55 protein-coding genes (1 of these 55 running past the window's edge) are annotated in these 55,213 nt (G+C 73.7%); 26 read left to right on the top strand and 29 right to left on the bottom strand.

Going from position 1 to position 55,213, the window contains the following annotated elements:
* The first annotated feature begins 108 nt into the window (after positions 1–108).
* Positions 109–594 carry an SRPBCC family protein gene (locus CRP51_RS13605; RefSeq protein WP_097231426.1) on the top strand — a complete coding sequence of 162 codons (486 nt, stop codon included), beginning with the start codon at positions 109–111 and terminating at the stop codon, positions 592–594.
* Between the two features lie 21 nt (positions 595–615).
* Here the strand turns inward: CRP51_RS13605 and CRP51_RS13600 are convergent, their stop codons facing one another.
* Positions 616–2,427, bottom strand: coding sequence for a thiamine pyrophosphate-requiring protein (locus CRP51_RS13600; RefSeq protein WP_097231425.1), 1,812 nt, complete (start codon positions 2,425–2,427; stop codon positions 616–618).
* Between the two features lie 67 nt (positions 2,428–2,494).
* Positions 2,495–3,076 carry a hemerythrin domain-containing protein gene (locus CRP51_RS13595; RefSeq protein WP_212615903.1) on the bottom strand — a complete coding sequence of 194 codons (582 nt, stop codon included), beginning with the start codon at positions 3,074–3,076 and terminating at the stop codon, positions 2,495–2,497.
* Between the two features lie 170 nt (positions 3,077–3,246).
* On the opposite strand from CRP51_RS13595, the gene CRP51_RS13590 reads away from it, so the two are divergent.
* Both CRP51_RS13590 and CRP51_RS13585 read left to right on the top strand, forming a co-directional pair.
* Entirely contained in the window at positions 3,247–4,473 is a 1,227-nt protein-coding gene (locus CRP51_RS13590) for a PP2C family protein-serine/threonine phosphatase (protein ID WP_141514599.1), read from the top strand.
* 62 nt (positions 4,474–4,535) lie between these two features.
* Positions 4,536–5,096: a cysteine hydrolase family protein gene (locus tag CRP51_RS13585; RefSeq protein ID WP_097231422.1), complete on the top strand. Its 561-nt coding sequence runs from the start codon at positions 4,536–4,538 to the stop codon at positions 5,094–5,096.
* Positions 5,097–5,115: 19 nt separating this feature from the next.
* On the opposite strand, the gene CRP51_RS13580 is transcribed toward CRP51_RS13585, so the two are convergent.
* The 6 genes from CRP51_RS13580 to CRP51_RS13555 form a co-directional block, all read right to left on the bottom strand.
* Positions 5,116–8,151, bottom strand: coding sequence for an AAA family ATPase (locus tag CRP51_RS13580; RefSeq protein WP_097231421.1), 3,036 nt, complete (start codon positions 8,149–8,151; stop codon positions 5,116–5,118).
* Positions 8,148–9,302: an exonuclease SbcCD subunit D gene (locus CRP51_RS13575; protein ID WP_097231420.1), complete on the bottom strand. Its 1,155-nt coding sequence runs from the start codon at positions 9,300–9,302 to the stop codon at positions 8,148–8,150. The genes CRP51_RS13580 and CRP51_RS13575 overlap by 4 nt, the downstream gene beginning before the upstream one ends.
* A 124-nt stretch (positions 9,303–9,426) precedes the next feature.
* Entirely contained in the window at positions 9,427–11,493 is a 2,067-nt protein-coding gene (locus CRP51_RS13570; RefSeq protein ID WP_097231419.1) for a pectinesterase family protein, read from the bottom strand.
* Positions 11,494–11,562: 69 nt separating this feature from the next.
* Positions 11,563–12,246, bottom strand: a complete 684-nt coding sequence (locus tag CRP51_RS13565) for an FMN reductase (protein WP_097231418.1) — start codon at positions 12,244–12,246, stop codon at positions 11,563–11,565.
* 29 nt (positions 12,247–12,275) lie between these two features.
* The gene (locus CRP51_RS13560) at positions 12,276–13,370 is read right to left on the bottom strand and encodes an LLM class flavin-dependent oxidoreductase (protein WP_097231417.1); all 1,095 of its coding nucleotides are present in this window, start codon (positions 13,368–13,370) and stop codon (positions 12,276–12,278) included.
* A gap of 169 nt (positions 13,371–13,539) precedes the next feature.
* Positions 13,540–14,166: an IMPACT family protein gene (locus CRP51_RS13555; RefSeq protein ID WP_097231416.1), complete on the bottom strand. Its 627-nt coding sequence runs from the start codon at positions 14,164–14,166 to the stop codon at positions 13,540–13,542.
* Positions 14,167–14,230: 64 nt separating this feature from the next.
* On the opposite strand from CRP51_RS13555, the gene CRP51_RS13550 reads away from it, so the two are divergent.
* The 3 genes from CRP51_RS13550 to CRP51_RS13540 all read left to right on the top strand — a co-directional run bounded on the left by CRP51_RS13550 (position 14,231) and on the right by CRP51_RS13540 (position 17,197).
* Complete coding sequence (locus tag CRP51_RS13550) at positions 14,231–14,638, top strand: CoA-binding protein (RefSeq protein ID WP_097231415.1); 408 nt, start codon at positions 14,231–14,233, stop codon at positions 14,636–14,638.
* Between the two features lie 260 nt (positions 14,639–14,898).
* Positions 14,899–16,710, top strand: coding sequence for an L-lactate permease (locus CRP51_RS13545; protein WP_097231414.1), 1,812 nt, complete (start codon positions 14,899–14,901; stop codon positions 16,708–16,710).
* Between the two features lie 103 nt (positions 16,711–16,813).
* On the top strand, positions 16,814–17,197 hold the full coding sequence (locus tag CRP51_RS13540) for a hypothetical protein (RefSeq protein ID WP_141514598.1): 384 nt from the start codon (positions 16,814–16,816) through the stop codon (positions 17,195–17,197).
* Here the strand turns inward: CRP51_RS13540 and CRP51_RS13535 are convergent.
* Together CRP51_RS13535 and CRP51_RS13530 are read right to left on the bottom strand one after the other, a co-directional pair.
* Positions 17,175–18,383 carry an ATP-grasp domain-containing protein gene (locus CRP51_RS13535; protein WP_097231412.1) on the bottom strand — a complete coding sequence of 403 codons (1,209 nt, stop codon included), beginning with the start codon at positions 18,381–18,383 and terminating at the stop codon, positions 17,175–17,177. The two genes, CRP51_RS13540 and CRP51_RS13535, sit on opposite strands and share 23 nt — an antisense overlap.
* Positions 18,380–19,162 (bottom strand): class I SAM-dependent methyltransferase, encoded by a 783-nt coding sequence (locus CRP51_RS13530; protein ID WP_097231411.1) that lies wholly within the window; start codon positions 19,160–19,162, stop codon positions 18,380–18,382. The genes CRP51_RS13535 and CRP51_RS13530 overlap by 4 nt, the downstream gene beginning before the upstream one ends.
* 448 nt (positions 19,163–19,610) lie before the next feature.
* Here CRP51_RS13530 and CRP51_RS28115 point away from each other — a divergent pair, with 448 nt between their 5' ends.
* The 3 genes from CRP51_RS28115 to CRP51_RS13520 all read left to right on the top strand — a co-directional run bounded on the left by CRP51_RS28115 (position 19,611) and on the right by CRP51_RS13520 (position 22,366).
* Complete coding sequence (locus CRP51_RS28115) at positions 19,611–20,267, top strand: hypothetical protein (RefSeq protein ID WP_141514597.1); 657 nt, start codon at positions 19,611–19,613, stop codon at positions 20,265–20,267.
* A gap of 349 nt (positions 20,268–20,616) precedes the next feature.
* Positions 20,617–21,162 (top strand): sigma-70 family RNA polymerase sigma factor, encoded by a 546-nt coding sequence (locus tag CRP51_RS28110; protein ID WP_245880567.1) that lies wholly within the window; start codon positions 20,617–20,619, stop codon positions 21,160–21,162.
* A gap of 100 nt (positions 21,163–21,262) precedes the next feature.
* Entirely contained in the window at positions 21,263–22,366 is a 1,104-nt protein-coding gene (locus tag CRP51_RS13520; protein ID WP_097231410.1) for a pyridoxal-phosphate dependent enzyme, read from the top strand.
* Between the two features lie 11 nt (positions 22,367–22,377).
* On the opposite strand, the gene CRP51_RS13515 is transcribed toward CRP51_RS13520, so the two are convergent.
* The 3 genes from CRP51_RS13515 to CRP51_RS13505 form a co-directional block, all read right to left on the bottom strand.
* Positions 22,378–23,229, bottom strand: a complete 852-nt coding sequence (locus CRP51_RS13515; RefSeq protein ID WP_097231409.1) for a siderophore-interacting protein — start codon at positions 23,227–23,229, stop codon at positions 22,378–22,380.
* A gap of 149 nt (positions 23,230–23,378) precedes the next feature.
* A complete protein-coding gene (locus CRP51_RS13510; protein WP_097231408.1) occupies positions 23,379–23,942 on the bottom strand; it encodes a YbaK/EbsC family protein in 564 nt (187 codons plus the stop codon).
* Between the two features lie 34 nt (positions 23,943–23,976).
* Complete coding sequence (locus tag CRP51_RS13505) at positions 23,977–24,549, bottom strand: helix-turn-helix domain-containing protein (protein ID WP_097231407.1); 573 nt, start codon at positions 24,547–24,549, stop codon at positions 23,977–23,979.
* 234 nt (positions 24,550–24,783) lie between these two features.
* Here CRP51_RS13505 and CRP51_RS13500 point away from each other — a divergent pair, with 234 nt between their 5' ends.
* A complete protein-coding gene (locus CRP51_RS13500; RefSeq protein WP_097231406.1) occupies positions 24,784–25,647 on the top strand; it encodes an EamA family transporter in 864 nt (287 codons plus the stop codon).
* 201 nt (positions 25,648–25,848) lie between these two features.
* Here CRP51_RS13500 and CRP51_RS13495 read toward each other — a convergent pair whose 3' ends face one another.
* A complete protein-coding gene (locus CRP51_RS13495; protein WP_097231545.1) occupies positions 25,849–26,289 on the bottom strand; it encodes a DUF4442 domain-containing protein in 441 nt (146 codons plus the stop codon).
* A 183-nt stretch (positions 26,290–26,472) separates the two neighbouring features.
* On the opposite strand from CRP51_RS13495, the gene CRP51_RS28845 reads away from it, so the two are divergent.
* Positions 26,473–27,606, top strand: a complete 1,134-nt coding sequence (locus CRP51_RS28845; RefSeq protein WP_097231405.1) for a DUF8017 domain-containing protein — start codon at positions 26,473–26,475, stop codon at positions 27,604–27,606.
* Between the two features lie 177 nt (positions 27,607–27,783).
* Here CRP51_RS28845 and CRP51_RS13485 read toward each other — a convergent pair whose 3' ends face one another.
* Positions 27,784–28,671, bottom strand: a complete 888-nt coding sequence (locus tag CRP51_RS13485) for a spermidine synthase (protein ID WP_097231404.1) — start codon at positions 28,669–28,671, stop codon at positions 27,784–27,786.
* A 327-nt stretch (positions 28,672–28,998) separates the two neighbouring features.
* Here CRP51_RS13485 and CRP51_RS13480 point away from each other — a divergent pair, with 327 nt between their 5' ends.
* The gene (locus CRP51_RS13480; protein ID WP_097231403.1) at positions 28,999–29,931 is read left to right on the top strand and encodes an undecaprenyl-diphosphate phosphatase; all 933 of its coding nucleotides are present in this window, start codon (positions 28,999–29,001) and stop codon (positions 29,929–29,931) included.
* A 51-nt stretch (positions 29,932–29,982) separates the two neighbouring features.
* On the opposite strand, the gene CRP51_RS13475 is transcribed toward CRP51_RS13480, so the two are convergent.
* The 7 genes from CRP51_RS13475 to CRP51_RS28840 form a co-directional block, all read right to left on the bottom strand.
* On the bottom strand, positions 29,983–30,885 hold the full coding sequence (locus CRP51_RS13475; RefSeq protein WP_097231402.1) for a Gfo/Idh/MocA family protein: 903 nt from the start codon (positions 30,883–30,885) through the stop codon (positions 29,983–29,985).
* Positions 30,886–31,067: 182 nt separating this feature from the next.
* Positions 31,068–31,769, bottom strand: coding sequence for a uracil-DNA glycosylase (ung, locus tag CRP51_RS13470; RefSeq protein ID WP_097231401.1), 702 nt, complete (start codon positions 31,767–31,769; stop codon positions 31,068–31,070).
* 106 nt (positions 31,770–31,875) lie between these two features.
* The gene (locus CRP51_RS13465; RefSeq protein WP_245880575.1) at positions 31,876–32,598 is read right to left on the bottom strand and encodes an SDR family oxidoreductase; all 723 of its coding nucleotides are present in this window, start codon (positions 32,596–32,598) and stop codon (positions 31,876–31,878) included.
* A gap of 61 nt (positions 32,599–32,659) precedes the next feature.
* A complete protein-coding gene (gene fabG / locus CRP51_RS13460) occupies positions 32,660–33,421 on the bottom strand; it encodes a 3-oxoacyl-ACP reductase FabG (protein WP_097231399.1) in 762 nt (253 codons plus the stop codon).
* 111 nt (positions 33,422–33,532) lie between these two features.
* Positions 33,533–33,934: a DUF3037 domain-containing protein gene (locus CRP51_RS13455; RefSeq protein WP_097231398.1), complete on the bottom strand. Its 402-nt coding sequence runs from the start codon at positions 33,932–33,934 to the stop codon at positions 33,533–33,535.
* Positions 33,931–34,761 (bottom strand): HipA family kinase, encoded by an 831-nt coding sequence (locus CRP51_RS13450; protein WP_097231397.1) that lies wholly within the window; start codon positions 34,759–34,761, stop codon positions 33,931–33,933. The genes CRP51_RS13455 and CRP51_RS13450 overlap by 4 nt, the downstream gene beginning before the upstream one ends.
* 1 nt (position 34,762) lies before the next feature.
* Positions 34,763–35,188 (bottom strand): hypothetical protein, encoded by a 426-nt coding sequence (locus tag CRP51_RS28840; RefSeq protein ID WP_170970545.1) that lies wholly within the window; start codon positions 35,186–35,188, stop codon positions 34,763–34,765.
* 128 nt (positions 35,189–35,316) lie between these two features.
* On the opposite strand from CRP51_RS28840, the gene CRP51_RS13440 reads away from it, so the two are divergent.
* The 3 genes from CRP51_RS13440 (at position 35,317) to CRP51_RS13435 (ending at position 36,357) form a co-directional block, all read left to right on the top strand.
* Positions 35,317–35,631, top strand: coding sequence for a DUF6980 family protein (locus CRP51_RS13440; RefSeq protein WP_097231396.1), 315 nt, complete (start codon positions 35,317–35,319; stop codon positions 35,629–35,631).
* A 426-nt stretch (positions 35,632–36,057) separates the two neighbouring features.
* The gene (locus CRP51_RS30235; protein ID WP_439333163.1) at positions 36,058–36,183 is read left to right on the top strand and encodes a hypothetical protein; all 126 of its coding nucleotides are present in this window, start codon (positions 36,058–36,060) and stop codon (positions 36,181–36,183) included.
* 9 nt (positions 36,184–36,192) lie between these two features.
* Positions 36,193–36,357 (top strand): hypothetical protein, encoded by a 165-nt coding sequence (locus CRP51_RS13435; protein WP_212615901.1) that lies wholly within the window; start codon positions 36,193–36,195, stop codon positions 36,355–36,357.
* 51 nt (positions 36,358–36,408) lie between these two features.
* On the opposite strand, the gene CRP51_RS13430 is transcribed toward CRP51_RS13435, so the two are convergent.
* Positions 36,409–37,518 (bottom strand): ABC transporter substrate-binding protein, encoded by a 1,110-nt coding sequence (locus CRP51_RS13430; RefSeq protein ID WP_097231395.1) that lies wholly within the window; start codon positions 37,516–37,518, stop codon positions 36,409–36,411.
* A gap of 884 nt (positions 37,519–38,402) precedes the next feature.
* Here CRP51_RS13430 and CRP51_RS13415 point away from each other — a divergent pair.
* Positions 38,403–38,912 carry an NUDIX hydrolase gene (locus CRP51_RS13415; RefSeq protein ID WP_097231393.1) on the top strand — a complete coding sequence of 170 codons (510 nt, stop codon included), beginning with the start codon at positions 38,403–38,405 and terminating at the stop codon, positions 38,910–38,912.
* A gap of 36 nt (positions 38,913–38,948) precedes the next feature.
* Here the strand turns inward: CRP51_RS13415 and CRP51_RS13410 are convergent, their stop codons facing one another.
* Positions 38,949–39,155 (bottom strand): hypothetical protein, encoded by a 207-nt coding sequence (locus CRP51_RS13410; protein WP_141514596.1) that lies wholly within the window; start codon positions 39,153–39,155, stop codon positions 38,949–38,951.
* Positions 39,156–39,512: 357 nt separating this feature from the next.
* Entirely contained in the window at positions 39,513–39,905 is a 393-nt protein-coding gene (locus tag CRP51_RS13405) for a winged helix-turn-helix transcriptional regulator (RefSeq protein WP_097231391.1), read from the bottom strand.
* A gap of 92 nt (positions 39,906–39,997) precedes the next feature.
* Here CRP51_RS13405 and CRP51_RS13400 point away from each other — a divergent pair, with 92 nt between their 5' ends.
* Positions 39,998–40,837 (top strand): SDR family oxidoreductase, encoded by an 840-nt coding sequence (locus CRP51_RS13400; RefSeq protein WP_097231390.1) that lies wholly within the window; start codon positions 39,998–40,000, stop codon positions 40,835–40,837.
* 209 nt (positions 40,838–41,046) lie between these two features.
* On the opposite strand, the gene CRP51_RS28835 is transcribed toward CRP51_RS13400, so the two are convergent.
* Together CRP51_RS28835 and CRP51_RS13385 are read right to left on the bottom strand one after the other, a co-directional pair.
* The gene (locus tag CRP51_RS28835) at positions 41,047–41,772 is read right to left on the bottom strand and encodes a substrate-binding domain-containing protein (protein WP_170970544.1); all 726 of its coding nucleotides are present in this window, start codon (positions 41,770–41,772) and stop codon (positions 41,047–41,049) included.
* A gap of 314 nt (positions 41,773–42,086) precedes the next feature.
* The gene (locus CRP51_RS13385; protein ID WP_141514595.1) at positions 42,087–42,392 is read right to left on the bottom strand and encodes a hypothetical protein; all 306 of its coding nucleotides are present in this window, start codon (positions 42,390–42,392) and stop codon (positions 42,087–42,089) included.
* A 191-nt stretch (positions 42,393–42,583) separates the two neighbouring features.
* Here CRP51_RS13385 and CRP51_RS13380 point away from each other — a divergent pair, with 191 nt between their 5' ends.
* From CRP51_RS13380 to CRP51_RS13340, 9 genes are all read left to right on the top strand, one after another.
* Entirely contained in the window at positions 42,584–42,892 is a 309-nt protein-coding gene (locus CRP51_RS13380) for a RidA family protein (RefSeq protein ID WP_097231387.1), read from the top strand.
* A gap of 113 nt (positions 42,893–43,005) precedes the next feature.
* Positions 43,006–43,824: a peptidase dimerization domain-containing protein gene (locus tag CRP51_RS13375; protein WP_097231386.1), complete on the top strand. Its 819-nt coding sequence runs from the start codon at positions 43,006–43,008 to the stop codon at positions 43,822–43,824.
* 21 nt (positions 43,825–43,845) lie between these two features.
* A complete protein-coding gene (locus CRP51_RS13370; protein WP_439333162.1) occupies positions 43,846–44,217 on the top strand; it encodes a hypothetical protein in 372 nt (123 codons plus the stop codon).
* 462 nt (positions 44,218–44,679) lie between these two features.
* Positions 44,680–46,671, top strand: coding sequence for a choice-of-anchor M domain-containing protein (locus tag CRP51_RS13365; RefSeq protein ID WP_097231385.1), 1,992 nt, complete (start codon positions 44,680–44,682; stop codon positions 46,669–46,671).
* Positions 46,672–46,781: 110 nt separating this feature from the next.
* Positions 46,782–48,347, top strand: coding sequence for an anchored repeat ABC transporter, substrate-binding protein (locus CRP51_RS13360; protein ID WP_097231384.1), 1,566 nt, complete (start codon positions 46,782–46,784; stop codon positions 48,345–48,347).
* Positions 48,348–48,381: 34 nt separating this feature from the next.
* A complete protein-coding gene (locus CRP51_RS13355) occupies positions 48,382–49,392 on the top strand; it encodes a choice-of-anchor M domain-containing protein (protein WP_097231383.1) in 1,011 nt (336 codons plus the stop codon).
* Positions 49,389–50,132 (top strand): anchored repeat-type ABC transporter ATP-binding subunit, encoded by a 744-nt coding sequence (locus CRP51_RS13350; protein WP_097231382.1) that lies wholly within the window; start codon positions 49,389–49,391, stop codon positions 50,130–50,132. Before CRP51_RS13355 ends, CRP51_RS13350 begins: the two co-directional genes overlap by 4 nt.
* A complete protein-coding gene (locus tag CRP51_RS13345) occupies positions 50,132–51,022 on the top strand; it encodes an anchored repeat-type ABC transporter permease subunit (RefSeq protein WP_097231381.1) in 891 nt (296 codons plus the stop codon). Before CRP51_RS13350 ends, CRP51_RS13345 begins: the two co-directional genes overlap by 1 nt.
* Positions 51,023–51,077: 55 nt before the next feature.
* On the top strand, positions 51,078–51,731 hold the full coding sequence (locus CRP51_RS13340; protein WP_097231380.1) for an SAM-dependent methyltransferase: 654 nt from the start codon (positions 51,078–51,080) through the stop codon (positions 51,729–51,731).
* A 257-nt stretch (positions 51,732–51,988) separates the two neighbouring features.
* Here the strand turns inward: CRP51_RS13340 and CRP51_RS28830 are convergent, their stop codons facing one another.
* Complete coding sequence (locus tag CRP51_RS28830) at positions 51,989–54,328, bottom strand: choice-of-anchor M domain-containing protein (protein ID WP_170970543.1); 2,340 nt, start codon at positions 54,326–54,328, stop codon at positions 51,989–51,991.
* Positions 54,329–54,750: 422 nt separating this feature from the next.
* Positions 54,751–55,213, bottom strand: partial view of an SRPBCC family protein gene (locus tag CRP51_RS13330; protein WP_097231378.1) — the 3' portion only. It continues 14 nt past the right edge of the window; the window shows 463 of its 477 coding nt (coding positions 15–477); its start codon lies off the right edge, out of view — the gene reads right to left on this strand; the stop codon is at positions 54,751–54,753.

Here is a 55,213-nt window from a genome sequence, read left to right as displayed (position 1 = left end):
CCTGCCAAGAAGTAGCGCGTTCTCCGGCGGCACCGGAGGACCGGCCCGCGCGTGCGGCGCGTCGCCGGGGTGCCCGCCCGGATCCGGACGAGGCGCTCGGGAGTGAGCATGGCCGTACGGCACCACCTGGTCTTCCGTCCGCCCCCCGCCGTGTGGCGGGTGCTGGAGGACCCGCGCCGGTACGCGGAGTGGGTGGTCGGCACCCGCGAGTCGGCGCCGGCCGTCGACACCTGGCCCGAGGTCGGCTCGGCGCTGGCGTACACGGTGCGGCTGGGCCGCCACGACCTGCACGGGCGGACCTGGGTCCGGCGCTACGAACCGCCGCACGTCCTGGAGTTGGAGGCGGACAGCGGCCCGCTCGGCACCGCGCGCATCGCGCTGGAGATCCGCCGCTGGGGGCGGAACACCCTGGTCATCATGGAGGAGCATCCGCTGCGCGGCCTGGGCGGGCGGATGCACAACGTGGTGCTGGACGCCGCGCAGCAGCTCCGGCACCGGGGGATGCTGGCCCGGCTGGCGCGGCTGGTCGAGGAGCTGACGCCCGAGGAGCCCCCCGAGGCGGAACGGCGGCCCCCGCCGCGCCCCCGGGCGTGAGGCCGCCGCGTCCGCCGCCCCTCAGCCGTCGCCGCCGTCCCGGTGCCGCCGGCCCGGCAGATAGTCCTGGAGCTTGGCCTTGACGCCCTGCCGCAGCACGGCGCCGCGGTCGCCGTCGCCCCTGGCCAGCGACTTCGCGGTCGCGGACGCCTGCTCCCAGCTGGCGTGCGGCGGGATGGGCGGCACCGACGGGTCGGTGAGGAACTCCACCACGGCCGGCCCGTCGGCGGCCAGCGCGCGCCGCCAGCCGTCCTCGACATCCGCCGGCTTCTCCACCCGGATGCCCTCCAGCCCCAGCGAGCGGGCGAAGTCCGCGTAGCGGACGTCCGGCAGCGACTGGGACGCCTCGAACCGCGGCGCGCCGCCCATCGCGCGCAGCTCCCAACTGACCTGGTTGAGGTCCCGGTTGTTCCAGACGGCGACCACCAGGCGCGGGTCGCTCCACTCGTGGCGGTACCGGGCCGCCGTGACCAGCTCGGCCAGCCCGTTCATCTGCATCGCCCCGTCGCCGACGAGCGCGATCGCCGGCCGGTCCGGCATCGCGAACTTCGCCGCGATCGCGTAGGGCACCGCGCAGCCCATGGAGGCGAGGGTGCCCGAGAGGGAACCGCGCATCCTGCCGCGCATCCGGACGTGCCGGGCGTACCAGTTGGCCACCGAGCCGGAGTCCGCCGTCAGGACGGCGTTCTCCGGCACCAGCCGGTCCAGGCAGTGGGCGACGTACTCGGGGTTGACCGGGTCGGCCTCGACCTCGGCGCGCCGCGCGAGCACGTCGTACCAGCGCTCGACCGCCTTCTCCATCGACGTGCGCCAGCGCTCGCCGTTCTCGCTGGGCCGCAGCCTGGGCAGCAGCCTCCGCAGGGTGTCGCGGGCGTCGCCGACGAGGTTGACCTCGTACGGGTAGCGCATCCCGATCTGGTGCGGGTCCAGGTCGATCTGCACGGCCCTGGCCTGGTCGTACTCGGGCAGGAACTGGCTGTAGGGCAGGCTGGAGCCGACCGTCAGCAGGGTGTCGCAGTCCCGCATCAGCTCGTAGCTCGGGCGGGTGCCCAGCAGTCCGATCCCGCCGGTCACCCCGGGCAGCGTGTCGGGCAGCACGTCCTTGCCCAGCAGCGCCTTGGCAATGCCGGCCTGGAGCACGCGCGCCGTCTCCACGACCTCGTCGGCGGCGCCCGCCGCGCCCTGGCCGACGAGCATCGCGACCTTCTCCCCCGCGTTCAGCACCTCGGCGGCGCGGTCCAGCGCGGCCTCGTCGGGCGTGGCGGTCCAGCCGGAGGCGCCGATGCTGGAGGGCACCATCTTGAACGCGTGCCCCGGCGGCGTGTAGTCGAGGTCCTGCACGTCGGCGGGGATGATCACGGCCGTGGGCGCCCGCAGGGCACGGGCGGTGCGCAGGGCACGGTCGAGGACGTTCGGCAGCTGCTCGGGGACGTTGACGACCTCCAGATACGCGGAGGCCACGTCCTTGAAGAGCGTGTGCAGGTCGATCTCCTGCTGGTACGAGCCGCCCATCGCCGAGCGCGCGGTCTGCCCCACCAGGGCGACCACCGGGACGTGGTCGAGCTTGGCGTCGTAGAGGCCGTTGAGCAGGTGGACGGCACCGGGGCCCGAGGTGGCGGCGCACACCCCGACACCGCCGGAGAACTTCGCGTACCCCACCGCCTGGAACGCCGCCATCTCCTCGTGCCGCGCCTGGAGGAACCGCGGCCGGTCCCCGGCCCGTTCCCAGGCGGCGAGCAGGCCGTTGATGCCGTCGCCCGGGTAGCCGAAGACATGGCTGACGCCCCACTCCCGCAGCCGGTCCAGTACGTGGTCGGCGACCTTCTCCGTCATGCCGGTGCTCCTCCTGTGCGGGCCGGCGGGCCCGTGCGGCACGGGCCCGCCGGGGGTGGGTGCGGTTTCAGGCGCCGTCGCGGCGCAGCGAGTCCCTGACCCGGTCCGTCATGGCGGCGAAGGGGCCGACGGCCCACTGGGCCGCGGGCGAGCCGGCCGTGCTCGGGTGGGGGTGGGTGGGCGCCATCCGCTCGGCGGCCAGCAGCCGCCGCCCCATCCGGAGGCGTTCCTCCTGTGAGCAGGAGTCCAGGATGGAGGGGAACTCGTCGCGCTCCTCGGCGTCGGCGTGGTCGGAGACGGCCCGCTCGAACTCGTCGAACCGCACGTCGAACTCGGCGTTGTCCACGCCCATCTTCTCCAGCTCCGCGAGGACCTGGTTGGCCTCGTGCTCCTCCTCGTTCCTGGCCTCGGCCTCCCGCTTGCCGGCCACCCGTTTCGCGACGGGGCGCAGGATCATCTCCTCCGCCGTCTCGTGCACCGCGAGCAGGGCGCGCAGCCGGTCGAACTCCTCCTGCCTGCGGGTTCCCTCGGCCACCCGGACCTCGCTGAACCCGTCGCGGATGCGGGCGTGCTGGGCGAGCAGCACGCCGACGATGTCCTCGTCCTCCAGGCGCGCCGCCGCGGCGCGTTCGCTTCCTGCGTCACCCAACGTGATCATCTCCTCCTGCTGGCACGCCGGCCGCCGGCGCGTGCCCGCCCACGGCGACCTCGTCTCGGCCCTCCCGGGTAACCGCGCCGGCCCCCGGGGAAACGGGTCGGGGCGGTCGGGCCGCCGCCCTGCGAGGTCAGGCGACGGGTGGCACGATGGGACGGGGGTCGGTGACGGCCTGTTCCGAGGCGGTGGTGGCGATGGCCCGTTCCGAGGAGGGGCAGGGCACACTGGCCCTGCTGCTGGAGCGGATGCACGAGGTGGAGCCGGAGCGGCTGCCCGCGTTGTTCAACGCGCACGTCGGGGCGCTGGGGCTGCGGGCCGTCGACATCCTCCTGGCGGACGTGCGGCAGCAGGCCCTGATCTCCCTTCCTCACGAGCCGGGCCGGCCGCCCGAGCGGCTCCCCGTCGACACCAGCGAGGCCGGCCGGGCCTACCGCACCGGTGCCATGGAGACCGGGGAGCACCCGGACGGCGGGCTCACCCTGTGGCTGCCGCTGATCGACGGCGTCGAGCGGATCGGCGTCCTCGGCATCCGCACCGACGTCCTGGACCGGCCGACGCTGCGCGTCTGCCGCGCCCTCGCGTCGCTGATCGCGCTGGCCGTCGTCTCCAAGTCCCACTTCAGCGACGCTTTCCCCCGGGTGCGCCGCAGCGAGCGGATGAACATGCCGGCCGAGATGGTGTGGGCCTATCTGCCGCCGCGGACCATGGGCACCGACCAGGTCACCTCGTCCGCGGTGCTGGAACCCGCCTACGACCTGGGCGGCGACTCCTTCGACCACTCGCTGCTCGACGGGGACCTGCACGTGTCGGTGCTGGACGCCATGGGGCACGACCTGTCCTCGGGGCTGGCCTCCACCGTCGGCATGGCCAGCTGCCGCAACATCCGCCGGGACGACGACGCGACCGACCTGAGCCGGATCGCCCGGAGCATCGACTCCCATCTGGCCCACTGGCTGCCGGACCGGCACCTGACCGGGATCCTGTGCCATCTGCGCGTCGCGGACGGCCTGCTGCGGTGGGTCAACTGCGGTCACCCGCCCCCGCTGCTGCTGCGCGGGCAGCGGGTGCTGGCCGAGGCGATGACCAGCGAGCCCCAGGTGCCGATGGGGATGGGGCACCGGCTGGGGCAGGCGGAATGGCGCACGGACAGCATCCAGCTGGAGCCGGGCGACCGCGTGCTGCTGCACACCGACGGCGTCACCGACGCCAAGAACGCCACGGGTGTCCGCTTCGGGGAGGAGCGGTTCACCGAGTTCGTCCTGCGGGCCGTCGCGGCCGGGGAGCCGGCCCCCGAGGCCCTGCGCCGGCTGATCAGGGCCATCCTCGTCCACCAGCGCGACCGGCTGAGCGACGACGCGACCATCCTGATGTTCGAGTGGCATCCCACGTGAGCCGGGCGGGCGGGCCCGCCGGCGGCGGTTGGGGGACGGCGGCCCCGGGCACCCGAGGGGCCATGGCGCGACACACGTCACCGCGGGTCACGGCCCTCGTGGTCATCGACATGATCAACACCTACGACCACCCCGACGCCGAGCCGCTCATGGCCTCGGTGCGCCGCGCGCTGCCGGCGATGGTCGGGCTGATCGACCGGGCGCGCCGGGCGGGCGTGCCGGTGCTCTACGTCAACGACAACTTCGGCCGCTGGCGCTCCCACCACGGCGAACTGATCGACCGGGCGCTGGACGGCCCGCACGCGGACCTGGTGACGCCGGTGCGGCCCGACGACGACTCGCTGTTCGTCGTGAAGGCGCGGCACTCGATCTTCTACCAGACCCCGCTGGACCACCTGCTGTCCGAACTCGGCGTCTCCCGACTGGTGTTGTGCGGTCAGGTGACGGAGCAGTGCGTGCTGTACTCGGCGTTGGACGCGCATATCCGGCACCTGGAGGTGGCCGTCCCCCGGGACGCGGTCGCGCACATCCATCCCGGGCTGGCCGAGGCCGCGCTGGAGATGATGGAACGCAACATGGGCGCGGAGGTCGCCGACGCCCGCGCGCTGTCGTGCGACGGCTGAACCGTGCGGCGGGAGCGGCTCACGCGCCGGCCGGGTGGTCGCGGTGGCGGACGGTGGAGCCGCGGCGGGTCTTGAGGATCTCCAGCTGGCTGGGGACGCGGGCGCGCAGGTCGGGGACGTGGCTGACGATGCCGACGTGCCGGTCGTGCTCGCGCAGGCCGTCCAGCACGTCGAGCACCTCGTCCAGGGACTGCTCGTCGAGGCTGCCGAAGCCCTCGTCGACGAAGAGGGTCTCCAGCCGGCGGCCCCCGGCCTCGGCGGAGACCACGTCGGCGAGGCCGAGGGCGAGCGCCAGGGAGACGAAGAAGGACTCGCCGCCGGAGAGCGTGGCGGTGTCCCTGGCGCGGCCGGTCCAGGCGTCCAGGACGTTCAGCCCCAGGCCGGAGCGGGCGCGGTGGGCGGCGCGGGCGTCGGAGTGGACCAGGGCGTAGCGGCCGGCGGACATCCGGCGCAGCCGGACGGTCGCGGCCTCGGCGACCTGCTCCAGCCGGGCGGCCAGCACATAGGTCTCCAGCCGCATCCGGTACTCGTTCTGCGGGGAGGTGCCGGCGGCCAGCCCCGCGATGCCGGCGATGCGCCGGCTCTCCTCCCGGAGGGGGGCCAACGCGCTGGTCTCGGCAGCCAGTTCCTCGCCGAGGGCGTCGAGCTCGGCGCACCGCCGGCGGGCCGTGGCCGCGGCAGAGGCGGCGGCGCGCAGCCGGGCGGTGGCCGTCCCCAGGGCGGCCTCGCTGGCGGCCGGGTCGGCCCCCGGCCCCTCGGCCGCCGCCAGCACGCGCGGGTCGGACAGCCGCGCGGCGACCTCGGCCTCCTCCGCGCGCCAGCGCTCCAGCCGCTCCTCGGCCGCCCGCCGCTCCCCGGGGGCGAGGGCCGCCGCCCCGGCCTCGGCGGGGGTGGCGAAGCCGGCCTCGTAGGCGGCGTCGGCGCAGCGGGCGTCGGCGGCCTTGGCGCGGGCCGCCGTCTCCTCGGCCGCCTGGGCGGTCGCGCCGGCCGCCGCGAGCGCCTCGGCGCGCCGACGCAGGGCGGCGGCGCGGGCGGCGACGCTGGGGGCTCCGGCGCGGGCGCGGGTGAGCTCGGCGGCGAGGGCGGCGCGTTCGCCGGCGAGGGCGGCCGCGCGGGCGGCGTCGGCGGCCAGCGCCCGCTCGGCCGCGCGGCGCGTCTCGGTCAGCTCGGCGTGGGTGCGCTCGGCGCGCTCCAGCGCGGCGGCCGCCGCCGGCTCGGCGGCGGACTCCTCGCGGGCGGCGTCCCGCTCGGCCGTCGCCTCGGCCAGCTCGGCGGCGAGCTCCCCGGCCGAGCGGTCGCCCGCGGCGGCCAGGGCCGCGGCGTGCTCGGCCTCCCGCGCGGCGACCCGGCGTTCGGCCTCGTCCCTGGCGGCCTCGGCCGCGCCGTGGGCGGCGCGGGCGGCCTCCTCGGCGGCCGGGTCGACCGGGTCGGCGCCGGGCGGCGCGGGCGCCGGGTGCTCCCGGGCGCCGCAGACGGCGCACGGCTCGCCGGGGCTGAGCCCGGCGGCCAGCTCGGCGGCGATGCCGGCCAGCCTGCGGTCCTTCAGCCGCAGCCAGTGGTCGAACGCGTCGGCCGCCCGCTCGCGCGCCCCGAGCGACGCGGCGCGCGCCTCCGCCGCCGCCTCGGCCAGCGCGTCCCGCCGCTCGGCGGCGCGCGCCCGGCGCCCGGCCTCGGCGACGCGCTCCCCGAGCCGGGGCAGGGCGGCGCCCGCGGCCCTGGCGCGCTCGCGGCGCTCGCGCAGCCGCTCGGCGGCGGCGGGCCAGTCGGCAAGCCGGGCGTCGGCGTCCTCGATGACGGCGCGCCGCTCGCCCTCGGCGGCGGCGAGCCGGGCCAGCTCGGCGGCCAGCGCCTCCGCCCGCTCCTCGGCGGCCCGCGCGGCGGCCAGCTCGCCGAGCCGGGTCCGCGCCTCGCGCTCACCGGCGGCGAGGGCGGCGGCCGGCGCCTCGGCGAGCTCCGCGCCGTCCGGCTCCGCGTCGAGCAGCGCGGCGCGGGCCTCGCGGGCGGCCTCGACCGCCGCGCGGTGCTCCTCGGCCGCCGCCTCGCGCAGCCGCAGCGCCGGCGCCACCGCGTCGGCCGCCCTGGCGCGCTCCAGCCGCGCGCGCGTCGCCTCCCGCTCGGGGTGGCGCCGGCGCAGCGCCTCGGCGCGCTCGGTCGCCTCGGCGTGGGACCGGCGCAGTCGGGCCCGCTCCACGGTCTCGGTGTGCCGCTCCTGCGCGCGGGCGTGGGCGGCCTCGGCCGCCGCCAGCGCCTGGGCGGCGACCGCCGCGCGCTCCCGCGCGCCGGAGCGCGCCAGGGCGGCGAACTCCAGGACGGCGTCCGCCAGTCCGGGGTCGCCGGCGGAGAGCTCGGCCCACCGGTGGTCGGCCAGCTCGGGGTCGTCACCCGCGGCCTGGCGCACCCGGTGGCCTGCGGCCAGCAGGCGCGCGTCGCCGGTGCCGACCCGTTCGGCGGCGCGGGCGCGGCGCTCGGCGAGGTGGTCCTCGGCGGCCCGGAACCTGCGGGTGTCGAAGAGCCTGCCGAGCAGCTTGGCGCGGTCCTCGGCGCCGGCGCGCAGGAACCGCGCGAAGTCGCCCTGGGGCAGCAGCACCACCTGGCAGAACTGGTCGCGGTTCATGCCGAGCACCTCGCCGACCTCGCGGGCGATCTCCTGGTGCGAGCCGCTGAGCGCCGTCCAGGGGCCGTCGGGGGTGCGGCGTTCGCGCAGCAGGCTCCTGGCGCGCTCGCGGGTGGTGCCGCCGCCCCTGCGCTTGGGGCGCTGCTGCTCGGGGCTGCGGGTCAGCTCCCAGCGGCGGCCGGCGACGGTGAGTTCGAGGACGACCTCGGTGGGCGTCCCCGGGTCGGCGTGGTCGCTGCGCAGCGCGTGGACGCTGCCCTGGCGGGCGCCGGGGACGGAGCCGTAGAGCGCGTAGGCGACGGCGTCCAGCACGGAGGTCTTGCCGGCGCCGGTCGGTCCGTGCAGCAGGAAGAGGCCGCCGCCGGCGAGCCGGTCGAAGTCGATCCGCTGGGTGCCGGCGAAGGGGCCGAACGCCGTGACGGTCAGCGCGTGCAGCCTCATCCCTCTCCCTCCCGCAGCCGGGCGGCGGTCAACGCCGAGCGCAGCGCGGCCCGTTCGGCGCCGTCGGGGCCCTGGCCGCCGCGGACGTGGGCGACGAAGTCCTCGGCGATCTGCTCGTCGGTGCGCCCGTCGAGCCGCCCCGCGTAGCCGGTGGCCTCGGCGCCGGGAGGCCGTTCCGGCTCGAAGAGCAGGCTGACGGCGTGCGGAAAGCGGGCGGCGAGCCGGGCCATGGGCTCCTCGGGGCGGACCGGGTCGGTGAGGGTGGCCTCGACGAACGCGTCCTCGTGCGGGGCGAGTCCCGGGTCTTCCAGCAGCGTCTCCAGGCGTCCGCGCAGCCGGGCGAGCGGCCGGCCGGCGGGGCAGTCGACGCGCTCGGCGCGCACCGCTCCGGCGGCGTCGAGGTCGACCAGCCACACGCTCTTGCGGTGGCCGGCCTCGGAGAAGGAGTAGGGCAGCGGGGAGCCGGAGTAGCGGACCCGCTCGGTGAGGGTCTGGCAGCCGTGCAGGTGGCCGAGGGCGGTGTAGTGGGCGCCGTCGAAGGTGGCGACGGGCACGGCGGCGACCCCGCCGACGGTGATGTCCCGTTCGCTGTCGGAGGGTTGACCGCCGGTGACGAAGGCGTGCGCCAGCACCACGCAGCGGGTGCCCGCGGGGCGGGCGGCGAGGTCGGCGCGGACGCGCTCCATCGCGGCGCCCAGCACCGCCGCGTGCCGGGGGGCCTCGGCGCCGAGCGTCTCGCGGGTGAGCGTCGGCTCCAGGTAGGGCAGCCCGTAGACGGCGACCGGGCCGTGCGCGTCGTCCAGCAGGGCGGGGGTGGCGCACTCCTCGGGCCGGGTGCGCAGATGGACGCCGGCGCGGGCCAACAGCCGTCCGCCGACGCCGAGTCGGTGCGGGGAGTCGTGGTTGCCCGAGATCATCACGGTGGGCACGCCGAGCCCGGCGAGTCGGTGCAGCGCCTCGTCGAAGAGCCGCACGGCGGCCAGCGGGGGCACCGCCCGGTCGTAGACGTCCCCGGCGACGAGCACGGCGTCGACCCGCTCGGCGCGGGCGACGGCGACCAGATGGTCGAGGAACGCCTCCTGCTCGGCGAGCAGACCCACCCGGTGGAAGGTGCGGCCCAGATGCCAGTCGGAGGTGTGCAGGAACCTCACCCGCGCACCGCCGCGCCGTGCCGCCGTGTCATCCGCCCGCGCCTCCCGTCCCGGTCACCGGGCCGGCCCCGGTGGCATGGCGCCCAAGTCTGCCACCGGGGTCTGACAACGCCCGCGCGGACCGTCAGCCGGCGGCGGGCGTCCAGTCGCCGAACCACGCCTGTGGGGTGTGGTTCCGCGCCTCCTCGTCGCTCAACTGGGGCCGGTCGGCGCCGGGTCGGCCGGCGCCCTCGCCCGTGTTGCGGTACTCGGCGAGGCGGGCGCCGGTCCAGGGAAAGCCGCCCATGTCGCTCCAGGGCGCGTCGGCGACGGCCGCGCCGAGCGTGGAGTCCCGGAAGACGGCCTGCGGGTGGAGCGCGGCGTCGCCGCCGGCGTACCAGGGGCGGCCGAGCCGGTAACTCCCCGCGTCCACGTCGCCGGTGACGGTGGTGTCGACGAAGAGGAAGCCGTGGTGCTCGGCGACCGTGGAGGGCGCGGCGACGTAGCCGCCCGAGCTGCCGTCGGCGCGGCGGGTGACCTCGATTTCGCTGTCGCGGATCACGGCGGTGGCGCGGCCGAAGACGAAGTCGACGTTGCCGCGCACCGTGGAGTCGACGACGAGAACCCGGCCCACGGTGCCCTTGGCGGCGGTGTCCAGCAGCAGGGTGTCCTGGTCCCCGTCGGCGACGATGTCCCGCAGCACGATCCGGTCGGCGGCGGTGCGCAGCGCCACGGCCTGGTGGCCCTCCTGGTCGGCGTGGGCGGCCTCGTCGAAGTCGTTGGCGAAGGTGAGGTTGGTCGCCTGGAAGTCGTCGGCCTCGACGGCCACGGTGGCGCTGCCCGAGGTGCCGTAGCGGCCGCCGTCGGGCCGTTCGGTGCCGGCCGAGTTGTCGTAGACGATCGTGGTCTGGCCGGGGTCGCCGCCGGTGCCGACGAGCCGCAGGTGCGGCCGGTCGGAGGGGACCTCGACGGTCTCGCGGTAGACGCCGGGCGCGATGGCGATGGTGAACGGCGCGTCGTTGCCCGGCGGGACGGCGTTCACCGCGTCGGCGACCGAGGTGTGGTCGCCGCTGCCGTCGGGGGCCACGACCAGGTCGGCGTCGGCGGCCGTGGCCCCCGGGGTGGCCGCGGGGGTCGCGGCGGCGACGTCGGCCCGCGGTCCGGTGCCCGCGCGCAGCAGCGCCGGCACGTCCTCGGCCGGGTCGAGGGTGTAGTCGTAGAACTCGGACGGGTCGAACGCCGGGCCCCGCGTCTCGGCGCGGCCCGAGGTGCCGTCCAGGACGGAGCCGCGTTCCACCAACCGCGCGTCGGGGTCCGGGTAGTACGGGTCGCGGACGTTCTCGAAGTAGCTGTTCTCCAGCACCATGTGCGTGGCGCCCCTGGCGTAGTTGCCGTAGGACATGGCGATGTCGCCGTCGGGGTCGTCCAGCAGGTAGTTGTTGTAGAGGTGGGCGCGCGCGATGTTGTCGGCGGACGGGTTGCGCTGGCCGGTCTCCTCGATCCAGTTGTGGTGGATGGTGATCTCGGCCGTGACGTTCTCGGTCCAGCCGATGCCGAACGCCTTGTTGTGCTCGCTGAGGTGGTTCCAGGAGACGGTGAGGTACGTGGTGTCCTCCCGGCTGTCGATCAGCCCGTCGGCCATCCGCGTCAGGTGGTTGTGGTCGATCCACACGTGGTGCGCGCCGTCCATCTGGATGGCGTCCCAGTCGTGGGTCTTGCCCTCCCAGTCACCGTCGTAGGTGTCGCGGATGGTGAGGTTGCGGAGGATGACGTTGTGGGTGCCCTCCCCGAGGAAGAAGCCGCCGCCGACGATCTCCCCCGAGGTGCCGACGCCGACGATGGTCTTGTCGGAGGCGACGGGGATCTCGTCGCCGGTGTCGGCGTACTCGATCGCGCCGTCCACCCGGATGGTGTAGGGGTCCTCGGCGGTGGCGTACCGCCGCAGCTCCTCCTCGGTGGTGACGGTGACGGTCTCGCCGTCCCGGCCGCCGTAGGTGCCGTCCTGGCCGAGGGCGTCGACCGAGGCGAAGCCGTCGGCCTCGGTCGGCCACGCGGCGGGCAGGGCGGCCGGGGCGCGGTCGGCCGGCGCGCCGTCGGGCGCGCCGGCCAGCGCGGTGCCGGCGAGCGTGGTGCCCGCGACGGCGAGGGCCGCGAACGACGCCAGCGCGGCGGTGCGGCGGCGGTGGTGGTAACGGGGTGTCGGTTGCGGCATCGGGTCCCCTCGGGGTCGGTGTTCTCCCCGTGGGTGGCCGCCGGGGCCGCAGAGGTTGCCGTGTACGCCTCAACGCGGCCGCAGTGCCGCCAGTTGTTCGGCGAACGGGGTGACCTCCAGCCCCGGGCTCCCCTCCCCCGTCGCCGCGCCGGAGGGCCGCTCGGGGGCGTCTCCCTCGGCGCCCTCGCCCGCCCGCGCGGACAGCAGCGCGGCCAGCTCGCCCGCCGCGCGGGTGATCCGGGTGGGCAACGTGTCGGTGAGCGGGTCGCCGTCGCCGCCCCAGTCCTCGGCGGCGGCGAAGACGGCCGTCGGCACCACGGTGGCCCGCAGATAGGCGAAGAGCGGGCGCATCGCGTGGTCCAGGACCAGCGAGTGGCGGGCGGTGCCGCCGGTGGCGGCGAGCAGCACCGGCGTGCCGGCCAGCGCCGTCGGCTCGAACAGGTCGAAGAACGACTTGAACAGCCCGCTGTAGGAGGCCGCGAAGACGGGCGTCACCGCGATGACGCCGTCCGCCCGCTCCACGGTCCCGATGGCCTCCCGCAGCGCGGGCGCGGGGAAGCCGGTGACCAGGTTCCCGGCGATGTCGGTGGCCAGGTCGCGGAGTTCGACGACGCGGGTCTCCACGGGCGCCCCCGCGTCGGCGAGCGGGCGGCGGGTCGCCTCGGCGAGCCGGTCGGCCAGCAGCCGGGTCGACGACGGCTGGCTCAGCCCGGCGGTGACCACCGCCAGGGTGCGTGGGGTGGACGACGTCATGGGTCGGCTCCTCGTCGGTGCGGATGGGTTCAGGTGGAGGCGGCGGTGCGGCGCCGTTGCGCGGCGACCCGCGCGGCGTGGGTGGGCCCCTCGGGCACGTCGGCCGGGCGGCCGGCGGCGAACTCCCGGCGCAGCACCGGAAGGATCTCCTCGCCGAGGATGTCCAGCTGCTCCAGCACGGTCTTCAGCGGCAGCCCCGCGTGGTCCATGAGGAACAGCTGGCGCTGGTAGTCCCCGAAGCTCTCGCGGAAGGTGAGCGTCTTCTCGATCGCCTCCTGCGGGCTGCCGACCGTCAGCGGGGTCCGCTCCGTGAACTCCTCCAGCGAGGGGCCGTGCCCGTAGACCGGCGCGTTGTCGAAGTAGGGCCGGAACTCGCGGACGGCGTCCTGGGAGTTGGGCCGCACGAACAGCTGCCCGCCGAGCCCGACCACCGCCTGCTCGGGGGTGCCGTGCCCGTAGTGGGCGTAGCGCTCCCGGTAGAGGCCGATCAGCTGCTGGAAGTGCTCCTTGGGCCAGAAGATGTGGTTGGCGAAGAAGCCGTCGCCGTAGTAGGCGGCCTGTTCGGCGATCTCCGGGCTGCGGATCGAGCCGTGCCAGACGAACGGCGGCACGCCGTCCAGCGGCCTGGGCGTCGAGGTGAAGCCCTGGAGCGGGGTGCGGAACCGGCCCTGCCAGTCCACGACGTCCTCGCGCCACAGCTCGTGCAGCAGCGCGTAGTTCTCGATGGCCAGCGGGATGCCCTGGCGGATGTCCTGCCCGAACCACGGGTAGACGGGCCCGGTGTTGCCCCGGCCCATCATGAGGTCCACCCGGCCGTCGGCCAGGTGCTGGAGCATCGCGTAGTCCTCGGCGATCTTCACCGGGTCGTTGGTGGTGATCAGCGTGGTCGAGGTGGAGAGGATCAGCCGCTCGGTGCGGGCGGCGATCCAGCCCAGCATGGTGGTGGGCGAGGAGGGCACGAACGGCGGGTTGTGGTGCTCGCCGGTCGCGAAGACGTCCAGCCCGACCTCCTCGGCCTTCTGCGCGAGGGTCACCATCGCCTTGATCCGCTCGTGCTCGGTCGGCGCCCTCCCGGTCGTCGGGTCGGGGGTGACATCACCGACGGTGAAGATCCCGAACTGCATCGCACCCACCTCCGTTTACTTGAATGTTCAACTTGCCCGCGCCAACGGTATCCCCCACCGGTCTATTCCCACCGGGCCGGGTACCCGTTTCGCGCGGGTCTCCCAGGGTCTCGGGGTGCCCGGATGCTCGTGCCCGGGTGCCCGGGTGCTCGGGGTCCGCCGGGGGCCGTCAGGCCGCGTCGTGGGTCTCCCCGCCGGGGGTGAGGCGGGCCGCGCCCGCCGTGGCGGAGGCGAGCCAGGCGGCGAAGGCGTCCAGCTCGGCGGCGGGCAGCGCCAGCGTGAGCGTGACCTCGGGGCCGTAGGCGACATCGCGCACCGGGTGCCCCAGGGCGCGCACCTCGTTCTCCAGCCGGCCCGCCCTGGCGTGGTCGACGGTGACCGTGGCCAGGCGCAGCCGCCGCCTGGGGACCAGGGGGTGGGCGTCCAGCGCGGCGCCGACCGCGCCGCCGTAGGCGCGGATCAGCCCGCCGGCGCCCAGCTTGGTGCCGCCGAACCAGCGGGTCACCACGGCCACGGCGAAGCGCGCCTCGCGGCGCAGCAGCATGTTCAGCATCGGCTGCCCCGCCGTGCCCGAGGGCTCCCCGTCGTCCGAGGCGCGCCGCACGTCGGCGTCCGAGCCGATCACATAGGCGAAGCAGTGGTGGCTCGCCGCGGGGTGCCGCTCCCTGGCCCGCGCGACCCGCGCGAGCGCCGCCTCCTCCGTCGCGGCCGGCGCCAGCACGCACAGGAAACGCGAACGGTTGACCTCGGTCTCGTGCTCGCCCTCGGCGGCGACGGTCAGATAGGTGTCGGACACGGCCCCAGCGTAGGCAACGGACCGCGGCGGGAATGCCGGAGGGCGCCCGCCGGTTGTGCGGCGCATGTACGGAGACCAGGAGACCGTTCGCCGGATCCTTCAGGAGACCGGGCCCGTGTGGGCCGTCGTCGGGCTGTCGAACAACCGGGCACGGGCCGCCTACGGGGTGGCCGAGGTGCTGCGGGCGGCGGGGAAGCGGGTGGTGCCCGTGCACCCGAAGGCCGAGGAGGTGGCCGGGGAGCCGGGGTTCGCGTCGTTGGACGAAGTGCCGTTCCCGGTCGACGTGGTGGACGTCTTCGTCAACAGCGCGCGGGCCGGCGAGGTCGCCGACCAGGCGGTGGCGCACGGCGCGAAGGCCGTCTGGTTCCAGCTCGGGGTGGTCGACGAGGACGCGTTCCGCCGCACCACCGAGGCCGGCCTCGACATGGTGATGGACCGCTGCCCGGCGATCGAGCTGCCCCGGCTCGGGTGACCCGGGGCCGCCCGGGCTCCGGCGGGGTTACCGTGCCGCCCTGAGCCTCCCGTCGAGTCCCCAACTCCCCCGTGTGCCGCGCTTATTGACAGCCCCCAGGGGTGCCCCTACCGTCCCACCGCAACGAGCCGCCCGGCCGGACCCGGCCGGGCTCCCGCGCCGGTCGCCCCCGCCTTCGGTCGGACGGCCGGCGCCTCCGTGCGGGAGGTAGCTGTGCAGCGCGGTGCGAAGCCCCCCACGGTCAGCCGAAGGCGTTTTCCGTGCTGACCGACAACCTCGCCGTCCTCAGCCTTCTGGCCCTGGCCCCGATCCTGCTCGTCGGCGTCCTGCTGGTGGGGCTGCGCTGGCCCGCCACCCGCGCGATGCCGGCCGGCTATCTGCTCGTCGTCGCGATCGCGACGCTCTTCTGGGAGGTGGGCGCCGCCGAGGTGGCCGCCTCCTCGCTCCAGGGGCTGATCATCGCCCTCACCCTGCTCTACATCATCTTCGGCGCCCTGCTCCTGCTCGCCACGCTCGACGCCAGTGGCGCCCTGCGCACGATCCGCTCCGCGTTCACCCAGGTCAGCCCCGACCGCCGGGTGCAGGCGATCATCGTCGGGTGGCTCTTCGGGAGCTTCATCGAGGGCGCCTCCGGCTTCGGCACCCCCGCCGCCGTGGTGGCGCCGCTGCTGCTCGCCCTCGGCTTCCCGGCCCTGGCCGCCGTCATGGTCGGCCTGATCATCCAGAGCACCCCGGTGAGCTTCGGCGCCGTGGGCACGCCGATGCTGGTGGGCGTCAACGACGGCCTCAGCGGCTCCTCGGCCGAGACCCGGCTGGCCGAGCAGGGCACCGCGCTCGGCGACTACGTGCCGGAGGTCGCGGTGCAGGTGGCGCTGCTGCACACGCTCGTCGGCACCCTGGTGCCGCTGCTCCTCGTCTGCCTGCTCACCCGCTACTTCGGCGCGCGCCGCAGCTTCGGCGAGGGGCTGGAGGTGGCGCCGTTCGCGCTGTTCGCCGCGTTCGCCATGACGGTGCCCTATCTCGCGGTCGCGGTCCTCTTCGGCCCCGAGTTCCCCTCCCTGCTCGGCGGGCTGGTCGGGCTGGTCGTCGTCATGGTCGCCACCCGGCACGGCTTCCTCCAGCCCACGCGGGCCTGGGACTTCGAGCCGCGCGCACGCTGGCTGCCCGAGTGGAGCGGCTCCGTCCGGCCCGACATGGGCGAGGCGACCGCCGGCGACATGCCCGTCGCCCGCGCCTGGCTGCCCTATCTCGTGGTCGCCGGGCTGCTCGTCGTCACCCGGCTGCCGCAACTGCCCCTCAAGGACTGGTTGTCGGGGATCACCTGGGAGTGGAACGGCATCCTGGGCACCCCCGTGGCGCAGACGGTCGAGCCCTTCTTCCTGCCCGGCTTCCTCTTCCTGCTGACCGTCGGGGTGAGCTATCCGCTCTTCCGGATGCGGCGCCGCCAGATCGTCGCGTCCTGGCGGGTGGCCGGGCGGCAGGTCGTCAGCGCGGGGATCGCGCTGCTCTTCGCCGTCCCCCTGGTCCGGGTCTTCATCAACTCGGGTCCGGACTTCAACTCCACGGGCCTGGAGAGTATGCCGCTGACCCTGGCCACCGGGGCGGCGGACCTCGCGGGCGACGCGTGGCCGATGTTCGCGCCCTGGGTCGGGGCGCTGGGCGCCTTCGTCGCCGGCAGCAACACCATCAGCAACCTGATGTTCTCCCTCTTCCAGTTCTCCACCGCCGACCAGCTCGGCATCAGCGCCAAGACCGTCGTCGCCGCGCAGGCCGTCGGCGGCGCGGCGGGCAACATGGTGACGGTCCACAACGTCGTCGCCGCCTGCGCGACCGTCGGGCTCGTCGGCAGGGAGGGGCTGCTGATCCGCAAGACCGTCCTGCCGATGGTGTACTACTGCCTGGCCGCCGGGACGCTCGCCTCCGTCCTCGTCTACGGCGTCGGCCTCAACGCCGGCACCGTCGGACTCGTCCTGCTGGTCGCGACGCTGGCCGCACTCGCCGCGCGCACCTGGCGCCGCCGTCCCCGCGACGCCGGGGCCGACGGCCCCGAGCGGGACGACGTCCCGCGCTGACGACCCGGCGGAACGGGAGCGGGAACGGGAACGGACTGCGGGGCGAGGGCCGTTGTCAGTGGTCGCCGTTACGGTGGGTCACCGGGAGGATGAGGGGGACGACGTGAGACGACACCACACCGGGCGGGCCATGGCCGGGGCGCACGCCGTGCGCGCCGTCGTCGTCGCCCACGGGCCGCTGCCGGCGGCCGTGCTCATGGCGCTGCACCGCGTTGTGGGGCTGGGCGTCGCCGAGGTGCGCCGGCGCGTGACGCGGGGCCTGCCGCTGGTGGACGTCGCGCTGTTCGGCAACGACCAGGCGGAGGTGGCCGAGACGCTGACCGCCGTGCTGGATTTGCTGGCGCCGCACCGGCACCGCGTGCACCAGTGCCTCGGCGGAGCGGCCCCGGCGGAGGGGAACCGCTTCGCCGCGGCGACGCTGCGGCGCGTCATAGCCGAGGCGGCGGACGGCCGCCCGTGTCCGGTCACTCCTCGATCAGGGGCGTGATCGCTCCCGCCGCGCTCAGCGCGCGGTGCAGGGCCAGTTCGGCGGTGGGGCCCTCGGTCAGCAGGATGCCGCTGCATCCGCGCTGGTCCGCGAGGTGGGCGACGCGGTCGCCCGGCGCCATCGTCGGGTACCACTCGGGTGCGCCGGGGTGGGCGGCGAGCCCGTCGAGCCCGGACCAGCCGGTCAGAACGCCCGTGCGGTCGGGGTAGACCAGCACGAACGCGCTGGCCGGGCCGGTGGGTTCCGGACCGTCGAGGAGGGCGGGGCGGCGGCCGAGGGTGGTGTCGATCAGCGCGTCGTAGATGTTCACGCCGAGCGCCCGGCACAGCGCCTCGCCCACCAGGGCGCCGCCGACGCGGCGGTTGATCTCCACCAGCTCGGGCCCCTTGGCCGTGAGGACGAACTCGACGTGCGCGAAGCCCGACAGATGGCCGGCGGCGGGGAGCAGCGCGCCGACCCAGCGTTCCAACGCCCCGGCGTCCTTTGCCGGCAGCGCCACGGGGAAGGAGGCGCTCTCCTCCCGCACCAGCGGCTGCGGTGACACCTGGCGGCTGAAGACGCCCAGCAGCCGGGTGCGGCCCTCGAAGCTGAGCGTCTCGGCGCTGTAGAGGGGGCCGGTCAGATACGGCTCGGCGAGAAGCCGGCCGCGCAGCGCCGCCTCCCGGGCCGCCTCCAGGGCCGAGGCCAGCTCGGCGGCGTCGCGCGCGAGCCACACGTTGCGCGAGGAGGTGCCGGCGGAGTCCTTGAGCACGGCGGGCAGGCCGACCCCGGCGCGCACGTCGTCCGCCGTCGTCCCCGCGTCCACGGGCATCGCGGCCGGGCCCAGGCCCCGCTCGCGCAGCAGCAGCCGCACGGCCAGCTTGTCGCGCAGGCGACGGACGGCGGCCGGTTCCGGCCCCGGCAGGCCGAGTTCGGCGGCGAGGTCGGCGGCGGGCACGCTCCAGCCGTCGGTGGAGTTGATCAGCCCCGCCAGGTCGGGCAGCGCGCGCAGCGCGGCGCGGGACGCGTCGAGGTCGTGGGTGTCGACGTCGACGATGTCCAGCGCTCCGGGCGGGAGTCGCGCCAGCTCGTGGCGGTAGAGGGCACGGTCGCCGGTGAGCAGCGCCAGCCGGTGGCCGGCGGCCCGCGCCGCCCGCACGGTCCTGGCCAGTCCGAAGCTAAGTGTCTCCAGGGCCGCTATGGTCATGCGCCGCCCGCTCCTTCCGTCACGGCCCGCGTGGGCGGGTTCGGGGGCCGGGTGCCGCGCACGATGAGGCGGCGGGCCCGTTGGCCGTAAGGGGAACAGTCGAAGTCACCGTAGACCTCGACGTCGACGAAGCCGGCCTCGTCGAAGAGGGCGCGCAACTCGCTCGCGCCGTACAGGTGGGAGGTGATCGACACCTCCCTGGCGTGCTCGCCGCGCACCATGGTCCAGTCGGTGCGCAGCCGGGTCCACTCGTCGAGCACGGTGTCGCGTTGGATCACGTACGCGTCCGGCAGCTCCACCACCTGGGGGCGGCCGATCCAGCCGGCGACGACCTCCTTGCCCATGACGTCGACCAGCATCCGCCCGCCGGGGCGCAGCGAGGCCCAGGCGTTGCGCAGCACCGTGAGGTTGTCCTCGCGGTGGTCGAAGTAGCCGAAGGAGGTGAAGACGTTGATCGCCTCGTCGTAGCGCTCCGGCTCGACGTGCGTGAGCATGTCGCCGCGCACCAGCCGGACGTCGACGCCGGCGGCGTCGCAGGCCGCGCGGGCGCGTTCCAGCATGGGGGCGCTGAGGTCGACGCCGGTGACGCGGCAGCCGGCGCGGGCCAGCGGCACCGCGTAGAGGGCGGGCCCGCAGGCCAGGTCGAGCACGCGGGTGCCGGGCGGGTGGTCGAACAGGGGTGATCCGCCGACGAGTCGGGCGATCTCCGCACGGCGTCGGTCGGAGAACATGACGTCGGCGAAGTCCACCCAGAAGTCGTCGTCCTCGTACCAGTGCATGGCGGGGGAACCTCGTTTCCCAGGGGCGGCCCGGCGTGCCGGGGAACGGCGCGCCCGCCCGCGTGTGACGGGACGGTGGTGCGGGGCGGCGGCGCGTGGCGGCGGCCGGGGCGTGGCGAGCCGGATCGTACCCACGGACCACGGAATGCACGCGCGTCACCGCAGGGATAATCGCATAGAAATCCTTTACGGTTGAGGCCGTGTGACGTCCCGGACTTTCCCCTCGCGCGGAGCGCGGGCGGATCCGGCGGCGCGGGACCGCCCCGGGCCGAAGCCCTGGTGAAGGCGGGTGCGGGCGCTCCGGGCCGGTGGACGTGACGGCCTTTCCCTTGAGAGGTCGGAGGAAACGGCCGGCGAGTTCCCGGCGTTCCGCTTCCGCGTTTCCGGAAACGAAATCCTCGTCGCGCATATCGTCACCCGTTCCACTCGGTGCCACCATGGTCATGTCATGGAAGCCGGCCGGATGTTGCGCGCCACGAGGGCAGCCGTTTTCTCGGCGCTCTGCGTGGTCCTCGCCATCTCCAGCCACACGGCCACCTCGGGGGACAGCGTCTCCTGGCGGCTGCTGCCGGTGGTCTGGGCCGGGATCTGGATCGGTGTCTGGTCGTTCACCGAGCGGGAACGCGGCCCCGTCGCGGTCATCGCCGCCACGCTGGGCACCCAACTCCTGCTGCACGGCGCGTTCTCCCTGGGCCACGCCGTCAACGCGGCGCGGCTCCCCCACGCCCCGCACGCCGGCCACATGTCGCCCGGCGGCCACCTCGCCGCCGACTCCGGCCACGGCCTGCTCGACGGCTCGTGGGCGATGGCGGCGGGCCACCTCGCGATGGCGCTGGTCAGCGCGGTGTGGCTGTGGCGGGGCGAACGGGCGCTCTTCGCGTTGCTGCGCTGGGCCGCCCACCGGGTGCTCGGCCCGCCCCCGCGCCCCCTGCGTCCGCCGGGCCCCGCCGCGCCCGCCGGCCTCGGTCCGACGCGGGAGGGGCCGCGGGCGCCGCTGGCCTGCCCGCGCCCCCTCGGCTCGCGCGGCCCTCCGGCGCGCCCCGCGTCCCCGGCGGTGCTCCGCCGCACGGACGCAGCGCGCCACGGCCGGGCACGCCCCGCCTGATCACAGCCCCGTCCTGTCTTTCGGTGGGTCCCGGCCTTCCTCACCGCGTTCGCCGCGCACCGGTGACGCGGTTCCCGTGAAAGGCGACAGGACCGTGACGTCATCCCCTGGCGTGTCTCTCACCGCCGAGCCCCGAACGGCCGGACGCCCGGCGTCCCGCCGCGAGAGCCCGCACGCCCCCCAGCCCTCCCACTCCCCTCCGTCCCCCAGGACCCCGCCGTCGGCGGCCCCTTCGCGGCAGCCGCGCCTGACCGGGCGGCCCGCCGCCCCCCGCCTGCCCGCACCCCGCCCCGCCGCCGGCGCGACACCGGCCGAGCGCGGCGACCCGGCGCGGGCCGACGAGGCGACGGTGACCCGCTGGGCGCTGGCCGCGCGCGGCGGCGACCGGCGGGCGGTGGAGCTCTTCTTCGCCGCCGTCCGCGAGGACCTGCTGCGCTATCTGACCCGGGTCAGCGGCGACCCGCAGGGCGCCGAGGACCTGGTGCAGGAGACGCTGCTGCGCGCGCTGCGCGCCCTGCCCTCGTTCGAGGGCCGCTCCTCGGCCCGCACCTGGCTGCTGTCGATCGCCCGCAGGACCGCCGTGGACCGGGTGCGCTACGAGCGTGCCCGCCCGCCGCTGGCGGCGACGGCGGACTGGCTGACCACCGTGGAGCGTGAACAGCGCGGCCACGTGCCCGGGTTCGAGGAACGGGTGGCGCTCGACGAGCTGCTGGCCCGGCTCCCCTCGGACCGGGCACGGGCGTTCCGGCTCACCCAGATCGCCGGGATGCCCTACGCGGAGGTCGCCGAGGCCAGCGGCTGCCCGGTGGGCACCGTGCGCTCCCGGGTGGCGCGGGCCCGTCAGACGCTGCTCACCCAGCTGACGCTCGCCGAGGACGGCCGGGCGCCCGAGTGACCGCGCGGGGGCGGCGCCCGCACCCCAGCCGGGCGTCGCCCCCGCCCGTTCCCGCACCACACCCCCCGCGAGACCCCACACGAGCCGAGGTGGCGATGCCATGCCCACGTCCCCCGAAGCGAGCACCCCGCCCGTCGCGCCGGCGGACGGAAGGCCGTCCGCGGCCGCACCGCCCGCCGCGCCCCGCCCGTTGATCCACGCGCACATCACCGACGCGATCAAGGCGCCCGACCTGGTGCGGCTGGGCCCCGGCATCGTGCTGGCGCGCTTCGAGACCCTGAAGGTCTACGCCGCCCTGGGCGCCGTGCGCTCCCTGCTGGAGCGCGGGGTGATCCGCCCCGGCCAGACCCTGGTCGACAGCTCCAGCGGGATCTACGCGCTGGCGCTCGCGATGGCCTGCCACCGCCACGGGCTGCGCTGCCACATCGTCGCCTCCACCACCGTCGACCTCACCACCCGGGTGCAGTTGGAGATCCTGGGGGCCACCATCGACCAGATGCCGCCCTCCGAGGATCTGCGGCTCGACCAGAACCGGCGGGTGGAGCGGGTGCGCGAGCTGGTCGCCGCGCGGCCGGACACGCACTGGATGCGGCAGTACCACGACGCGGTCCACCACGCGGGCTACCGGGAGTTCGCCGAACTGGTGGCCGCCGCGTGGCCGGAGGAGGAGCTGACGGTCGTCGGCTCCGTCGGCACCGGCTCCTCCACCGGGGGGCTGGTCGCCCCGCTGCGGCAGCGCGGCCTGGACGTGCGGCTGGTGGGCGTGCAGCCGTTCGGCAGCGTCACGTTCGGCAGTGAGCGGTTCCAGGACCCGGAGGCGATCATCGCCGGCATCGGCAGCGCGATCCCGTTCGACAACGTGCGCCACCGGCTCTACGACGCGCTGCACTGGGTCGACTTCCGGCACGCGATGGCCGGGGCGGTGGGGCTGGTCCGCGCGCACGCGGTCTTCGCCGGGCTCTCCACCGGCGCCGCGCATCTCGCGGCGCTGTGGGAGTCGGCGCGCCGGCCGGAGCGGACCCACCTGGTGATCGGCGCCGACACCGGCCACCGCTACGCGGAGCGCGCCTTCGCCCGCCACCGGGAGGCGCCGGACCCCAGGACGCTCAAGCCGCACCAGATCACGGAGCTGTCCGACCTGCGGCCGCCCTGGTCCACGATGGAGTGGGGCCGTCGCCCCTCGGTGCCGCGCGCCACCGGCTGACCGGCGGTCGCTCAGGCGGCGCCCGACTCCTGCTCGGCCTCGACGCGCTTGTTCCACTCGGCCTTGCCCGACTGCCAGCCGTCCTCGTCGGAGCCGCGGCGCCAGTAGCCGGAGACGGACTTCATCTGCTCGCGGCCCAGGCCCCGCTCGTGCCGCAGGTGGCGGCGGAGCGCCTTGACGGCGTGTGCCTCGCCGTGCAGGAAGACCTGCGGCACGCCGGGCGGGAACGCCGCCGAGGTGACCGCCTCCACCAGCGCCTCCCCCACCGGGCGGCCCTTGCGGTGCAGCCACCGCAGGTCGATCGGGCCCTCGGGGTAGGCGAGCTTCTGCTCCTCCGCCGGGTCCTCGACCTCGACGAAGGCCAGCGCCCTGGCGTCGGCGGGCAGCGCGGCGAGCGCGGCGGCGATGGCGGGCAGCGCCGCCTCGTCGCCGACCAGCAGGTGCCAGTCGGACGCGGCCTCCGGCGCGTAACCGCCGCCGGGGCCCAGCAGGTACAGCTCGTCGCCGGGGCTGGCGGCGTCGGCCCAGGGGCCGGCCAGGCCCTCGTCGCCGTGGTGGACGAAGTCGATCGTCAGCCGTCGGGCCCCCGGGTCCCAGCCGGCGACGGTGTAGGTGCGGGTCTTCGGCCAGTCGGCGCGCGGCGTCGAGGCCCGGATCTCCGCCATGTCGAACGGCTCGGGGTAGGCCACCCCGGGCAGGGGGAAGACCAGCTTGACGTAGTGGTCGGTGCACCCGTTCGTGGCGAACCCGGCGAGCCCCTCCCCACCGAAGACCACCCGGATCATGTGCGGGGTGAGGCGTTCCTTGTGCACCACGCGGGCGCGGTGGGTCTGGGCTGCCTTGCGGGCGGGTCGGTCGCTCACGGACGAACTCCTGGCTGATCGGTGCGGAGGGCGCGCGGCGGTCGCGCAAGACGATCACCGCACTGAAGGTTAGGTTAACCTAACCTCGCCCCGGTCCCGAGACCCCCGGGTACCCCGCCCGGCGGCCCGCGACGCCCCCGGGCGCCCGTTCACTCCGGCCGGCGCCCGAGCCCCTCCAGCACCTCGGCGCCCGGCAGCTCGGCGAGCGCGGCACCGGGCACGATCAGCTTGCCGCGACGGGCGCCGCTGCCGACCAGCACGTGCTCCAGGGCGACCACGGCCGCGTCCACCAGCACCGGCCAGCCGGCGGGCAGGCCGAACGGGGTGATGCCTCCGTACTCCATGCCCGTCTCGCGCACCGCGGTCTCGTGCGGGGCGAACGACGCCTTGCGCACGTTCAGGTGACGGCGGACCACGCCGTTGACGTCGAGCCTGGCGGCGGCGGGCACGAGGGCGGCGGCCAGGGTGGTCTCCCCGCCGCGCCGGCCGGCGACGACGACGCAGTTGGCCGACGCCTCGGCGAGGTCCTCGCCGTAGGTGGCGACGAAGACGGCGGTGTCCGCCTTCTCGGGGTCGCTGTCCACGAAGAGCAGCCGCTCGACCGGCACCGTCCCCCGCCAGCCGCGCGCCGCCTCGGCGACGGGGGCGGGAAGGAGGCCGAGGGCCTCGGGGAGCGGGATCGCCTCGTCGAAGTCACCGATGGGAGCGCGCATGGCGGGCACCGTAGCAGGGCCGCCCGCCCCGCACTCACCTGGGCGCGGGCACCGTCACGGCCATCATCAACTCGACTGCCGCGGCGCCCCTGTTGTGGTAGCCGTGCGGCACGTGCGAGGCGAAGACCGCCGAGGTGCCGGCCGGCACCGGGCACTCCTCGCCGTCGAGGTCGAGGGTCAACTCCCCCGCCGTCACATGGATCAGCTCCGTGGTGCCCGCCGGGTGCGCGTCCGCCACGTGCCCCTCCCCGGGCTCCAGCCGGTAGTGCCACAGCTCCAGCGGGCCCGGCGCCTCGGTGCCGGCGAGCAGCGTGGAGTGGCTGCCGGCCTCGGTGTGCCACAGCCGCACCGCCCGGTCCGGCGGGAAGAGACGCACGCTGGGCCGCGTCCGCGCGTCCAGCAGGGTCGTGACGCTGACGCCGAGCGCGTCGCCGACCTTGACCACGGTGCCGACGCTGGGGTTGGTCCTGGCCTGCTCGATCTGGATCAACATGCTGCGGCTGATCCCGGCCCTGGCCGCCAGCGCCTCCAGGGTCAGCCCGCGCTCGGCGCGCAGCCGGCGCAGGTTCTCGGCGAGGGACTGGGTCAGCTGGTCGAGGTCGGTCACCGGCGGAACTCTCCTGCGGGATCGAGGGCGCTCGGGGGCGCGGGGGAGGACGGCGGCACGACGGATGCCGCCCCGAGCACACCGCGGGTGTACTATTTTAGACGCGAGCGTCGATTATCCCGGACTCTCCGGTCACCGCTCCCCCACCCACGCACGCACGGCCCAACCGCCTCCCTGCCGCCCCGCCGGGACGGCGGCGCCGTGCCGCCCGGACACTGTACTTGCGAGGTAACGATGGTCGCCCTTGCCCTGGTCACCAGCCTGCTCTGGGGACTCGCCGACTTCGGCGGCGGGCTGCTCACCCGAAGGCTGCCCGCGTTGACCGTGGTCGTGGCCTCGCAGACCCTCGCCACCGTGGTGCTGGGCGCGATCGTGGTGGCCACCGGGGCGTGGAGCGAGGCCGGCGCACGACTGTGGTTCGCGGTGGCGGCCGGGGTCGTCGGCCCGCTGGCGATGCTCCTCTTCTACCGGGCGTTGGCGCTCGGCCCGATGGGCGTGGTCTCGCCGCTGACCGCCACCGCCCTGGCGGTGCCGGTGGGGCTGGCGCTGTTCCTCGGCGAGCGGCCCGGCCCCGTGCAGTACGCCGGAATGGCCGTCGCGCTGGTCGGGGTGCTGCTGGCCGGCGGCCTGACGCGGGGCGGCGGGGGCGGCGTCCCGCGGCGGACGCTGCTCTACACGGCCGGCGCGGCGCTCGGACTCGGCGCGGTGCTGGCCCTGATCGCCGAGGCGTCGACCACGGTCACCGGACTGTTCCTGGCGCTCTTCGTGCAGCGGCTGTGCAACGTGCTGACCGGCGGCGCCGCGCTCTGGGCGGCGGCCAGGCGGGGGGCGCCGGTACTGCCCGAGGGCGGGCGGGAGTTGCTGGTGGCGGCGCTGCCCTCGCTGACCTTCGTCGGACTGGCGGACGTGGCGGCCAACGGAACGTACGCGCTGGCCGCGCGGATGGGGCCGGTGACCGTCGCGGTGGTGCTGGCCTCGCTCTACCCGGTGGTGACGGCGCTGGCCGCGCGGGGGGTGCTGCGCGAACGGCTGCTCGCGGCGCAGGCGGCCGGGGCGGGGCTGGCGCTGGCGGGAACGTTGCTGCTGGCGGTCAGCTGAGCCCCGCCGGGGGCGCGACCACCCGCCCCTGGCCGGTGGCCGTGTCCCGCCGCCCGGCTTCCCGCCGTTCCCCGCGCCCCCGAACCGCGCACCGCGGCGACAGGGGCGCGGGGAGCGACGTGAGCAACCGGCCGCCGGGGCGGGGACGACGGCCACCGCGCCCGGCGCGGCACCGCGATCGGCCGCGGCGGACCGGCGGAGTCAGTCGCGATGCGGCTTCAGGGTCCAGACGACCGTCATGGTGCCGGCGACCTCGCCGTCGGGGCGGGTGATCTCCACCTCGACGGGAAACTCCGGCCGTTGACCGGAGTCCAGCTCGGCCACCACGTCGGCGACCGGCCGGCCCAGCGTCGCGGTGGCCGTGATCTCGCCGGTGGCGACCTTGCGATAGGCCGTCTCCGCCCGCACCGGCAGCGGCAGCGCGCGGCTCAGCTGGTCGCCGAACGCGGCCAGCGCGATCGCGCCGCTCGCGGACTCCCCCAGGGTGAACATGGCGCCGGCGTGCGGGCCGCCCACGTGGTTGTGAAAGGCCGGCTGGTCCGGCAGGCGCAGCACGGCGCACTCCGGGTCGGTGCGCACGAACTCCAACTGGAGGGTCCGGACCATGGGCACGGTCGCGGCGAGCTGCTCGCCGACGTTCATCGGGTCAGTCATGCCCATACGTTACCAGCGGGTAACGAGCCTGTCCTCCCTGTCCCTACGCCGGCCCGCGGCCCTCCCCGGCGCCCCCGCGCGCCCGCCCCGGCCGCCTGTTCGTCGCAGGTCCGTCGCAATACGGTGACGAAGGCGCGGTGCCGGCGCGCTCGCCCATTAGGGTTGCGCCTCATGAGGCCAGGAGAACAGCAGCCGGGGGCCGAGCCGGGCAGGGAGTGGTCCAACCCCTACCAGCAGCCGGGGTACCAGCAGCCCAACCCGTATCAGCAGCCGACAGCCGGTGGGGGCTGGCAGCAACAGGGCCCGGGGAGCACGCCCGGGGCACAGCCGGGAGGGTACGGGTACCCGGGCGGCCCGCAGGGCACGCCGCCCGCCCAGCCGCCGGCCGGCACGCCAGGCGGCTGGCAGCAGCAGGGGCCGCCCACGTTGCCGCCGCCCCCGGCTCCGCCGTCCGGAGGCGACGACGACAAGCGGAAGTTGCGGATCGCGATCGGTGTCATCGTCGCCGTCGCGGTGGTCGCCGGCGCCGCCGTGACCGGCGTGGTGCTGATGGGCGGGGACGACGACTCGACCGAGGCCGGCGAGAACCGGGACCCCGACGGCGAGTCGGAGGAGGAGCCCGAGGGCGGCGAGGAGGAGACCCGGGAGCGGCCGGCCGACCCGGACGACCCGCGTCGCGGCGTCCTCCAGCGTCCCGACCCGGTCGTCGAGCCCGACTGGCAGGTGCAGACGCTGGAGAACCGGCACATCGCGTTCGACGTGCCGCCGGACGACTGGACGATCAACCCCGAGAGCACCACCATCGGGTTCGAGGACAACCGCGAGGGCGCCGAGGACGGCGAGATCATCACCGCCATGTTCGGGGTGGCGCTCTACAAGGACGACTACTGCCCCGACGCCGACGGCAGCAGGAGCCGCGGCATGGCCGGTACCAAGGGCGCCCAGGGCGCGACCAGCACCGCCGAGGCCGCCGAGGTCGAGGCGCGGAACTGGGCGCTGGGCGGTTACGACCAGGAGCAGGAAGGCACCTACGAGTCGACCGAGCCCGAGGAGTTCGAGAACGAGCACGGGATCTCCGGGCACATCGTGCGCGCCACCATCACCGACGTGCCGGAGGACCCGGAGGACGTCTGCGGTCACTCCGACGGCAAGGTGGTCACCATCTCCTATCTCGACCTCAACAACGACATGGCGACCTGGGTGCTGCTCGCGGACTCCAACGTCGAGGACGAGCTGCCCGACGAGACGATCGAACAGATCATCAGCAGCCTGCGGCCCTACCCGGTGGACGCCGAACAGAGCTGAGCCGGACCGGACTGAGCCGCACCGAGCTGGGCTGGCACGAGCCGAACTGGACCGAGCTGGTCTGGCGCGAGCTGGGCTGGCACGAGCCGGGCTGAGCCGATCCGAGGGGAACGTTTCTCGCGGGGCGGGCGGGGTCGTCGGAGTGACGGCCCCGCCCGCCGTTCGCGCGCCGAAGCGTCAGCCGACGCGGAAGGCGTCGGCCGGCGGCCTCGGGGAGGGCACCGCGGTCGCCTCCTCCACCGGGCGCGCGTCGCCGACCAGCCGGGTCAGCTCGCCGTCCGCGACGAGCCGGGCGGGGAACGGGTCGGCGGCGGCCCCGCGCGCCAGGGCGGCGAGCGGGAGCGGGGCGTCTGAGGCGACCACGACCACGTTGCCGAACCGGCGCCCGCGCAGCACGGCGGGCTCGGCCAGCAGGCACAGCTCGGCGAAGCGCACTCCCAGCGTGGCGAGTTGGGAACAGAGAAACCCGAAAGGCGCGGCGTCGGCCAGGTTGGCGGCGTAGAGGCCGCCGGGACGCAGGGCGCGGGCCGCCGCGGCGGCGTAGTCGAGCGTGGTGACCCGGGCCGGCACCCGGGAGCCGCCGAAGACGTCGGCGACCAGCAGGTCGACCGCGCCCGGCGGCGCCGCCTCGACGGCGTCGCGGGCGTCGGCCACGGTGAGCGCGATCCCGGAGTCGGGCGGCAGGGGCAGACGTTCGGCGACCAGCGCCGCCAGCCGTGCGTCGCCCTCCACGGCGCGCTGCGCCGAGCCGGGGCGGGTGGCCGCGACATAGCGCGGCAGGGTCAGCGCGCCGCCGCCCAGGTGCAGCACGCGCAGCGGCGCGCCGGCGGGGGCGGCGGCGTCCACGACGTGCCCGAGGCGCCGGAGGTACTCGAACTCCAGATGGGTGGGCTCCTCCAGGTCCACATAGGACTGCGGGGCGTCGTCCACGGTCAGCAGCCAGGCCGCCGGCCGGTCCACGTCCGGCAGCAGCCGGGCGATGCCGAGGTCGACGGGCCGCACCTCGGGGAGCGCGTCGGGCGCCTCCCCGGGCGCCCCTTCCGGTGCGGGCGGGGACGTTTCCATCCCGGCATTCTCCCTCCGGCCCGGTCGGGCGGCGCACGCCGGGGCGCGCCCGCGCCGGCGTGCGCCAACGGCGCGGCGGGCCCGCCGGGAGGAACGCCGACCCTAGGGTGGCGGGTGCCGGAGCGGCGGTCGAACGCTTTTCTGGTGCGCCAGACGTGGGACACGCGGTGTTCACCGATTGTTGCGGCGCTCGCCTAGAGTGACCTCGCTCGCACCGTTGCACACCCACCGTCGACCAAGCCGCGCGCCGCTCGTCGGCCCGCCCCGTTCCTCCGTCGCCTCGTCGACCTCTTGCGTCGGCCTCTTCCAGGGATACGCGCACCGTTCATGTCGTGGTTCGAATCAATCATTCTTGGGCTGGTCCAGGGGCTGACGGAGTTTCTGCCCATCTCCTCAAGCGCCCATCTGCGACTGGCCGCCGTGGCGGGCGGTTTCGAGGACCCGGGCGCCGCCTTCACCGCCGTCTGCCAGATCGGCACCGAGGTGGCGGTGCTGATCTACTTCCGCAAGGACATCGCGCGGGTGACACGGGCCTGGCTCCGTTCGCTGACCGACCGCTCGACGCGTTCCGACCCGGACGCGCGCATGGGCTGGCTGGTCATCATCGGCTCCATCCCGATCGGCGTGCTGGGGCTGACGTTCCAGGAGGCGATCGAGGGGCCGTTCCGTGACCTGCGGCTGATCGCGGTCAACCTGATCGTGCTCGGCATCATCCTCGGCGTCGCGGACCGGATGGCCTCCCGGGACAGCACCGGCGGGCGGCACCGGGCCGTCAAACAGCGCAAGGACCTGGAGCAGTTGACCGTCAGGGACGGCCTGCTCTTCGGCTTCGCGCAGGCCATGGCGCTGGTGCCGGGCGTCTCCCGCTCGGGCGCGACCATCACCGGCGGGCTGTTCCTCGGGTACCGCAGGGAGGCGGCGGCCCGCTACTCGTTCCTGCTGGCCATCCCCGCGGTACTGGCCTCGGGAGGGTACGAGCTGACGAAGATCGGCGGCGAGGACACCCACGTCTCGTGGGGGCCGACGATCCTGGCGACGCTGATCGCCTTCCTGGTGGGCTACGCGATCATCGCCTGGTTCATGAAGTGGATCACCACCCGCAGCTTCATGCCGTTCGTCTGGTACCGGATCGGCGTGGGGCTGGTGCTGCTGGTCCTGATCTGGTTCGGCGTGGTGGAGCCGCACGCGGGCGAGGAGTTCGAGACCCCCGCCGAGGTGACCACCGGCGAGCAGGCCGCGGGCTGGGTGGCCGCCGGCTGAGGGACCGGGGCGTGGGCGCGGCCGACCTCGCGCGCACGCCCCCGCCGGGACTCAGGCACGGCCCTGGGCCTCCCGCACCACCCGCTCGCACAGCTCGTGGGTGAGCAGCGCGTCCTGCGCGTCCAGCGTGTGGCCGGTGCGCACCGCGTCGAGGAACGCGTGCACGGCCTGCTCGATGCCGCGCTGCCTGGCCACCGGCACCCAGTCGCCCCGGCGGCGGACGCTGGGCTGGCCCCGGTGGTCGATGACCTCGGCGAGGTTGCGGACCTCGCGCTTGGTGTCCTGGCCCGAGACCTCCAGGACCTCCTCGGACGATCCCGACAGGTGGTTCATCGCGCCGACGGCGGTGAAGCCGTCGCCCGACAGGTGCAGCACCACGTGGTGCAGCAGCCCCTCCACGACGCGGGCGCTCACCCGCACCTGGTCCACGGCGGCGGGGGCGAGGAAGCGCAGGGTGTCGACCACGTGGATGAAGTCGTCGAAGACCATGCGGCGCGGGTCCTCGGGCAACCCCCTGCGGTGCTTCTGCAGGACGATCAGGTCGCGTGGGCCCTCCAGGCACTGGGCGTAGGCGGGCGCGAAGCGGCGGTTGAAGCCGACGGCGAGGGAGACGCCGAGGGTGTCGGCGAGCTCGACCAGCCGTCTGGCCTCCGACGCCTCGTCGGCCAGCGGTTTGTCGACATAGGTGGCTATGCCGGCGGTGAGCAGCCGGGTGACGATCTCCGGGTGGGTCGCCGTGGGCGTGTGCACGAAGGCCGCGTCGAGGCCGGCGGACAGCAGCGAGCCCAGGTCGCGGTGGAGCGCGTCGGGAGGCAGCCGATGGGTCGCGCCGGCCCGCTCCAGGGTGTCGGCCGAACGGGTGTGCAGGTGGAGGCTGATCCCGGGGCGCGTGCTGAGTACCGGCAAATATGCCTTGTGGGCGATGTCCCCGAGCCCGATCACGCCGACCTTCACGGCAATGCTCCTCGGTGTAGGTGTGCGGTGGTCCGCGCCCGGGCGGTGGGCGCGGGATCGGCAGCATACGCGTGCCCGCGCGGACCCCGAACACCCCGTCGGACCGCCCCCTCGGCGGCGCCCGACGGCCGGCGGCCGAGGCCGTCCCGTGCCGAAGCGGAACGGGACGGCCCGCGGCCGGGTCAGCCCGGCAGGCCGGGCGCGAGGTCGGGCAGGCGCCAGTCCACCGGGGAGTGGCCCTGCGCGGCGATGGCCTCGTTGATCCGCGTGAACGGGCGGGAGCCGAGGAACTTCTTCGCCGAAAGCGGCGACGGGTGCGCGCCCTCGACGACCGCGTGCCGCGCGGTGTCGATCAGCGGGAGCTTCTTGCGGGCGTAGGCGCCCCAGAGCACGAAGACCGCCGGGTCGGGGCGGTCGGAGACGGCGCGGATCACCGCGTCCGTGAACCGCTCCCAGCCCATGCCCTTGTGCGAGTTGGCCTCGCCGGCGCGCACCGTGAGCACCGCGTTCAGCAGCAGGACCCCCTGTCGCGCCCAGGGCATCAGATAGCCGTTGTCCGGGATCGGCAGGCCCAGGTCCGCGTGCATCTCCTTGTAGATGTTCCGCAGGGAGGGCGGGACGCGGACGCCGGGCCGGACGGAGAAGCACAGGCCGTGGCCCTGGCCCGCGCCGTGGTAGGGGTCCTGCCCGAGGACGAGGACCTTGACGTCCTCGAAGGGCGTGGCGTCCAGCGCCGCGAAGACCTCGTCCTCCGGCGGGTAGACGGGCCCCGCGGCCCGCTGCTCCTCGACGAACGCGGTCAGCTCCTTGAAGTAGGGCTGGTCCAGCTCCTCGCCCAGCACCTTCTGCCAGGAGTCGGGCAGCTTGTCGATCACGTCCGTCAACCTCCGAGATCACGCGGTGAGTTGACCGCGCCGCCGGTGCGGCGCGGTGTGTCTCACAACGTACCGGCCGGCACTGACACTCCGGCCGGTACCGCGTGTCGCCGGCTCAGCCCAGGTTGGCGTTGAGCCGGACGCCGCCGTCGAGCACCAGGGTCTCCCCCGTGATCCAGCCCGCCGCCTCCGAGGTGAGGAACGCGACGGCGGCGGCCACGTCCTCGGGGACGCCCAGCCGCTTCAGCGGATAGACCGAGGACACCGCCTCCTCGTTCCCCTCGTAGAGCGGGCTGGCGAACCGGGTCTTGACGACGGCGGGCGCCACCACGTTGACCCGGACCTGGGGCGCCATCTCCTGGGCGAGCTGCTGCGTCATGTTGATCATCGCGGCCTTGGTGATGCCGTACCCGCCGATCAGGGGGGTGGCGCCGAGCCCCGCGATCGAGGAGACGTTGACGATCGTGCCGCCGTGCTCGCGCTGCCACGCCTCCCACACGCCCCGGGCGAAGCCGAAGGCGGAGAGCACGTTGATCTCGAAGATCTTCGCAAGCAGCGTCGGCTCGATCTCCGTGAGCTGGCAGAACGCCGGGTTGCTGCCCGCGTTGTTGACCAGGTGGTCGATCCGGCCCCAGGAGTCGAGGACCCGCTCGACCGCCTCCTTCTGGTGGGCGGGGTCGTGCGCCTTGCCGGCGACGCCCATCGCGTGCGGGCCCAACTCGGCGACCGCCTCGGCCAGTCGTTCGGGGTCGCGGCCGGTCACGCAGACCCGGTCGCCCCGGGCGATGAGCGCCTGGGCGACGCCGAAGCCGATGCCCCGGGTGCCGCCGCTGACCAGGGCGACGGGCGCGTCGGCGCGGTCGGAGCCGGTCTCGTGCCGCTCGTCGCGCGGCTCGTTGTCAGTCAAGGGGGCCTCCGGCGACGTAGAGCACCTGACCGGAGACGAAGCCGGCGGCGTCACTGGTGAAGAACGAGATGGCGTGCGCGATGTCCTCCGGCCTCCCGACCCGGCGCACCGGGATGCGGTCCGCCGCGGCCTGCTGGAAGTCCTCGAACGAGACGCCGACCCGGTCGGCGGTGGCGGCCGTCATGTCGGTGGCGATGAAGCCGGGCGCCACCGCGTTGACCGTGACGCCGAACTTGCCCAGCTCGATGGCGAGCGTCTTCGTGAAGCCCTGGAGCCCGGCCTTGGCCGCCGCGTAGTTGGCCTGGCCCCGGTTTCCCAGGGCGGAGCTGGAGGAGAGATTGACGATCCGGCCGAACCCGGCCTCGACCATGTGCTGCTGACACGCGCGGGAGACGAGGAACGCGCCGCGCAGGTGGACGCCGAGCACGGTGTCCCAGTCGGTCTCGCTCATCTTGAACAGGAGGTTGTCCCGCAGGACACCCGCGTTGTTCACCAGGATTCGCGGGGGCCCGAGCCGCTCGGCGACGCGGTCGACGGCGGAGCGCACCGCGTCCGCGTCCGAGACGTCGCAGCCGACCGCCAGGGCGCTGCCGCCGGCCGCCTCGACGGCGGCGACGGTCTCCCGCCCGGCGTCCTCCGTCAGGTCAAGCACGGCGACCCGGTGGCCGTCGGCGGCCAGCCGGACGGCGGTGGCGGCGCCGATCCCCCGGGCCGCCCCCGTCACCAGCGCCACGCGCTGCTCGGTGGTGGTCATTGCTCTGCATCTCCTCGCCGTCGAGTGACGCGCCCCGTTCGGGCACGGGTAGCTCCTACCGTGTAGTAACTACCATCCGGGACTGACAGCGCGGAACCCCGCCGGTCCCCCTCACCGCACGAGGACCCCCAGGAGCCGCTCCAGCTCGGCGTCCGGGTCGGCGGTCAAACCGGTGTGAACCGGCCCGGGTTGGACGACCGTGCTGCGCGGGGCGATCAGCCAGCGGAACCTGCGCCCCGCCTCGTCGCCCGCCGCCGCGCCCGCGCCCGGCCCTCCGTCGCACACCCGCTCCACGGCGCGCAACGCGGCGCGCACGCCCTCGACGTCCGCCGTCGGATCGAGCGCCAGCAGCCGCGCGGTGTCGAGATGGACGCGGGCCGCGAGGAAGGAGCGGGGGCGCGAGTAGAGCAGCACGCCCGCGTTGATCGCCTCGCCGCGCTCGACGCGGGGCACCACGCGCAGCAGCGCGTACTCGAAGACGGCGCGCTCCGGCGCCTCGGGGGCCCGCGTCATCGGGTGGCTCCCTCGGTGGCCTCGGGCCGGCCGGTCAGCCAGCCGGGGGCGCCGGAGCCCCGGCGTTCGGTCCTGGTGCCCAGCTCGACGCGCGCGCCGACGGTGGCGACCCGGCTCAGCAGCGTCTCGCGGTAGGCGGCCCGCAGCGCGGCGGGCTCCGCCAGGCCGGGCTCGGGCCCCAGCCACGCGTCGGGCACCTCCGCCAGCACCTCGTCGAGCAGCTCGGCCGTGACCAGCGGCGCCAACGCCGCGTCCGCGGCCGCCACATCGGGCGCGAACGGCGCCAGCGCGTGGTCGGCGGCGGCGAAGCCGCGGGCCGCCGAGGCGGTGGCCGACGGCCAGTTGTGGTGCCAGATCAGCGCGGCGCCGTGGTCGATCAGCCACAGGTCGCCGTGCCACACCAGCAGGTTGGGATTGCGCCAGGACCGGTCCACGTTGTTGACCAGCGCGTCGAACCAGACCACCCGGCCGGCCTCGACCGGGTCCACGCGGTAGGCCAGCGGGTCGAAGCCGATCGACCCCGGCAGGTAGTCCATCCCCAGGTTGGCACCGGCGCTCGCCTTCAGCAGCTCCTGGACCTCCTGGTCCGGCTCGGCCAACCCGATCACCGGGTCCAGCCCGATCACCACCAGCTCCGGCACCCGCAGCCCGAGCCTGCGCGCCAGCCCGCCGCAGACCACCTCCGACACCAGCGACTTGGGCCCCTGGCCGGCACCGGTGAACTTCATGACATAGGTACCCAGATCGTCCGCCTCGACGATCCCGGGGAGCGATCCGCCCTCCCGCAACGGGGTGACATAGCGGGTGGCGAGGACTTCGGGGAGCATGTCACAAGGCTATACGCCGCCGCAGCCTTGCGATCCACGGCGGGCGTTCGGGGCCGGGTCTTGGGGCCCCGCCCTTGCCCGGCGTCCACTCCCCCGTGACGTGGTCGGCGAGCGTGACGTCGCCCTGACGCGGATCCACGGAGTCGCCGCGCTCCTCGTCCACGGAGGACCGGCGGAGCCATGCCCTGACATCCTCCAGCGTCTCGAACGAGCGGTCGCGCACGCCGGGGATGCCACCGACGCGATAGGGCTTCCCCTTCCCGTAGCGAGCTGTCCGCCCCCTCCCCTGCGAAAGCTCGGCGGCCCCCGCCGCCTGTGCCGCCACAGGTAGAGCGTGTTCTCCGAGATCCCGAGATAGGCGGCGGCCTTCCTGATCGTCGGAAACGACGCGCCCGGGGTCCGATTCGGCCATGCTGGCTGGCAGCATGGCGGCATGGTCGCAGAACTCCGCCGCTCCGGATGGTGGTCGCCGGCGGGCCCCGTGGCAGGTCTGGGGCGTGTCGCAGTCCATGCTCTCCTTCTGGGCGTAGTGCCGGACGACGAGAAGCCGAGGTCATGACCAGTCACTGCTGCGAGGCGATGGCCGACCGCGTGAACGTGTGCTGCGACCAGCACGACACCTCCTTCTCCTGTCCCGACGCGCTGGTTGCTCTCAGCGCCAAGTTCCAGGAGTACGGACTGATCATCCATGACGGAGGAACGTCGAGCGTCACGATCGACTTCTGCCCCTGGTGCGGACGGCGCCTCCCCGAGTCGCAACGGGACCGGTGGTTTGACGAGTTGGAACGCCGCGGGATCGATCCGTGGGGGGACGAGGTCCCCGCCGCATTCCAGGATGACCGCTGGCTCGCCTCCCCACGCCGGGAGTAGCGGACCAGCAGCACGTCAGGCCACTTCCGATACATGCCCCATGCCTTCCCCGCGGCGACGGGTAGGAAGAGCGTGCCCGATGGTTGGCGGCCACGACCGGAGGAGAGGTGACCTCACCGTCGGTGGGCGCGAGTGGCGTGGGTCATCGGTGTCAAGGCGGGTCAGGCGGCCTTTCCGAAGCGGTCGCGCGCGGGTGGGGTGGCGCGTTGGGTGAGGGCTTGGGTCTGCGTGTGCGATTCGGTGGCGAGTTGTTCGGCGTCGGGGCGGCGGTACCAGGGGGTGAGGGTGATCAGGGCGACGGGAAGTCCGGTGGCCAGTAGCAGGGCTTGGCCCTTGGGGAGGGCGCGGATCTGGTCGGGCGGGAGGATGCGTTCGGTGCGGGTGGAGACGCTGGTGGAGCAGCCCTGTTCGCCGTAGGAGCGGGAGGTGGTGGGTACGTCGTGTGCGCCGACGAACCGGGAGAGTTTTGTCGGCGAAGTCGGGGTCGTCGACCTCGGCGCCGATGATCTTGATGGCGGCGGCTTTCAAAAGTGGATCTGGGTCATGCGGTGATCTTGGTTCGTGTCGTGTGGAGATCTGACGGGCGAGCAATCGGCGGTGCTGGCCCCGCTGTTGCCGGAGGGGAAGAAGCCGGGGCGGCCCCTTGCGTGGTCACGCCGGCGGCTGGTCGACGGCATACGCCACGAGGCGACCGTCCTCGTCGCCGACCGCAACGAGCGGCTGTGACCAGCACCTTCGCAGTTCGGCAGAGCTGGGCAGTCGGACTTCCCTACTCACTCAGCCGGCGTGGAGGATCCGAAAGCGATCGGGTTCGGCCGGGTCCCGATCAACGACTTGGATGGGTGTCCAAGCCCATTGCCAAACGCTGATGCCCGGCGTGCGGGAGAACTGGATCGGCCTGCGGGTGCCCTCGACCGCCACGCGCGGCCATGACCCGGCGATGGCCGCCCGGTCCGTGCCGTGGGAACGCAGCACCGCAGCGAGGACGGCGACGGTGTCCCAGCCCTCGAAGGCGACGAAGGAGGGCGCTTCGCCAAGCCGCTCGCGGAGTTCCCTCTCGACGCGTTCACCGAGCGGACCGAGGCGCTCGGGCAGGTAGCGCAGGAACGGGATCCCGGCGCCGTCCTCGCCCAGCGCCGCGGCCCATGCGGCGAACTCCGGTTGTCCGGCCGGAGCGCCGATGAGGATCTCCGCGAGCCGCCGGTCGCCCCGGACGGCCCGGACGATCGGCACCGCCGGTTCCGGATGGCCGACCAGCAGTAGGAGCGCCGTCGCGCCATGGTCGACGAGCGCGTCGCACAGGGCCTCGGGCGTGAGCGTCGCGTCGAGTTCGAGGACGGTGCCGCCGCGGGGAGCGAGGTGGTCCCGCAGGACGCGGGTCCCGGACGCCCAGTAGACGCTCGGCTGGGTCGCCACGGCGATCCGACGCCGGCCCGCGCGGAGGAGGAAGTCCGCGTAGATCCGCCAGCCGTGGGACTGGGCCGGGGCCAGACGCGCGACCCACTCCGTCGGCTCCTCGGTGAGCGCGTCGAGCACCGCGGACGAGCAGAGAAACGGCACGCCGAGGGCGTCGGCGCGGGCGGCGGCGGCGCGGGCGACCACGCTGTGATACTCCCCCACCACGGCGGCCACGCCCAAGCGGGCCAGTTCGTCCACGGCCGCCGCAGCCCGCTCCGGATCGGCCGCGGTGTCCCGGACCACCAACTCCAGTGGTCTGCCGTCGATCCCGCCGGCGTCGTTGACCTCGCGCACGGCCAGGTCGAGTCCTGCGAGCAGGTGTCGGCCCGCCTCGACCCAGCCGGGCCGCGTCAGCGGGACGAGAGCACCCAGGCGGATGGATGACCCGTCTGGGTGCTCCGCTCCGGACGGCGATGGTGGCGTGTTCATCGGGTGGCGACTCCCCTGGGACGATGCGGTCGCGGTCCGCCCGGAACGCGCGCCGGCCGCTGGCGGTGCGCGATCATCACGTCCCGCCGAGGCAGGCGCGCCCGGGTGCTCATGCCGGTCATTGGATCCAACACCTGCGCCCCTAGGCAACCGAGATTGTGAGGGTGGAGTCGGCGGGGTGGGAGGCTAGGGCGCCGTCGGCTGGGGGGTCGTGGGGGTGGCGTGGGCGAGGCGGGCGAACTCCTTCTGGAGGGAGGAGTTCAGGCGTGCCGCCGAGCGGAAGTGGCCCAGGATCTCCTCGACGCGGTCAAGCGCTTCGTGTGGGGCGGGCGGGTCGCCTGTGACCAGCTCGTGGGCAGCTTCCCGGAGGACGTCGACGGTCGCGGTGAGCAGCGAGTCCTCCTCGCCCAGGAGGCGGTGGATCTCCCACCCGAGTTGCCCTCCGAGGGAACGAGAGCGGGAAGCGTCAACGACCGCGTGCGGGTGGGTCGCGGATGGAGTTCTGCTACGAGTGCTTGCCCGGAGGCCCGGTCGGGCCATCTTCGTGCCGAAGCTGCGGGTCCCGTGACAGGTACTTCAGCCAGGGGCAGTGCGATTCGTGCCATCCCGGCGCCCCGATGCATCCCGGGTCATGCCGTAGCTGCCTGGCCTGGGGTGTCCACCGTGCCCATAGCTGGTATGGCTGGAGCTGCCGCTGGTGGGCGACCCGCTATCCGACGGCCGAATGTATGTGATCTCTTCGGACCCTCGATCACCGCCGCACTCCGTTACGCCAACACCCTCGAACACCCGGACCTGGCCGACGGCTCCGCCAGCACCCACAGTGCGAGGTAGGACGCACACCCGAACGTGGTCCCCAGGGGGCCCCTGCGATCGTAGGTCTCATGGGCGAACTGGTTGAGCGGGTCGATGAGCAGGACCATGTCGTGGCAGTCGTCGACCGTGGGGAGGCGATTCGGGAGCGCTGGATGCACCGCGTCGCGACGATCGTGTGCCGGGACGGCGACGGACGGATCCTCGTGCACCGTCGCCCGGATGATGTCTCCCGTTTCCCGGGACAGTTCAACTGGATGCTTGGTGGCGCCGTCGACGTCGGCGAGTCGTACGAGGAAGCCGCGGTCAGGGAACTGGCGGAGGAACTCGGAGTCCACGCTGATCCCCGCTTCGTGCTCAAGTTCCTGTGCGACGGCGTGATCAGTCCCTACTGGCTGGGCCTTCATGAAGTGGTGATCACAGTGCCGGTTCAGCCCGACCCCAAGGAAGTCGCCTGGTTCGACTGGCTGACCGAGCCCGAACTCGAAGAGATCGTCCGCCGTTCCGAGTTCGTCCCGGATGCCCGCGAGGCATTCGACCGATATCGAGCCTTGGGCGCCCCGAGTCACCCCTTCGGTTAGGCTCGTCACGCTCTACCACCCTTCGGTTCACGGGGATCAGGACGTCGGTATTTGTGAACTCAGGGGGTTGGTGGTCATGCGGGCGTCGGCGTCGAAGCGCGCGGCCTCCCGTTCGTGGAGGATGTGCCGGGTGCCGAAGGAGCGGTCGGCGACGGTCCACAGGCCGCGGCCTCGGGTCAGGGCGGAGATGGCCTGGATCTCGGTGCCGGTCAGCCCCATCGTTTCGCCACGCGGGGATGACATCCGCACACAAGCTGAACTGCGCTGACGTCGAGCGAGCAGACTACCGGCGGCCGGTGTGCCATGGTTCGCGCCGCGAAGACCGTCGGCGGGGGAAGACGGTGGCCGGTTCCCGCGCGGGCGGGGCGGACTGCAGCGGCACCGCCACCCCCGGCTGAGCCACCTCAGTGAGCAAGGGGCCTCGCTGATGGTGCGTGTGGCCAGGTCCCACCACAAGAAGCCGGAGAACGTCCGCCGCTACTTACACCCCTCGCACGAAGCCATCGCCGAGGTCACCAGCCTGCTCGCACCCGGCCCGGCGACGCGCGGCGCTGACCGCAGACACGAGGCAGGAGGCCGTGCTGAGCATCCACCGGGAGGTCATGCTGCGCGTTCAGGGCGGCCAGAGGGCGCTGTGTGCGACAGCCGCTGTGTGATTCGGTCGAACAGCTCCGTCAGCGGCTCGCCGATGTCCCGGCCGAACTCGGTCAGCCCGTAGGTGACCTGGGGCGGCGTCGTCGGCTCGACCTTCCGCCAGACCAGGCCGTCCTGCACGAGCGCGCGCAGGGTCTGGGCGAGCATCTTCTCGCTGATGCCCTGGATGCTCTCGCGCAGCTCATAGAAGCGGAGGTCATTACTCCGCAAGGAGATCAGCACCCAGACGCCCCACCTGCTGGTCACGTGGTCGACCATGTCCCGCGCAGGGCAGTCGGTGTGAAACACGTCATACCGTTCCCCCGGCTCGCCCCGCCTACGCTGCACGCCTTCCACCATGTCATGAGCTTACCTCAAGGTATGTCCTTACCGAGAGTTAGCTCCGGCTCCTAGCGTGAAGACCGCAGAGAACGACCGATAGGGAGCTGATCATGATCGTGGTAACCGGGGCCACCGGGAACATCGGGCGGCCGTTGACGCTGGCGCTGGCCGAGGCGGGCGAGCAGGTGACGGCAGTGTCACGGCACGCGGCGGCGGTGCCGGACGGCGTCCGCCACGTGGTGGCCGACCTGGCCGAGCCGGCCGGCCTCAGGCCGGCGCTGGCCGGTGCGAAGTCGCTGTTCCTGCTGTTGTCCGGCGACCTGCACGCCACGGGAGCCAACCCTGCCGACATCATCGGCGAAGCCGCGGCCAGCGGGGTCCGCCGCGTCGTCCTGCTCTCCACACTGGGCGTGGTGACCAGGCCATTCGGGACAACGCGCGTCGCGATGCGCGCGCTGGAGGACACCGTGCGGGAATCCGGCCTGGAGTGGGCCATCTTGCGGCCGGGTGGCTTCGCCTCCAACGCCCTGTGGTGGGCCGAGTCCGTCCGCGCGCAGCAGGTCGTCGCCGCACCTTTCGGCGACGTCGGGGTGCCGATCATCGACCCGGCGGACATCGCCGCGGTCGCGGCGGCCTGCCTGCTCGACGACCGGCACACCGGCGGCGTGTACGAACTGACCGGCCCGGAGGTAATCACTCCGCGCCAGCAGGCGGAAGCCATCGCTGCCGCGCTAGGCTCGCCCGTGAGGTTTCACGAGCTCACCCGCGACGAGGCCAAGGCCGCCATGGCCCAGAACATGCCGGCGGAGCTCGCCGACGACACTCTGGACATCCTCGGCTCCCCGAGCCCGGCCGAGTTGCGCGTCAGCCCGGACGTCCAGCAGGTCCTGGGCCGCGCCCCGCACACCTTCGCCGACTGGGCCGCCCGCAATGTCGCCGCGTTCCGCTGAGACTGGTCGGCGCCACCGGAACCGCTGATCTTGCTCGGCGATCGTTTGACGACAGGTGGAGGCGGCCCGCATCACGGTGCCTGCGTGAAGGCGTGCGCCGTCCCGGTCAGCTCGGCGACCTCCAGCAGCAGCTCGGGGAAATCCACGCGGGGCAGCCTGCCGTTGACCAGCTAGGGTCTGTCGCGAAAGGTGATCTTGGTCGTGGATGATCACGCTTCGTGGGGCATGGTGATCTGACGAACGCGCGGTGGGCCCGGCTTGAGCCGTTGCTGCCGAAGGGGCTCAAGCCGGGTCGTCCGCCGGTGCGGACGCGGCAGTTGATCGACGGGTCGAATGCGTGTCCACGTTTCGCGGTGGACACCGTGCCCGACTCCGAACGCGCTGGCCACAGATCTGCTCGCGGTGACAGTCAGGGTGCCCCCGGGGTGTTCCTCGGCCACGGTGCGGCGTACCACCGCCAGGTGCAGCCCCGGCCAGATGCCGGTGCGGTCGTAGTACGCCTCCTCGACGGAGCGGAAGTCGCGGAACAGCCGGCGGAACGGGCTGTCCGGCTCCAGGAAGCCCCGAGGCGGGTCGGGGACCATCAGCGCGTCGAGTTCCCCGTCCAGCAGCATGTCGCGTAGCCCCCGACCGGGCGGCGCCATCGAGGCGTTGGGCGGCAGGTTGCCCTGGGGGCGGTCCTCCGCGACGCCTTCGACCGGGCCGCAGACCCAGGTGAAACGATCTGTCCCGATGCCCTGCTCGCGGATCGCCGCGCGACTCCAGGTGTCGCCCGATGCCATCCAGTTGTCGGTGCCGATGCGGCCGCCGACCAGATCCTGGAAACTGGCGCGCTCGTCGCTTTCACGCACGAAGAAGCACCGGTGGCGGAAGTTGCGCATCAGGAAGAACGGCACGGCGACCCAGGTGGTGTCGCCGCTCGCGATCCGGGCCACCTGGCGGCTGATCGAGGACTCGCCGAGCAGGACGTCCGGGTCCTTTGAGCGTGCGTCCCACGGCGCCTCGGGTGTCCCGGTCCACGGCGAAGGTGAAACCCTCCGCCCGCACGTCGCCGAGCGCGAGCGGGGCGAGGTGGCCGTAGTCCTTCGCCACGAGGGTGAACGTCGGTGCGGTCATGAGTGGTTACCTCTCTGATCGGGTGCGTCGGTTCAGGTGCGGGTGGGGAGTCGGGCGCCTCGGGTTCTCGGGCTGGTCGGGTCCGACGGCCTGACGGCCTCCGTCCGACCGTGGTCGGCGCCCGGGGGCTTGGTCAGCCCGGGGTGGCCGCCACGGTGATCACCCGGTCCCCCTCGGCGACGGTCGCCTCCGCGGCGCTGCGCAGTACCACTCCGTCGACGGGCGCGGTCAGTGGTACGGGTGCGCCGGTGAGCGGGCGGATAAAGCCCACGTGCTCGCCGCGGGTGATGGTCTGCCCCGAGGTCTTCCGCAGGGAGAGGAAGCCCGGCTCGGGGCTGTGCAGGGTGGTGGCAGCCCGCGTCACCAGTGGGTCGCCGGGTCGGGCCGGGCGGTCGGTCAACTGCCCCCTGGACCGCAGCACGTTGAGGATGCCGGCCACCCCGAGGTCCACCTGGGAGCCGGCCAGGACGGCCGGAGTCCAGGTGAGGCCGCAAGGGACGCAGGGGCAGTGCTGATTCCTGCCCGTCGCCCAAGTCGAGCAGGGTGACGAGGTTGTCGGCGTTGACGAGCACGTGCTGCCGGACGGCCTCCGCGAGCGCTCCCCCGTCACGCTCCCGCAGCAGGCCCACGATGTGCGCGTGGTCCCGGATCCGCTGCACCACGTACTCCTCGTACTGGCGCTGCCAGGCCTTGTCCGCCTCGGTGCTGGGCAAGATCCGGGGGCTCCTCCAGGAGGCGGGACTGGGCCTGGAGCACGTCGCCAGGGTGACGGCCTTCCTCGCCGACCCGTCCCCGCTCGGCGCCGTCAACGAGGTCTACCGCGAGTTCTTCACCGCTCCCTACCCGTCGCGCTCGGCCGTCGGGGCCGCGCTTCCCAAGCCGGGCTTCCTCGTCGAGATCGAGGCACTCGCCGTCCGCCCCAGCCAGCCGGAGGACTGATTCCGTGCGTCTCAACGAACTCACGAAGCTGCGCCGGCGCCTGCACGCGCACGCGGAGCCGGGGTTCCTGGAGTACCTCACGGCGGCCACCGTCGTGACGGAACTGCGGGCCCGTGCCGTTCCCCACCGACTGGGCGCCGAGGTCGTACGGATGGACACCGTCCCGGAACCCCCGAGCGAGGCGGACCGCACCCACTGGGCCGGCCGGGCGCGCGCCGCGGGCGCCGATCCGCGACTGGTCGAGCGGTTCGCCGCCGAGAGGACCGGCGTCGTGGCAGAGTTGGTCGGCGACCGCCCCGGCCCGGTGTGGGGCCTTCGGGTGGCGGGCCCGGTTCACCGGCGAAGCGGCTCATGCCTCGGCGGCCCCGGAGCGGGGACGCAACGCCCTGGCCGCCGCCGCCCAGGCGACGCTCGCGCTGCTCGGCATGACCCGCTTCGCCACCTCCGACACCCGGGTCAACGTGGGAACGTTCCAGGCCGGAGGAGGCGCCAACATCATCCCCGCGCACGCGGAGCTGACCTACGAGGTACGTGCCCGCGCCAACGAGGTGCTCGACGAACTCAACCGGCGGGCGGGGGACATCGTCGAAGGCGCGGCGCGGATGTACGGGGTCACCGCCGACAGTCTTCGGTACGGTCAGGCCGCCACCTCCGTGCCCGACCCGCTCGCGCTCCGGGCCGTCGAGGAGGCGGCCGCCACCGTTCCCGCGGTCACCCGGTACCTCGGTCGGGCCAGCGCGGCGGGCGGCAGCGACGACGCGCACTCGATGATCACGACGGTGCAGGCGGCCGGCGGGGTGGGCGCCTACCTCATGGTGGGGGCGCGCAGCGTGGACGTACCACACCACCATCGCCGCTTCGACTTCGACGAGCGGGCGCTGGGGATCGCGACGGACCTGCTGGAAGCGGTGTTCCGGGGGTCCGGGGCCTGACAGCGGTCCCCGAACACACCGATGACCGGTCGCCCCGCCGCGGTCGGCACGGCCGGTCAGGAAACGCGTCCCGCCACGAGCGGCCGGGGCCTGGCGTGTTCATTCATGGTTCCTTCCGCTCTCCTGCGGGTGAGGCTCGGCCGGCGCCGGGGCGCTGCCCCGCGTACAGGCGCTCGACACCTTCGCAATCCGCTGACCGCGGCGGGCATCACCGCTATCGACGACAGCGACACCAACCCACTGCGGTGGTGCGTCTCCGACCGGGGGAAGATCCGCGGCCGTCGCGTCCCCCGGCTGACGGACCGACAGCGGCGCGCGATGGCCAGGGCCGGCGAGAACGCCAGCGAGACGGCCCTGCCGCCGTATCCGTCCACGCCACGGGTCTCGCGCTGACAGAGCTTGCGGGGCCACACCCCCGGGGGCTCGGGAGTCCCGGCGACTGCGGCGGTCGGCGGGGGCGCGAGGAGCCGCGCACGACGGGGCCGCCTCGTGACGTGCCACACATTCGATGCGAGTCGGCGCCGAGCTCCCCGGCCCGCCCCGGGGAAGTCGGGCAAGGCCCTCACCCCTGCGATCTCGCTCTTTCCAGTCCCGCGACCGAACAGCCCCGGTGCCGCTCGCCCCTTGGCCGTCGCCGTACACCGGGCGGGCGCCGAGACAGGGGGGTTGATGGGAACGATTATCATTTCGTAGGCTCGTCACCTTCCTTTCTCGCCTCCGCACACCTGTCGTCCGAAATCCCCGCACGCGGGTCGACGCGCGTTGCACGCGTCGGCGCCCAGGCGGTCCGCACGAGACCGCCCGTCCTCATGTGCCTCTCCCCGGGGCAGACCACAGAAGGAGCACCACACCGACATGAACACCCGTACGGGACCGAGATGGGGGCACGCCGTGGCGGGCCTGGTGGCCACGGCGTTGGCCGTCGGCACCATGGGCACCGCCCAGGCGGCCGATCCGCTGGTTCTGGACCATGGTCACATCGACGCCTTCCATGTGGCCGTCGAGAACGACGAGTTGGTTCTCGACCTCGCCGAGGACGTGACCGGTTCCCATGCCCGGCACGCCCCCGAGGACGTGCTGCTGCACGTGAAGGAGGACGCCTGGATAGCCGACATCCCGGAGCAGTATCCGGGCTCGCCGGCCGGGTACGTGCTGCCGTTGACCCAGGACCCGAACCTGATCTGGCCCGGCTGGGACACCAACGCGACGGCCGGCAGCGGCCACACCGACGTCGAGATCGACATCACCTCGGTGAACGGCCCCGGGGAGGTCTTCCTCTACACGCTGACCGGGTTCGGCACGGTCACCTCGCTGCTGGAGGACGGCGGCTACGAACTGCCCGGCACCCTCAGGGAGGAGACCCCGGCGCACACCCACGCGCAGTGGACCTTCGCCGAGGCCGGCACCTACACCCTCACCGCCCAGGCCACCGCCACCAACCCCGACAACGGCGACACGCTCACCAGCGACCCCGCCACCTACACCTTCACGGTCGGCGAGCAGGAGGAGCCGGCCCCGGCCCCGGACAGCCTGTCGATCGAGGGGCTGGCGGACCACTACCACACCGGTGGCGCGGTGGAGTTGACGGCCGTACCGAACGTGGCCACGGAGCTGGACCACTACCACTGGTACACCAGGGAGTCCTCCTCCGCCGAGTGGGAGGCCGCGGAAGGCGGCGAGGGCGACCGCTACTCGGGCACGGCCGAGCTGGACGGTCAGCAGGTGCGGGCCGAACTCCTCGGAGACGACCACGAGGTGGTCGCCGCGTCCGAACCGGTGACCATTCACGTCGACGACCACGACGACTCCGGTGGCACCGGGGGCAAGTCCGGCGGCTCGGGCGAGCACTCCGGCGGCTCGGGGGGTGACGCCGGGGGCACCGGCGCCGGCGGTTCCACCGGCGGTGACACAGGCGGTGACAGCGACGGCGAAGCCGGCGGGTCCGGGTCTGACGGCGGGACGACGAGCGGAGCTTCGTCGGCCGCTGGTTCCACCGGCGGGGATGCCGAGCCGCAGTGCTTCCCCGTGGAGGAGGAGCGCGAGGTCCCGGCGGAGCCGAGTGAGGCGCTGGTGCTCGACCACGGGCACATCGACGCGTTCCACGTCCTGACCGAGGGTGGGGACCTGATCCTCAACCTCAAGGAGGACGTGACGGGGAGCCATGTCACCCACTCCCCGGAAGACGTGGTCCTGCACGTCAAGCCCGAGGCTCTCACCGAGGACATCCCCGAGGGGTACCCGGGCGCACCGGCCGGTTACCTGCTGCCGTTGACCCAGGACCCGAACCTGATCTGGCCCGGCTGGGACACCAACGGAACGGCCGGCAGCGGCTACACCGACGTCGAGATCGACATCACCTCGGTGAACGGCCCCGGGGAGGTCTTCCTCTACACCACCAACACCTTCGGCGGTGCCGTCCCGATCCTCGAGGGGGGCGGCTACGAACTGCCCGGCACCCTCAGGGAGGAGACCCCGGCGCACACCCACGCGCAGTGGACCTTCGCCGAGGCCGGCACCTACACCCTCACCGCCGAGGCCACCGCCACCAACCCCGACAACGGCGACACGCTCACCAGCGACCCCGCCACCTACACCTTCGCAGTCGGGGACGCTCCCGACGGCCTCGCGACGCGGGGCGGAACGACCACCGAGTCGGTGACCGTGGGTCAGACCGCCGACGGTGAGGACTGCGAGCTGTCCGACGACCAGCTCAGCGGTGGCGGCAACCTGGCCAGCACCGGCAGCGATCTCTCCCCGTCGTGGGTGATCGGGGCCAGCGTGGCACTGCTCGCCTCCGGGGGAGCGGCGTTCGTGATCGCCCGACGACGCCTGGCGGCACGCGCCTGAGGCGCGACGCGCAGCCGGTGGGGTGGAGCCGCTGTGACCGCTCCGCCCCACCGGCGGGTCCCCGCACCGAGCCGGTGTTCTCCGAACCAAGCAGAAGGACCCCGAAGCCGATGAGGCGGAAGAGCGGCACGCCGCGCACACTGGCCGTCGTCGCGGCGCTGGCCCTGACGGTCGGCGGCTGCGGTGGGTTGGCCACCCCGCCGGACGACGGGCGGCTGTCCGTGGTCACCACCACAGGCATCCTGGCCGACCTGGCGGGCCGGGTCGGCGGCGACCTGGTCGATGTCGAGTCCCTGGTCCCGGAGGGCGGGGACCCGCACTCTCACGAGCCGACGCTGCGGGACGTGCGTGACATCGTCTACGCGGACGCCGCGTTCAGCAACTACCTGATGCTGGAGGAGCAGAACCTGATCCGGGCGCTGGACGCCAACCTCCCGGACGGTGTTCCCAACATCTCGCTCGCCGAGCGCGCGACCAAGTACGCGGCCGAGATCATTCCGCTGGTGGAGAACGTCAACCTCGACACCATCTGGCTGGGCCTGCGCGTACGCGGCACCGGGGAGGAGCTCGGGGCCACCCGATCCTCCGAGGTGCGGCTGAAGGCCACCGGGCTGGAAGGCCCCGGGGAGCTGATCGGCTATCTGACGGAGACCTTCGGCGAGCCGACGGTCTTCTTCGACTCCTCCGACGGCTTCGACGCGGGCGACGGCTACGAGGCGGACACCGCGCTGCTGCCGCCGGACGCCCACACCCACATGAGCTGGGCCTTCACCGAACCCGGCGTCTACCGACTGGACATGGAGGCAGAGGCCGTACCCACTCCGCAGACCCGGCCCGTGCCGCTCGGCGAGACCACGGTCACCTTCGCCGTCGGCGTCGATCCCCACGCCGTGCCCGGCATGGAGAGCGCCACGGTGCTCGACAGCGGGCACGCCGATGTCGCGGTGGACCTCGACTCCGAGGGCCTCCACCTGTACGCGGACCCCGAGGGCGACCACGGACACCAGGAGGTCCACGCCCCCGCCGAGACGGTGGTCGAGGTGCCCAACAAGGCGCTCACGGAGGTGCCGGGAGACCCCGCCTTCCGGATGCTGGGGCGCGCCGGCACGGAGATCCACCAACTGCCACAGGCCGTCCTGGGCCGCCATGTGCACGGCGAGATCGACCCCCACCTGTGGCAGAACGTCCGGAACGCGATGGCCTACGTCAAGATCATCCGGGACACCCTGATCGAGATCGATCCCGCGCACGCCGCCGAGTACCGCGCCAACGCCTCCGACTACCTGCGGGAGTTGGAGGACGTCGACGCGTATGTCACCGAGACCGTGGCCGAGATCCCCGCCTCGCGCCGCCACCTGGTCACCACCCACGACGCGTTCGGCTACCTGGGCGACGCCTACGGCCTGGACATCGCCGGCTTCGTCACCCCCAATCCCGCCACCGAACCCAGCCTGGCCGAACGCCGACGGCTCGGCGAGACCATAGACAACCTCTCGGTGCCCGCCGTCTTCCTGGAACCCAACCTCCGCAGCCGCTCCAGCACCCTCCTCCAGATAGCCGAGGAGCGGGACGTGGCGGTGTGCGAGATCTACGGCGACGCCTTCGACGAAGAGGTCACCACCTACGCCGCGATGATGCGCGCCAACGCCGACTCGCTGCGCGAGTGCCTCGGCTGAGCGCACTCAGCGCCCTCACCCCCAAGGAATCCCGATGCCCCAACTCCCCGCGGCCGGCGTCCCTTACCGGCGGCCCGCACCGCCACGAGCCCGTTGGGCCTCTCCCCTCGCGGCCCTGGCGGCCGCTCCCCTGGTCCTGCTGCTGCCCGCCGCGGCCGCCCACGCCGACGAGGACGGCGACCTGGAGCAGACCGTCGCCCCCGAGGAGGAGAACGTCCGGGGCGAGGCGGTCCTCGACATCGGCCATGTCGACATCGGCCCGCGGTTCGTCGACGGCGAGTGGCACATCCAGGGCCGGGACGACTCCCAGTCCCCGCCCGTGTGGCGGGGACTGACCGACGTGGTGACCCGCGTCGTGGACGCCGCTGTCCAACAGGCGCCCGACAACCCGGACTTCGCCTTCCTGGACGCCGAGCCCGGCAGCGACGTCCACGTCATTCCACAGACCCAGGCGCCCGAGGTGGTCTGGCTGGGCTGGAACACGCAGGACCCGGAGGTCATGGAGCGGGTGAACCGGGGCGTGACGCTGACCATGCACGGCATGGAGGGCCCGGGTCATCTCGCGGTCTTCCTCCAGAACGGCGACCTCGGCGCGCCCGAGGTGCTCTGGGACGGCGACGAACCGGGCCCCCAGGAACTGTGGGTGGACCTCAACACCCACACGCACGCCAACTGGGTCTTCACCGAACCCGGCGTCTACGTCGTGGACTTCGAGGTCTCAGCCGACCTGATCACCGGTGAGACGGTCTCGGACCGGGCGCCGCTGCGCTTCGCCGTCGGCGAGGGCACCGACCTGGACGAGGCGTTCGCCGCCGAACTCGACCAGGCTTCCCCGGCGTCGCAGGAACCGCCGGGCGACGAGAACGCCGAGGACCGGTCGTCCTCCGACGAGACCGGGACCGCGGACGAGGGCTCGTCCGTGCCGGCCGTCCTCGCCGTCGTCGGCGCGGTCGCCGTGGCCCTGGCAGCGGCCGTCGTGACGGTGACCGTGCGTGGCCGGCGCGCCCGCAGGATCGCCGCCGCCTCGGACGAGAAGGCGTCATGAGCGCGCTGACCGTGCGGGGCCTGAACGTGGTCCTCGGCGAAAGACCGGTGCTGCGCGAGGTGGACCTCACCGTGGCCGCCGGCGAGTTCATGGGACTGATAGGACCCAACGGCGCCGGCAAGACCACCCTGCTGCGCACGGTGCTGGGTCTCGTGCGCCCCGCCTCCGGCACCATCCGTGTCGAGGACGAGCCCCTCGGCCGCGTCCGCCGGCGCGTCGGCTACGTGCCGCAACGTCACGAGTTCGCTTGGGACTTCCCCATCAACGTCGCCGACGCGGTGCTCTCCGGGCGCGTGCGGCGCGTCGGTTGGCTGCGCCGTCCGGGGGTGGCCGACTACCGGGCGGCGGGGGCGGCGCTGGCGCGGGTGGGCATGACCGGACTGGCCGACCGCCCCGTCGGCCAGCTCTCCGGCGGTCAGCGCCAACGCGTCCTGGTCGCCCGCGCGTTGGCCCTGCGGCCCAGCGTGCTGCTGCTGGACGAGCCGTTCACCGGCCTGGACGTTCCCACCCAGGAACTGTTGACCGACCTGTTCACCGAACTGAGCCGGGAGAACAAGGCGGTGCTGATGACCACCCACGACCTGACAGGAGCCATGCACACCTGCGGCAGCCTCACTCTGGTCAACCAGACCGTGATCGCCACCGGCGCGCCCGAGGAGCTGCGCGACGCCGAGCTGTGGCGGCGCGCCTTCGGTATTCGCCGTGGCAGCCCTCTGCTGGCCGCCCTGGGAGTCGCGTGATGCTCACCCCGCAGGAGTTCGTCGCCGACCTCTTCAACCCGGCGCTCACCTTCCTCCCCAAAGCGCTCTTCGTCGCGTTGCTCTCCTCGGCCGTCTGTGGCGTCATCGGCTGCTACGTCGTCCTGCGCGGCATGGCCTTCATCGGCGACGCCGTCGCCCACGCGGTCTTCCCGGGGCTCGCCGTCGCCTTCGTGGTCCAAGGCAACCTCGTCCTCGGCGGCGCGGTAGCCGGCGTCCTCACCGCCGTCGCCGTCGCGGTCTTCGCCCAGAACCGACGCCTGCGCGAGGACAGCGTGATCGGTGTCTTCTTCGTCGCCGCCTTCGCGCTCGGCATCGTGATCATCAGCCGCTCCCCCGGCTACTCCGGCTCACTCCAGCAGTTCCTCTTCGGCTCCATCACCGGCATCCCCGACGAGGACCTGATCGTGGTGGGCGTCTCCACCGTCGGTCTGCTCCTGGTCGCCTTCCTCTTCCACAAGGAGTTCGTCGCCGTCACCCTCGACCGGGAGTCCGCCCGCGCCCTGGGCCTTCCCGTCTTCGCCCTCGACCTGGCCCTCTACATCATGGTCTCGATCGCCGTGGTCATCTCCGTGCAGACCATCGGCAACATCCTGGTTCTCGCGCTCCTCGTCACCCCCGCCGCCACGGCACGGCTCCTGACCGACCGACTGGGCCTGATGATGCTGCTCGCGCCCCTCGTCGGCGGCGCCTCGGCCCTCATCGGTCTCTACCTGTCCTGGAGCATCGACCTGCCTACGGGCGGCACCATCGTGCTGGTCGCCACCGGATTCTTCCTCCTCTCCTGGGGGGCGGCACCACGCCACGGCCTCCTGGGTCGCCTGGCACGACGGCGCCGGAATCCGGACGCGGTCGAGACCGCGCCCGGATGAGTCGCGGCCTGGGAGAGCGAGACCTCACGCACCTCACCTACCGGGAAGGAAACGCATGACACAGCGGCCCAGCCTCGACCAGCCGCCAGAGGCGTTCTGGGAGGAGCTCTACCGCCCCCACCGCGAGAACCCCACGCTCTGGGGTGCCCGGGTCAACCCGCTGCTGGGGGAGGTGGCCGCCGGGCTACCCCCCGGCGTCGCACTCGACCTCGGCTCCGGAGCGGGCGGCGACGCCATCTGGCTCGCCCGGCACGGCTGGCGGGTCACCGCCGTCGACATCTCCGCGACGGCGGTCGCGGGGCTTCAGCGATGCGCACGGGAACAGGAACTCGCTCACCTCGTGACCGCTGAACGCCACGACCTCGCCCGCACCTTCCCCGAGGGCGCGTTCGACCTGGTCTCCGCCCAGTACCTGCACACCCCCTTCGCTCTGCCGCGGTCGGCCGTCCTGCGCGCCGCGGCACACGCCCTGCGCCCCGGCGGACGGCTTCTGGTCGTCGACCACGGCTCCCGCGCCCCCTGGTCCTGGGACCAGGATCCCGACGCCCGGTTCCCCGCCCCGGAGGAGATCCACGCCGAACTCGCGCTCGCGGAACCCACCTGGACCGTCGAACGGTCCGACGCACCCCGGCGGGAGGCGACCGGCCCGAACGGCCAGACCGCCGTCGTCACCGACCACGTCCTCCTGCTGCGCCGGACCCCCCGTTAAGGGGCTCTCCTCCCTCGGCCGGGCGCACGATCGGTGTCTCACCGGCGAGGCGCCGGTTGACGGACGCGCCGGCCGGGTCCGGCCCGAAGGAGACCGCGCGCCCAGGCGCACCCGGGCCAACGCGCCCGCGCGGTCGACGCCGACGAGTCGGGGTCGACCGCGCGGGCGCGGGACGAAACGGCCGGCGTCGTGAGAAGTCGCGGCGTGCTCCCGCGCTGTCCTCGCGCGCGGGAGCACGCCGGGCGGGGTCGAGTCCGCTACCGGGTCACGGTGAGGGTCACCGGGTCGGAGGGCCCGTAGGCGATCTCCCCGCTCGGGGTGACCACGGCGACGCTGAACTCGTGCCCGTCCTGCTCGGCGGAGGTCGCGAAGGCATACTCCGGTCCGGTCGCTCCGGGGACCGGGACGGCCTCCCCGGCGTCGGGGGCCCTCTCGTACCACTGATAGCCCGTCAGCACGGTACCCGTCTCGACCTCGGCCGACAGCGTGGCGGTATCGCCCGCGGCGTACTCGGTCTCCCCGGTCACTGTCACCGTCTGGCGGGGCGCCGCGCCGTGGTCGTCGACGTACACCGTCACGGGGTCGGCCGTGATCGGGGATGCGGCGTCGTCACCGAGGGTCAGGGTTGCCCGTACCTCGACCCCGTCCAGCGCCTGCTCGGCGACCAGTGTGTGCTCGAGCCCGGAAGCGTCGGGGAGGGAGTCCCACTCCTGGGCGCCCGGCCACCTCCACTCCCAGTCGATCGTGTCGCCCTCGCCGATCGGCGGGTCGGCGACCAGGGAGAAGTCGATGGGGCTGCCCTGGTGGTAGTGGTCGGCGAGGTCGGCGAAGGCGAGGATCTGCTCTTCGGCCGGGGCATCGGTCACGCGAAGCTGTATCGCTTCGCTGATCGTGACGTCTCCCCTGGTCATCACGAAGTAGAGCGTCTGGCCGTCGTCGGCCATCGTCATCGTCCTCTCGAACGACAGGGCCTCGGGTGCGCTGCCCTCCTTGAGCACCGTGTCGTAGGGCATACGCCACGAGTAGGTGGCGTCCTCAAGCTCGGGGTGGACCGTGGTGTCTACCTGGAGGGTGGCGCCCTCCCGGTAGAGCGACCGCAATCCCTCGAACAGCACCTCGCGCTCGTTGATCTCGGTCGTCACCGGGGCCGACTGGGCCACGGCGAGCCCGTCCCGGACGACGCGGACGGCGTACTCGGTCTCTCCCGTGAGGGTGGTGGTCACGGCCACCCGGTCGGGCTCGGGGAAGGTCACGTCGCTCAGACCGTCCGCCGCGTCGAACCAGGGGCTGCCCGACCGCCTGACCAGTTCCAGCGTCTCCCCCTCGGCCACCTCCCGACCCGAGAGCCGGAACGCGAACGTGTCCCCCGCGTAGATCGTCTCGTCGTTCACGCGAGTGAGAGACGGCACTTCGCCGAGCGGCTCGACCGCGAGCGGCTGCCAGGCGGTCTCCGCCTCGACGGAAGTGCCCGTGAGCAGCTGCGCCTTGAGTTCGTACCCGTCGTCCGACGCGGACATGGCCTTGACGAGCCGCGGGCCTGTGCCGGCGGCGTAGCCACTGGAGGTCGCGCCGACCGGTCGAACGACCCAGCGGAAGCTCTGGCCCTCCCCCGCGCTGACTCCCACGGCCTCCGCCACCAGCTCGTCGCCCGGCTGGTAGGAGGACGCCAGCCCCTCGACGCGGAACGGCTCACCGCCCGGCTCGGTCACGGCGATGGCCACCGGGTCCGAGGTCGAAGCCTCGGCGAGGTTGGTGGTTTCGGGAACGAAGCGCGCGGTGACGCTCTGGTTGCCCAGGCCGAGCGCGTCGGTGGTCAACGACGCCTCGCCCGCGGCCACCGGCTCGTGGCCGAGGACGGCGTCGCCGGCGCGGAACTCCAGATAGCCCTCGACGGACGCCGGCGTCACCGACGCCGTCAGATCGACGCTCTCCCCGAGCGCGATCTCCGTCGCCGACGAGGTCAACGTGGCACCGGTCGCGACCGTCTCGGGGAGGTCACCGACCACGAACGTGTAGGTGGCACTCGTGCTGACGGGCTCACCGGAGCGGAACACCTCGGCCTCGACGCTGAGGCGGTAGGTGCCGGCCTCGGTGAAAGCCCAGTTCGCGTGCATGTGGGTCCGGCCCACCTCGAAGGACCTGAAGTCCTCGTCGGACGACCACAGTCGGTTGACGGAGCCAGGCCCGCCGGTGGTGAACACCTCCAGGTCGCCGGGGCCCTCGACCTCGTTGAGGGTGAAAGTGGTCCGGTCGTCGTCCACCGCCCCCGCGGGCACCGACTCGGTCGAGAAGCCGGGCCACAGTTGGTCGCCCCCGGGGTTGGACTCCGGCGTCAGCCAGACGGAGGCCCCTTCGGGCGCGATGAACTCGAAGCCCTCGGGCACCGTTGTCGCCGAGTCGTCATCGACGTGGAACCACACCTCGTCGGCGGCGAACCGCGTCCCCGTCCCCTCCGGCACATCCGCCTTGCTGCCGAGGTTGAGGGTCTCCTCGTCCAGAAAGGTCGAGACCGCGTCCGTGTGCAGATCCTGGAGGACGCGGTACTCCCTCGGCTCGGGGGCGGGTCCGTCAGCCGCCAGCGCCGGCGTGCTCTGCAAGGTGATCACTGTGGTGGCGACCATCGCGGTTGCCAGGCACGCCGCGGAACGGCGTATCAGCGCGGATGTCAACGAGCGTTCCTTCCGGTTGGCCCTCAGAAGCAGGGCTGGGAGCACGAGTGAGCGCGTTGATGGCCCATGGGAGACCAACGGCGAGCGAAGTCCCCCGAGGGCGACGCTAGATGAAAATGAAAACGAGTACCGTGTGATGGTATGTGCGGCGCTTCGGCGAGGGCAAGTAGCGGCTCAACAGGGCCTCGCGAGGCGACGCGGGGGCGGGAATTCGTCGCGCACCCCCGCCGTTCGACTCCGCCAGCCAGCCCGGCGCCTCCTGGGATCGCGCGCGGTCGAAGGCGCTCACGCGAGGGCGAAGGCGCCCGTGCCGAGGAGCTCACCGGCCGGAACGCCCCGCGCTCCGGTGGTCATCGCGGGGCGGGGCGTCGCTGTCGCGTGTCGCGGGACCGCGCGTGTTCCCGTACGGCGATCTGGGCCAGTTTCGTGAGCATGATGCCGTTGCGGACGGCGACGAGATAGTTCACGGGGAGCCCGTGCATCCGGGTGCCGGGCCCCCGGAGAGGATGCCAGTCGAGGATGAACAGGGTGTTGTCGCCCCAGGGAATGAGGCGCATGGCGATGCGGACCGCGCCGAAGGGGTCCGCCTTCGCTTCGAGCTCCAGGCGCTCGGGCGCTTCGCAGATGCGGACGACGCAGGTGTCGTCGAGGGACAGCGGTCCGAGGCCGAGGCGGACGCGCAGGCGTGCGCCGACATCGGGCCAGTGCGGGTCCGCGGCGAGAATCTCCCGGGTTCCGGTCACCCACTGCCCGTAGCGGTAGCCGCCGGCCAGCAGGCCCCACACCTGGGACGGAGGGCTCAGGATCAGACGT

Origin of the sequence: Streptomyces zhaozhouensis (assembly GCF_900230195.1) — a bacterium.
Classification (GTDB): domain Bacteria; phylum Actinomycetota; class Actinomycetes; order Streptomycetales; family Streptomycetaceae; genus Streptomyces; species Streptomyces zhaozhouensis.
This window is presented reverse-complemented; position numbering and strand designations above follow the sequence as displayed.

Bases quoted from the DNA above. Each gene is read 5' to 3' on its own strand.
- CRP51_RS13360 (WP_097231384.1), top strand. From the start codon at position 46,782: ATGAGGCGGAAGAGCGGCACGCCGCGCACACTGGCCGTCGTCGCGGCG.
- CRP51_RS13480 (WP_097231403.1), top strand. From the start codon at position 28,999: ATGTCGTGGTTCGAATCAATCATTCTTGGGCTGGTCCAGGGGCTGACG.
- CRP51_RS13495 (WP_097231545.1), bottom strand. From the start codon at position 26,289: ATGAACGTCGGCGAGCAGCTCGCCGCGACCGTGCCCATGGTCCGGACC.
- CRP51_RS13455 (WP_097231398.1), bottom strand. From the start codon at position 33,934: ATGACGCGGGCCCCCGAGGCGCCGGAGCGCGCCGTCTTCGAGTACGCG.
- CRP51_RS13340 (WP_097231380.1), top strand. From the start codon at position 51,078: ATGACACAGCGGCCCAGCCTCGACCAGCCGCCAGAGGCGTTCTGGGAG.
- CRP51_RS28115 (WP_141514597.1), top strand. From the start codon at position 19,611: ATGGAAGCCGGCCGGATGTTGCGCGCCACGAGGGCAGCCGTTTTCTCG.
- CRP51_RS13350 (WP_097231382.1), top strand. From the start codon at position 49,389: ATGAGCGCGCTGACCGTGCGGGGCCTGAACGTGGTCCTCGGCGAAAGA.
- CRP51_RS13580 (WP_097231421.1), bottom strand. From the start codon at position 8,151: ATGAGGCTGCACGCGCTGACCGTCACGGCGTTCGGCCCCTTCGCCGGC.
- CRP51_RS13345 (WP_097231381.1), top strand. From the start codon at position 50,132: ATGCTCACCCCGCAGGAGTTCGTCGCCGACCTCTTCAACCCGGCGCTC.
- CRP51_RS13520 (WP_097231410.1), top strand. From the start codon at position 21,263: ATGCCCACGTCCCCCGAAGCGAGCACCCCGCCCGTCGCGCCGGCGGAC.
- CRP51_RS13570 (WP_097231419.1), bottom strand. From the start codon at position 11,493: ATGCCGCAACCGACACCCCGTTACCACCACCGCCGCCGCACCGCCGCG.
- CRP51_RS13355 (WP_097231383.1), top strand. From the start codon at position 48,382: ATGCCCCAACTCCCCGCGGCCGGCGTCCCTTACCGGCGGCCCGCACCG.
- CRP51_RS13485 (WP_097231404.1), bottom strand. From the start codon at position 28,671: ATGGAAACGTCCCCGCCCGCACCGGAAGGGGCGCCCGGGGAGGCGCCC.
- CRP51_RS13440 (WP_097231396.1), top strand. From the start codon at position 35,317: ATGACCAGTCACTGCTGCGAGGCGATGGCCGACCGCGTGAACGTGTGC.
- CRP51_RS13370 (WP_439333162.1), top strand. From the start codon at position 43,846: ATGACCGGTCGCCCCGCCGCGGTCGGCACGGCCGGTCAGGAAACGCGT.
- CRP51_RS28845 (WP_097231405.1), top strand. From the start codon at position 26,473: ATGAGGCCAGGAGAACAGCAGCCGGGGGCCGAGCCGGGCAGGGAGTGG.
- CRP51_RS13565 (WP_097231418.1), bottom strand. From the start codon at position 12,246: ATGACGTCGTCCACCCCACGCACCCTGGCGGTGGTCACCGCCGGGCTG.
- CRP51_RS13530 (WP_097231411.1), bottom strand. From the start codon at position 19,162: ATGCACTGGTACGAGGACGACGACTTCTGGGTGGACTTCGCCGACGTC.
- CRP51_RS13535 (WP_097231412.1), bottom strand. From the start codon at position 18,383: ATGACCATAGCGGCCCTGGAGACACTTAGCTTCGGACTGGCCAGGACC.
- CRP51_RS13600 (WP_097231425.1), bottom strand. From the start codon at position 2,427: ATGACGGAGAAGGTCGCCGACCACGTACTGGACCGGCTGCGGGAGTGG.
- CRP51_RS13430 (WP_097231395.1), bottom strand. From the start codon at position 37,518: ATGAACACGCCACCATCGCCGTCCGGAGCGGAGCACCCAGACGGGTCA.
- CRP51_RS13585 (WP_097231422.1), top strand. From the start codon at position 4,536: ATGGCGCGACACACGTCACCGCGGGTCACGGCCCTCGTGGTCATCGAC.
- CRP51_RS13605 (WP_097231426.1), top strand. From the start codon at position 109: ATGGCCGTACGGCACCACCTGGTCTTCCGTCCGCCCCCCGCCGTGTGG.
- CRP51_RS13500 (WP_097231406.1), top strand. From the start codon at position 24,784: ATGGTCGCCCTTGCCCTGGTCACCAGCCTGCTCTGGGGACTCGCCGAC.
- CRP51_RS13365 (WP_097231385.1), top strand. From the start codon at position 44,680: ATGAACACCCGTACGGGACCGAGATGGGGGCACGCCGTGGCGGGCCTG.
- CRP51_RS13510 (WP_097231408.1), bottom strand. From the start codon at position 23,942: ATGCGCGCTCCCATCGGTGACTTCGACGAGGCGATCCCGCTCCCCGAG.
- CRP51_RS13560 (WP_097231417.1), bottom strand. From the start codon at position 13,370: ATGCAGTTCGGGATCTTCACCGTCGGTGATGTCACCCCCGACCCGACG.
- CRP51_RS13450 (WP_097231397.1), bottom strand. From the start codon at position 34,761: ATGCTCCCCGAAGTCCTCGCCACCCGCTATGTCACCCCGTTGCGGGAG.
- CRP51_RS13550 (WP_097231415.1), top strand. From the start codon at position 14,231: ATGTACGGAGACCAGGAGACCGTTCGCCGGATCCTTCAGGAGACCGGG.
- CRP51_RS13415 (WP_097231393.1), top strand. From the start codon at position 38,403: ATGGGCGAACTGGTTGAGCGGGTCGATGAGCAGGACCATGTCGTGGCA.
- fabG (WP_097231399.1), bottom strand. From the start codon at position 33,421: ATGACCACCACCGAGCAGCGCGTGGCGCTGGTGACGGGGGCGGCCCGG.
- CRP51_RS28840 (WP_170970545.1), bottom strand. From the start codon at position 35,188: ATGCTGCCAGCCAGCATGGCCGAATCGGACCCCGGGCGCGTCGTTTCC.
- CRP51_RS13380 (WP_097231387.1), top strand. From the start codon at position 42,584: ATGTGCGCGTGGTCCCGGATCCGCTGCACCACGTACTCCTCGTACTGG.
- CRP51_RS13405 (WP_097231391.1), bottom strand. From the start codon at position 39,905: ATGGTGGAAGGCGTGCAGCGTAGGCGGGGCGAGCCGGGGGAACGGTAT.
- CRP51_RS13400 (WP_097231390.1), top strand. From the start codon at position 39,998: ATGATCGTGGTAACCGGGGCCACCGGGAACATCGGGCGGCCGTTGACG.
- CRP51_RS13410 (WP_141514596.1), bottom strand. From the start codon at position 39,155: ATGTCATCCCCGCGTGGCGAAACGATGGGGCTGACCGGCACCGAGATC.